The following is a 57,671-nucleotide window of genomic DNA, read 5'->3' as shown; positions in this document are numbered from 1 at the left end:
GTTTCATAGCCTGCTGTAAAGGTCTTGCTTATAGTAGTTTTAATAAAACTTCTATACGAGCACATTCCTTTATCACAGTCCTTTTTACTTACTACCTGAGTCTAATGGACGCGGGCTTGTCACTCGTTGACGCTTTTGAATTTGTACAATACATTTTTGTATTCGTCGTCAAATATCTTTCCAAGTACCAGAACACTGTTATTATCAAGAACAACAACAGACCTTATTTCCTCGGTCGCAGGTATCATGTCGATATAGTTTATGACATTTTCGTAGTTTCTGTCCTTGTCAAATGCAAAGAGACCGATGCCCGAGCACAGGTACAGCAGGTCATTTCCGTGACCGAAGGTGCCCTTTTCTATAGAGCCCGATCTTGTTTCACAGCCGAAATTTTCAATTTTGACACTGGTGTTATCGAACAAAGAGTAGCCATTATCATTTCTGGAATAGAAATACAATGCGTCCTGCGGTTCTTCAGATGTATAATCGCCGCCGACAAAACACAACTTATCGTCTGAGGTCACTTTTCTGACAGAAGGGCCGTAATAAGGGATATAGTTTTCAATCTGTCCCTTGATTTTTCCCTGTTTATCCACGATATAACTGGAAGATGTGCTTTCGTAATCTTTTACTGTGACCGCTGTGATAACGAGCTCATTATCCCAGCAGTCATCACATAACAGCCATGTTACAGGAGCTTCCTTGTCATATTCGATATCTACAGTGTTTTCAGATATTATCTCGCCTTTTGTATTCAGTTCAAAAAGTTTGTATTCCACATTTTTCGCCTTACTGAACAGATAATCAAGGTGATCCTGCTCAGAGTTTTCTTCAGAAGCGTGACCGGGGTCTTTTCCCAAAGTATATTTTGGTTCGATCGCTGTTATGAATATTTCTCCCGTTGTTGTTCCGAGTGCGGAATAATAGGCTGTTTTGTCCAAGCCAAGTTCGGGAGTTATCTCGGTAACTGTGCTTTTCTCATCGTCGGCGATATACAGCTTCTGAGAAGCCGCATCGCCATATCCTGATGTATCCGAGCTTATAAGGAAACGGTTATTGTTCAAGGGCGTAATATTTGAGATATTTTCAATACCTTTTAAATAGTCTGCCTCATAGACCTCATACTCGCCTCTCGGAAGCTCCTTTAGACTCACAGGATCAACTGCCGCTGAAATGGTTTCATCGCTGCTCAGCGGTACTTTTTTCTTAGATACGGCACATGAAGTAACTGTGCCTGTCAGAACTGCCATTGATACAATAATTGCAATTAGATTTTTATAGTTTTTCATTTTTTATCTCCTTTTGTAATAGGTGCAGAAATACTTATATTATAGATTATATAACATAGATACGTTTTTGTCAATTGAACTCTATTGTTTTCTCAAACAGTTAGTCACCTCAGCAGTATCTTTTTCGATATCTTTAAAGAACCTGAACTCTACCGTAAACTTTATGATGTTTAATATGCGGAAATATTGATTACTTTATCTTGTCGCGGCCAGTTACACAGATCAACAAACAAAAAAGAAAACGTCTTCATTTAGAAAGACGTTTAATACTAAATATTTATTAAGCTTTCTCTTTTTAAGCTAAGTATAATCATACAAAGCATGTGATATTTGACTCGTCTTGGTGATGAAGATTCTATTTACTCTGATTTGGCTTCCAGACAAATAACCCTTCAGATTTTGCCAAAGACCGAATCATTTCGGTCAAATTATCACTTGGATCATATAAGGTGATGTGCGTATCGTCCATTGAGATCATAACCATAGAGTTTTCTATGAGAATTTGCAGATCACACTTATTTGATATGATCCATTCATCAAGCAGCTCAGGTTTGGGATTTGTGAGTGTCTCACCCGTTGAGATATTAAAAACCTCTATCCCATAGTAGCAGTAAAGTTTCAGTATGATATCTGAGAACTTTCTTCGCAGTTCTGATGCACGAGTTCCTTGCAGAAATATTTTTTCAACAGCGAAAAACTGTCCGCTGCTTTCAGCAGGAACTTGCTGTGGCAGAAAATCCACTACTATATATTCTTTTTCCAGTAACTGTTCTATCTTACTTTTCTTCATGTTATATCACTCCGACAAATCTCGGATAAATCTTTGTATGTATTATTCGATTAGATCAGGATCAATGCTCATTTGATCTCATTCTATTCCCAGTCCTAACAGCACTTTCTGTATAGCCTGCGCGTCACCGACAGTAAGACCGTCACCGTTCATATCGCCGTTTGCTTTGCCCTGTTCGGTAATATGACTCTCTGCTGTACCTCCTAATCCATACTTATTAGGATTTGCAAGAGCCTGCATGATAAGAACAACGTCCGACATATCTACCTGACCGTCACAGTTGGCATCGCCCCTGAGTCCTTCACTTGGTTCGGTATGGCTCTCGTCAAATATGTATTTTGCTCTTTGCAGGAAAGCATCGTTTTCAGGCTTTTCTACACTTTTCCATGCAGCTTCGCTTCCATAGAATGTTATTGTTGCAGCAGCTGTGTTATCAGTAAAGGTATATCCGTCAATTTTTTTCAATTTGCCTGATATTTTTAGATCTGTAAGCTTGTTACAAGCTCCGAAAACACCAAAACCAAGTGTCTCGGCACCTTTAAGCTCGGCTGAGGTAAGGCTTGAACAGTACCAGAAGAGATTATCAGGTATCGTGCTTACACTTGCAGGTATTACTGCGGAAGTAATTTCTGCATTCTTAGCAAATGCACCTGATGCAATATACTTGACACTTGAAGGTACGACCACATCACCCTTGCAGGTCCTGCCGTCTATCAGAGCTCCGTTAACTATTACAAGCGGATCTTTCTTACGCTGGGCATTGAGCCATGGAGTGTTATCAAATGTATAATCACCTGTTTCTACCAAATGATCTGGGAAATTAATTGTTTCAAGAGCAGGACACTCTTCAAATGCGTGCATTCCTATTTTTACAACACTGTCCGGAATTGTTAACGTTGTAAGGTTTTTACACATACCAAACGCATATGAGTTGATCACGGTAAGTGTATCAGGAAGCTTCAGACTTTTCGCTGAATTCAACTGAAAAGCATACATTCCTATTTCAGTAACAGGTAGATTTTCGATTTTATCAGGTATCTCAACTGATGACATATCAGTTGATTTACAGCTTGATATAACGATATGATCCGAATACTTCTGATAATTGAACATATCTGTTGAGCCATAAGTGTAATCGGAATCAGCTGCTGCTATTATAGGAGCGGCAGGAGAGATAAAGCTATTTGGAATAACCACACCTGAAATAGAGAATGCGGTTATAAAAGCAGCAATACTTAATGATATTTTTTTGTTTTTCATGATAAAAGCCTCCTTGTAGATTTTTGTTGGTTAAAGTCATTGAAATAAGATGTTATTCATTTAAACAAGCATATTATATCATTCGATCTATGAATATTCAAGCAGTATATTATGAACAAATCAGCACATAGAGCCGAAATATATAACCGCATTCTGAAATCAGCCGATCAGGTAATAAAGATTTAAAAAATGTTTTGTTTTTAATATTGCTATTATAGTATATATGTGTTATAATATACATATATAAATCTGATATACAAAACATTTTGGAATATATATCCAAATTTTACGTTTTGTTTAGACATAAAGGGGAATGAATATGCAGGCTGTTATTGATTGGCTGAAGGAATATCAATTGGATATAATGTTCACATTAAGTGCTATATGCGGTTTGCTTGCACTTTTTGTCATTATTACAAAAACACTGGTCCCATCACGGAAATATATACTGTTATCACTGGAACTATGTGCAATGTTCCTGCTTATATTTGATATTCTGTCATATTATTACCGCGGAAATACGACTACAACAGGCTTCTATATGGTCAGGATAAGCAATTTCCTTGTTTTCGCCCTGACTATCGGAATAATCTTTATTTTCACCCTATACCTGATAAATCTTTATATACATGAAGGAAAGTTTGAAAAGCCGCCTATCAGACTGAAACTTTCATGTCTGATCTGTGTGATCGGTTGGATCATGCTTATCATATCTCAATTTACCGACTTCTATTACAAGTTTGATAAATTCAACAGGTATGAAAGAACGAACGGATTTACAGTATGTTATCTGATACCGCTGATAATTCTGATACTTGATATGTCAGTGATCATAGAAAACTACAAGCGCATAGGAAAGCTTATGCGTATTTCGATGCTGCTTTTCGCAGTAGTTCCGCTCATTTCTTCTATCGTACAGATATATACCTATGGTGTATCGCTTATTAATATCACTCTCGTCGGATTAGTTGTGCTTATTTATATATTTTCATTGCTCGATACCAACAAAATGATCGAGCGCGCTAACAAGCAGGAATTGGAAATTGTCCGACAAGAGCAGAAAAATATGCATAAACTGTTTGAACAGACTGCAACTGCTCTTGCGAATGCTATAGACGCAAAGGATAAGTATACTCATGGTCACTCACGCCGAGTTGCGATGTATTCAGTAAAAATCGCAAAAAGTGCGGGTAAGAAAGAAAAGGAATGCGAAGAGATATATTTTGCAGCACTGCTGCACGATGTTGGAAAAATAGGCATAAAAGACAGTATCATCAACAAGGAGGGCAAACTTACAGATGAGGAATACGGTGCAATAAAGACTCATCCTGTAATCGGAATGCAGATACTTTCAAGTATCAGTCAATCTCCTTATCTGAGCATAGGTGCTCACTATCATCACGAGCGTTATGACGGTCACGGCTATCCTGCTGGACTCAAAGGCGAGGATATCCCAGATATTGCCCGTATTATTGCTGTTGCAGATGCTTATGATGCTATGACTTCAAAGCGAAGTTATCGTGATCCTATCCCTCAGCAGCTCGTTCGTGAGGAATTCGTTAAAGGCTTGGGAACGCAGTTTGATCCAAATTATGGAAGAATAATGCTTCATCTAATTGATCTTGATTCCGAATATATGATGAAAGAAAGTGAAGGTGCCTCTGACGGCGATGCAATAGATACGCTGCTGTGCGGACCATACCGTACTACACGCTCGGACGGTATACTGCTCAACAATGGCATTGTCCATATCCACCTGACAAGCCAGATGACTGATGAGAGAAATGAAGAAAACATACCGAGCTTTGTTCTGTTCGATTCACTTGACGGAAGAATACATGACAGTGAACGCAAACGCAGAGATCTCTTATATCACGAATACGCTACTATACACGCTGACGGCGTTGTTGAGCAGGCAGGAGTCAGAAATATACGTACAAAGACCAACGAGACCGCAGGTGCGACAGCAGAAAAAAAGACAATGCTGCGCGGCGAAAAGGTCAACTTTGATATAGAAGCTATGCGTTATAAGGATCATGCGCTGATCAGGATATCGAATCGCTTCCGCTTTCATGAAGTAATTATAGCTCTGCCTGACAGTACAAGATTCTGTTATCTGTCAATTACGGGTAAAAACTGCACTATTGATGATGTTGAGGTATCAAAGACAGGAGAAACGATCGATGTCGGCTATATTCCGCGTATTGCAGAAGAGATAACGTACATTGATGTACCGCAGGGAGATATTCCGAATGTACAGGTAGACGGCTGGCGTTCAGACTCGTCGGAAGGTGTCGAGCTTACCGACGGAATGCGTATTTCTTTCCATACGATGAGCCTGCCGACAGCAAGACTGGTATGGCATTGTCCTTTTGCTGTGATCTATACATCGTCCGATGGACAGGTAAACGGCAAAGATTATCGTGAGCTTACGGTAGTTCGCCTTGACGGAGAGGGCTGGGAAGAAGATGATAATGCTGATAACCATGTTCTGGTAAACAAGCTGGACAGCTTCACTAACTGGAATGACTTCAAGGAACAGAACAAGGCCGGTCAGGACTGCGAGCTGTTATTCCATGCAAAAAAAGGACAGATAGGTATTTTCACGGAATTCTGCGGACTTTCAATACACTCTATTACTAACGTTACCGATGAAGTACCGAAGCTGTTTGTTGCTCTTAGCGGCGATCAGTGCGCAATTACTAATATTCGTATCAAAAGATAAGAATGACTCTTCTTCGGTTCTTGAATATCATGTTTGTATACCGACCAATCAAAACGGCGGATATAATGGAGCGCAGATGTAAATGAGAACGGCTCGATAGATTTGTTTTATGTATTTACATTGTATCGGTGATATGATATAATAGGTTACAAGAAACGAAAAATGAACTGTGCGGACTTGCAAACTTCATTCTTCAGTACGGAAATGAGTTACTTGTAGAACACTCCGATTTCTACTACTAACGACTTCCGCAATTTGCTGAAATGTGCCGCACAAGATACGGCAAAGCAGAGCAAATCAGAGAGGAAAAAACGTATGATAAAAGTTATGTTTGTTTGCCACGGCAGCCCAATCAGCGACAGTACATTTTCGCTGATATATCGCCGTTTCCGACGATGCATAAAGTGATTTTTCCACAGTTTTTCCACGTTTGAATTGACCCGAACTTGCTTATATTTTTCAACAGCCCTCCTTTTTTCAGGGGGATAACGTCATTATTTTACCATATAATTCAACAAAATAAAAAATCATTTCTAAAAACATAGTCAGAGGGTTCGAATCCCTCTCTGTCCGCCAGAATTAAAAAGCCTGTATTTCGAGTAAAACACCGAAATACAGGCTTTTCTGTTACATACAGAAAGCAGTTTTAAATGAAAATTTGCAGTCCCGTGTGCACAAAAAACAGGTGTAATGCACACGAAATGCACACGACTGAAAGGCAGTATAACGATAAGAAAAGAAGCCAGCTCCCTTTACGGGAGCTGATTCTATTTAAAAATATTTATTAACAAAAACTTTTAATGAATGTTACCGTTGCTATACTCCTCCAAGAATTCAGCTGCACTGCCTGTGAATATCGTCTTATACAGCTTTCCATTATCAAAATTCGTAACTGCACACATCGCTCCGGCACCGCCTTGCGAATATCCCATGATACCGATATTGTTTTTGTCGATCTTGCCGTACAATTCGCTGTCAGCACCGATATTCAGGATAAGATCAAGTGTCTGCGATGCAGTTTCCCCCGTGCTGGACTGCGGATCATCGTTGCCGACCACAATAAATCCCCATGAAGCGATCCTGTCAAGCACAGCCATATAATTTCTTGCCCGTGTACCGCTTGCATTGACCGAAACGATCATCGGATAGGATCTGTTGCTGTCTGCAAGCTCCGCAGGATAAAACACCCTGATTGTGTCGATCTTGCTGTTATCGCTCTTGAATTCAGTGCAGGCAGTCTCAAAGCTGCCTCTGCCGGAATATTTCTTTTCAAGCATAGCATCTGTCTTGAGATCATCGAAATAGTCATCATCGTACCACAGACGGCGTTCGTGTATCTTACCCTTGATGAAGATATCACTCCAACAGAGAAAAGTATCAGCAGTATGATACCGATGATCTTAAATGTCTTATGACCTCTTTTCTTATTTGCCTCTATTTCTGACCTTTCCTTTCTGATATTCCTTATCCATCAGAAGAACACAGCAGAGCATGATACACGGAAACACAATACCGCATAAGATCCCCCTGTGCAGATCGCTCCCAAACAAGGCAGATGCCTTTCCAGCAATCGTAGGACCTGCACCGCACCCAAGATCGCCTGCAAGTGCCAGCAATGCAAACATCAGCGTTCCGCCGTTTCTAAGCCTTGCGGATGAGATACTGAAAGTCCCCGGCCAGAAGATCCCAACTGAAAAACCGCACAGCATACAGCCGATCAGTCCGGCTGCCGGAGCTTTTGTCAGACCGATCAGCAGATAGCTTGCCACGCATAAGACTGACGATGCGAGCATTGCTTTTTTCAGCGGTATCATATCACCGTACTTGCCGAACAGCGCTCTTGCACTGCCCATACAAATTGCAAATCCCATTGTACCGATCAGGTCTCCTGCGGATTTTGAGATGTGCAGTCCTGATTCGGCGAAGGCAGATGCCCACTGACTGACCGTCAGCTCACAAGCCCCTGCACAAAGCATCATCAAGCAGAAAAATAGGAATTGAGGTGTTTTTATAAGTTCGACAAATCCCGATGCTTGTCCTCTTGTTTCGGATAGCGTGGCAATGGGTACTTTCAGGAAAAGAATAAAATTCAACATCGGTACGATTGCCCATAAAGCAGCAAGTATACGCCAATGCTCTATTCCTGCAAGGGCAAAAAACACAGTTGATAACAGCACGGTAGCCGCTTGTCCCCAACAGTAGAAGGAGTGGAGCAAGGACATTGTCGTCTCCTTGTTGTCTGTCGGACAAGCCTCAACGATGGGGCTTACAAGCACTTCGAGCAGTCCTCCGCCTATTGCATACAGTGTTACGCATATCACAAGTCCTGCGAAGGGTGACGGGAGCCTGTCGGGTAAAACTGTCATCAGCAGAAATCCCGATGCTGACAGGATATGCGAAAGCTGCATAGATGCCCGATAGCCGATCTTATCCACAAAGGCAGGAGCAACTGCGTCCACTGTAAGCTGTACAATAAAGTTGATCGTTATGAGCCATGTGATCTGTGCCAAAGCGATACCAAATTCAGCCTGAAACCGCAGAAACAGCAGAGGCACAAAGTTGTTGACTATCGCCTGTATCACATATCCGATAAAGCAGGCTATCAGTGTTGTTTTATAGGATATATTCTTAATGATCCTCATCTCAGAATGTTTTATCGAGCACTTCCAGCCCGTAGGTTTTTACATCGCCGTTCACTGCATCATATATCCACTCACCGACACTTCGATCGTTTCCGAGCTTGTCAAATACATTCGCAGAGATGATCGTATGCTGTGTATTATGGGTATTTGCATCTTCTCCGCAGCTCCAGACATAGATACCCACATCGGGGATATTCGTCTGCAAGCCGTTTACCATTTCTTTCAGATCATGCTGAAAGTTGTCGCCAAGTTCTTTTGTCTTATCCATTTTTCCGCTGTCGATATAGGACTGATATTGCATCAGCGTATCATCACGATAAGAGCAGTCAAATAGTATTTTCACGCTGTTACCACGCTTTTCATGGAGTGCGGTCAGACTGTCAAGGACAAGGTTGTTTGTGGTCAGTCTTTCTGATATTTCAGTCGGAGCTTTCCACAAATTTACAGCCGTTTCGTGCCAGCCTTCATAAAGCAAGAGCGAGCTGTCAACACAGACCGTCACATTTTCAGCACTTGGAAAACGGTCGATCACATCGTCAGCCAGCAAGGAAGTCGCAAAGCCACCTGCCGAAAAGCCTGTTACAAGCAGCGTGTCTGGCTCTCCGATATACTGCTTGACCTGTTCCACATAAGCGGAGTAATTGCTGTATCCTGTGTGATACACAGTCTTTTTGCCCTCGTAAATTCCCGTGCCTGCGTGAAAATCGCCGGTCGCATAGGGGATCACGATAAAGCTCCAGTCCTTGAACGGATTCTCCTCCGCCGTGCTGCCGATACCGCCCTGTGCGACAAAATCCTGAGCTGTCATATTGGTCGCATAGAATTCCTTGCCGCCCTCAGAAGTCTCAGGGGTGATGCTTACACCGCCGCCGAAGAAATACACGACCACCTTGTTTTCCGTACCCTTGCGGAATATGCCGTGCCATTCACTGCCGTCCGAGGACTTTGCGCCGTCAACATCAATTTCATACCACTTGCCGATCTCAGGTTCACCCTTGAGCTTCGGGAACGTTTTGAGAAATGTCAGCTTCAGAAGAATAAAAATGCCTATTGCGATCACTAAAATGATGATGCCGATGATGATAAGCACCTTTTTCAGTTTGCTTTTCGGTTTTGTGTTCTCCATAATAACGCCTCCTCTTATGTATTCGCTTCAAGAAACGCAAGCATTTTGTCGAATGCGTCCTTTGCCGTTTCATCGGTTCTTTCATTTGCTACAAAGCAATGTGGCTTTTCCTCGCCCTTTTCAGCATAAGGATCTACAAGCTCATTCCGAACACCAAGCGCATCGAGCTTTTCGTGCATTTCGTTCATATCGTAACGGTATTCACTGCCGAGCATGATCGAGGGCGGATAATCGCTTGTCATGTGGGGGATACAGTCATAACGGTTCAGTTCGTCTTTGTTCAGAAAAATCGAGCCTTTCACATAGTTGCCCACAAGAAATTTGCAGGCAAGCGTAAAGCTCTCATAATCAAGCGGAGCATCATCAGCCACGATCGCACATACCTGTTCGGGATTAAGCGCAGGAGATATACCGAGCAATTCTGCGTATTCGGGTGCTGTGATAACAGTTCCCATCTGGCATGATATGATCGCCCCTGCCGAAGAACCCATAAGAATGACCTGATCCATGTTCAGATGATATTCCTCGCTATGCTGCATAATATTTGAAAACGCCTGATTTGCCTGTATCAGCGGAACGGGAAAATGCTCGTCGGGTACAAGAGCGTAGTCCACATTGACGATATTATATCCGGCTGCACAAAGGTCATCTATCAGAGCAGTCGCTTCATTTGCGGCAAGCGGATCGCCCATATTCTTGCTGCCTGCAAAGAAACCGCCGCCGTGGAAATAGAACAGAGTAGGTCTGTCGGCTTCTCTGTTTTCATCGGGATATATAATGTCAAGAAAGCTGTTCGGGTAGTCCTTGGCATATTCAATCTCGCTGATAAGATACTGTCCGTTTTCTTTCAAACCGTTCTGCGGTTCGTTCAAAGGTTCATAGGAGTTCATCGGTTTGCCGTTATCAGCTATTTTCTGAAGGAAACCCACAACGATCTGAGTGTGCGTAGCTGCGATGAAGAATCCGCCGATGCAAAGTACGACCATAACAGCCAGAACGATCAATATGACTTTGAGTGCTTTATGCTTCTTTACTGTACTTTTTACCATAGCGACCATCCTTTCTTGTCAAGTGCTTGACAAAACTGCTTTTCTATGATACTATAATATCATAAAACGGCTGCAAAGTCAATAAAATCGGGGAAATGATACTATTTTGCGAAATAGTATCATCGGCAAAAAGGAAGAGTGGAAAATGTCTGAATATGTGACCTCGGCATATGGCGAAGCGCTGTTCAAGCTGATGAAAAAGAAGAACATCGAAAAGATCACCGTGGACGAGCTGTGCGAGGAAGGCGGCATCGGCAGGGCGACCTATTTTCGCAACTTCAAATCAAAGGACGAGATCATCACCGCCTATATCATCATGAAGTGGCGTGAATATGAGCGTGAACACAGGCTCAAGGAACATCAGATCAATGACAGCTACCGTGTCAGGCGGTATTTTGATTTCTGCTACTCGCTGCGGAAAAAGAATGATCTTATCATCGGGCAGGGGCATCACGGAGCGATCTTGTCGGCTTATGAAGTTATCATGACCGACAGCGACACCAATCAGACCTCGGATACCTATGAAAGCTTCTACCTTGCCTATGGGCTTTTCGGCATCTTCATGAAGTGGGCAAGGAACGGTTATGCCGAGTCGGTGCAGGAGATGACGCAGATCGTGGTGGAAAGGATATTTGCAGGAAATATCAATATTTCAATAATCGAAAAAGAACAGCTATACCAGAAATAGTTTTCATTCAGAATAATTCTATTCCACTCATTTATTCCACACGAAAAGTATAAAAGGCTATAAATAGGCGAAAATAGCCATTTAAAAATATTCGAATCCCTCTCTGTCTGCCAGAATTAAAAAGCCTGTATTTCGATGGAAACGCCGAAATACAGGCTTTTCTGTTACCTACTGAAAGCAGTTTGAACTGCAATTTTGCAGTTGCGTGTGAAGAAAAAACAGGCGTTTTTCACACGTTTTCACACGAAATTCACACGACGATAGGTGGTATAAACGTTATCGAAAGAAGCCAGCTCCCGCGATGAGAGCTGGTTTACTTTATATCTGATTCTATTATATAGGTATATTCAAAAAACAGTTCACACAAACGCAGAACAAATAATATCATAAATTTTTAGCTTTCACTTCTACTATATCCCTTTTGAACTGCTCTAAAAACGTACTGGCAGCTTTCGTAAAAACCGGATACCTTTTCCATATAAAATAGCATATTGCTTCCATTGGTGGTTCAAAACGTCGGAAGCAGAGCTTGCTGTCGCCGCTGACGTTGATAAGCCTGTCGAGAGTAATTGCACTGCCTATACCTTCATTAACCATGACTGATGCGTTGTAGATAAGATTGTACTCTGCTACTATATTAGCATCAGGAGCCTGCTCCGCTATCATTTCGGACAGCATAGTGCTGTGATTCGGCTGGCGTGGAATAATCAGATCAAGTCCGGCTGTATCGGCAAACGTGATTGACTCCTTCTGTGCAAGCGGTTCATCACGGCGCATCAGTATGCCCCATGTGTCATGCAGCGGTATCTCAATAGCTTCATACTTAGTTCTGTCGATATTGCCGAAAATTAAACCAAAATCCATTAGTCCTCTTTCAAGCTTTTCCATGACATCAGTGCCGTTGCCGCTGAAAAAGCTGTAATGGATATCAGGATAATCGGCTTTCAGATGATGCGCCGTATCTGCAATAAGCTTGATTGCATAGGTTTCGCCTGCTCCGATATATACAGTACCGGAAACGCCGTCATTACTTTGTCTGACTTCTTGCTCCGTCTTTTCCATAAGCTCCACAATTTCCTCGGCACGCTTGCGAAGTATCATGCCCTCTTCGGTAAGGGTAACGCCTTTGTTTGAGCGGACAAGCAGAGTCTTTCCGAGTTCATCTTCAAGTTCCTTTAATTGGCGTGAGAGTGTAGGCTGCGACAGAAACAGTCTTTCTGCTGCCGTGGAAAAGCTCTGTTCTCTTGCAACTGCGAGGAAATACCTCAGTACGCGAATATCCATACATTCAGCCTCCTTTTTCTATATCATATCACATCAGTTTATAACTGTCAAGCATAGCTGTATATTCAATATAGGTATTTGCTATTTCGAGAGAGTCGTGTTATAATGAAAACAACAAGAGATATGGAGGTGCCTATATGAACGAAAATATCAGGCAAAACCTTATCGACGCAGGCTGCGATGATAAGTTCATTGAAGAGTTTGCCTCCTGCATATGCGACGAAAAACAATGTGAGAAAATGCTTGCTGCTCATCGGCGTGAACTTCTCTATGAAGTCCATGCGAAGGAACGATGCATAAGCTGTCTTGACTACCTTGTATTTATGATGAAGAAGGAGGGCTTGAAATGAAAAGACTGATAAGCTCGATTATAACTGCCGTAACAGTTATGCTTACTGCAACAGGCTGTGGAAGTTACACTGATTCAAACAATACACAGGCCGAAAGCCCTGCCCATAATTTAACAAATCTGTCTGCTGATGTAAAAGCGTCTGTAGCTTCAGATTATAAATACACGATACAGGATGTTATCAACTTGCAGGACTTTCTGCTTTCAAGGCCAACTGAGGAAGACCTGACCGGAAAGCCCTATGATCTGACCGGTGATAATCGCTGGGACGTGTTTGATCTGTGCCTAATGAGACGTGAGATAGTCGATCATATGAACGCTCAAAGCGACACGCTGGTTATATACTTCTCCCGTACTGGAAATACTGAGAAAATCGCAGAGTATCTGATAGAACTGACTGATGCGGACAGCTATGTGATCGAAGCGGCTGTGCCTTATACAGATGCAGACATCAAATATCAGGACGATAACTGCCGAGCCAACATGGAGCAGAACGATAAGACTGTTCGCCCTGAGATCGCAAACCCGATAGAATCTATCGACAGCTATGAGACGATTTTTCTCGGCTATCCGATTTGGTGGGGACAAGAACCTCGTATCATCGACACTTTCCTTGAAAGCTATGACTTTTCGGAAAAGACTGTCATTCCGTTCTGTACATCGGGCAGCAGCGGTATTGTGACAAGCGAGAAGAATATCGCAGACCTTGTGCCAATCGGTAATCAGCTTGCATGCAGACGTTTCCCTGCGAGTGCGACAAAGGACGATGTAAAGGGGTGGGTGGATACGCTGCCGCTGAACAATGAAAAATCTGAAACAAAACTGCTTCTCTCCGTGAACGGTCAGGAGCTTACCGCTTCATTCGCTGACAGCACTGCCGCAAAAGAGCTTGCAGAAAAGCTGAAAGCAGAGCCTGTCACCGTTACGCTGAACGAATACGGCGGATTTGAAAAGGTCGGCAAGCTGCCGTGGTCGCTTACCAGAACAGACGCAAGCACCGAAACAGAGCCTTGTGACATCATGCTCTATCAGGGTAATCAGATGACGATATTCTATAACTCCAATTCGTGGAGCTACACAAAGCTCGGACATATTGAGAATACGACACAGGAAGAATTAAAGGCATTATTCGGTGAGGGCGATGTGACTGTCACGCTCTCGCTGAAATAAAGGAGGATACACCATGAAGAAGGTACTCGTTATATCATCAAGTCTGCGAAAGAACTCAAACTCTGAACAGCTTGCAGTTTCCTTTGCAGAGGGCGCAAAGTCAGCAGGACATGAAACAGAAGTCATTTCTCTGCAAGACAAGGAGATCAAGTACTGTGTAGGCTGTCTTGCCTGTCAGAAAACACAGCGGTGCTTTATGCACGATGATGCAGATGCGATCCGTGAGAAGATGCTTCACGCCGATGTGCTTGTGTTTGCAACGCCGATCTATTACTACGAAATGAGCGGTATCCTGAAAACCATGCTCGACAGGGCGAATCCGCTTTATCCCTCTGATTATCGTTTCCGTGAAGTATATGCCCTTGCAGCGGCAGCCGAAGATGAGGAACACGTTCCCGAAAAGGCTTTTTCAGGTATTGAGGGCTGGGTAGACTGCTTTGAAATGGCAAAACTGGTCGGTACACTGTTCTGCGGCGGTGTTACCGCTGTCGGAGAAATAAAAGATAACCCGAAACTGAAAGAAGCCTATGATATGGGCAGAAATATCTGAGGAGGTACTGAACATGAAAGAAGAAATGCTGACTTTAACCACCGAATGAGACAAGACTTTCCCGAAGTCCGATAAGGTTGACCACAAGAAGGTCACTTTCCATAATCGTTACGGTATCACGCTTGCCGCAGATATGTATATCCCGAAGGGTGCAGAGGACAAGCTCCCTGCAATAACTGTCAGCGGGCCCTTCGGTGCGGTCAAGGAGCAGAGCAGCGGTCTGTATGCTCAGACACTTGCGGAGCGTGGTTTCCTGACGATTGCCTTTGATCCGTCCTTTACGGGCGAAAGCGGCGGACAGCCGAGATATATGGCATCTCCCGACATCAACACGGAAGATTTCTCCGCTGCCGTTGACTTCCTCTCCGTGCAGGACAATGTCGATCCTGAGCAAATCGGTATCCTCGGCATCTGCGGTTGGGGCGGTATGGCGATCAATGCGGCGGCTATGGATACCCGTATCAAGGCAACTGTCGCTTCTACGATGTATGATATGACAAGAGTCGCTTCAAAGGGATATTTTGATTCGGAGGACAGCGAAGAAAAGAGATATGCAAGCAAGCAGGCTATGAATGCCCAGCGTACAAAGGATTATGCAAGCGGTGAGTATGCTCTTGCAGGCGGTGTTATTGATCCTCTGCCCGATGATGCACCATATTTCGTCAAGGACTATCACGCATACTATAAAACAGAGCGAGGTTATCACCCTCGTTCTCTCAACTCCAACAGCGGTTGGAACGTGATCGGCTGTATGTCGTTTATCAATATGCCGATATTGCAGTACAGCAACGAGATACGCTCTGCTGTGATGATCGTTCACGGTGAAAAGGCTCACTCCTGTTATTTTGGCAGGGATGCTTACGAGAATATGACGAAGGGCAGCAAATACACCGATAACAAGGAACTTCTCATTATCGAAGGAGCTTCTCATACCGATCTGTATGACGGCGGTGAAAAGAAGGTCATTCCGTTTGATAAGCTCGAAGCGTTTTATAATGAGTATCTGAAATAAAGCTATCACGGAGGAAACAGCGATGACAACACAAGAATTCATTGACTTCATGAACAGCGGCAAGCAGGTCACGGCGGAGTGCGGTGTGCATCAGACAATGCACAGGCTCAGTCAGGAAGCTATCCGTATCACAATGGAGATCAATAACCGCTATCATACTCCCGATGAGATCAATGCGCTGATGTCGGAGCTTATCGGTGCGCCTGTTGAGGTCGGACTGTTTCCTCCGTTTTACACGGACTGCGGAAAGAATATTCATCTCGGCAAGGGCGTGTTCATCAATGCAGGCTGTAAGTTTCAGGATCAGGGCGGTATCTGGATCGGTGACGGTGCGCAGATCGGACATAACACTGTGCTGGCTACGCTGAACCACGGACTTCTGCCCGAAGAACGTCACGACCTGATACCGAAACCTATTCACATTGGTAAGAATGTGTGGATCGGCTCAAACTCAACTATTCTTCCAGGCGTGACGATCGGAGACAATGCCGTTATCGGTGCAGGCTCGGTGGTCACAAAGGATATTCCCGAAAACATGGTAGCTGTGGGAGGTCCTGCGAGAGTTATAAATAGTATAGGATGACTATAATATGAGTCTCTATTCAGATGCTCTATGTTGTGTCAATAGACCACAGTCTATTGACATACAAAAAAAGTATGTCATATAAGTCGTTTTGGGGCTTTTGAAATATGTCAGCAAAAAACACCACCCTATTGAAAGAGTTTGAGCCGGCAATTGCCGGCTCGCTCTTGTTTATTTAATCTTTCTTTTGTATTCTTTAAGCCTTCGGTAGAAAGTATTGGTACGCAGGCCCATCTCTTTCTGAAACCATACCGCCGTTATAGCGCCAGACTTCCACTGTTCATACAGCTGACCGAACTTGACCCAGTCAATAGGTATGGGCTGCCGACCTTTATACTTCCCCTGTGACTTTGCAATAGCGATGCCCTCACGCTGACGTTGAAGAGTCTGCTCACGTTCAAGCTCTGATAACGCTGCAAATATTGACAGCACAAAGCGTCCCTGAGGAGTATTGGTGTCTATGTTTTCCTTACTGCTTACAAGAGTAACCTTCTTCCGTTGAAGCACATCAATGATATTTAACAGATCTCTTGTTGAACGTCCAAGACGACTAATGCTCTCGATGTACAGAGTATCGCCATCACGTACGTATTCGAGCATAGCCTTCAGCTCGGGACGGTCAGCATTCTTGCCAGACATCTTCTCAGCGAAGACACGCTCAACCTGATATTGCTTCATCAATGCTTCCTGACGTGCTGTCTCTTGGTGTTCAGTTGAGACGCGAATGTATCCGATCTTGCCCATTACCATATACCTCCGCAGCAGTTCTCATACAGGCTTTCCCCACACATATACTTTACGTCCCTGAGAGCTTCGTGAAGCAGATTGGTATCCATAAGCATCTCCTCGATTTCATCGCAAGTGTAGCCGTACTCAAGCAAAAGTTCGACGTCCTCGCTATCCACTCCATAGCATCCGCAGTATGCAAGTAGTATCTCCTCATGCATATCGTAATAGGGCGAGTCGTCGAGACCGTACCATGATCCGTACTTGGAGCGATATATCTTAGGCTCAAACTCCGAGCGTGTGATATTTCCGTTCCTGTCGATACACAGTATATCTCCCTCGTCTGTTTTGATACGCTCATTTGCGAACTTATGCAAACCTATCCTGCGGATAGCGTTCTTCATGATACTCTCGGTAGATGCGTATACATACAGCCCGATATCCTTGAAGTGGAGCAGGCACATCGGATTCGAGCCTTTTATTATGTATAAGCTATTGTTGTCATCAAGCACCGTAAACGTGAAGTTGCCCTCGACCGTTTCTGCCATATACTTCAAGGTGTCAAAGCTCAGCTCTTCTTGTGATTCAATGAGCTGACAAGCGGCGTAGCTGTCAGTCTCTATGTGTGTGTCGGGTATGAGCTTGTCCTTGCGTATAATGGGAGCGCAGCGGCTTGCTTTATATATAGAGATATAGAGAGAAATCTTGTATACCAGAGAGGAGGAATCTTGATCAATTAGTACAGAGATATTGGTTATAAGGTATACAGAGAGTATCTGCTATCCTGTCTATTGTGATATCCCCACAGATTCTTCATACTGTTCAGATACTTCAGATGTTGGTTCTATTGGTGGATTCTTCGTTGAGGTCGAGTCACTTGCTGCTTTCATAATCTTATTATAAAGGAGTAGTCACTATGAACGATTACAATTACAAGTACAAGCACAAGAAACGTGCACATACCCGAGATGAGTCGGAGCGTAGAGAAAAGGTAACATCGCTGCGTTCTTCGGAGACTGAACTCAAAAAGATTCAGAAAAATGCTAAGGATGCAGGTATGAGTGTAAACAACTACCTGAACATTGTAGGTGCTAACGGACGTAAAGCTCTAACGCCTGCAATTATGGTTCAAATTCAGAACACAATCAACTACGCTTGTTCTATGATTGAACTTCACGAACCAGATGCAGTAGTAACGATGCAGGAAGGAGTGAATGACTTATGGCAAAAATTAATGTGATCAGAAACACTTACGGAGGTTTGGACTACTTACAAAATGCACTTGCGTACATATCAGATGCTCGTTCACTCTACCGTGGTGGATTCGGCGTTAATCCCTACAATTACGAAGAGGCATATAGCCAGATGCTTATCGTACGCATGTGGTTCAACAAAGTTAGTGGAAACCCGCTTGTACACATCGTTATTGCCTATAACGATAAGGTGACAGATCTGGCGGTTGCTGCTAAGTATGGTAAGAAATGTGCTGAGTATTTTGCGGGTAAATATCAGGTCTTGTACTGTACGCACTTGAAGGATACTGAATGTGGCAGTATGCATACTCATATCGTGATCAACGCTGTCAGCTATCATAACGGTCAGATGATCACAACCGGCTACGAAGAGATGACCTTTTTCTGCGAGTACGTCGCTAAGATAACTGGTCAGAAGTGCTCGTTCGAGTTTGATAATAAGGCTATAAAAAAGAACTGATCCTGTTTAACACAGGACTGCGTATTTCTGAATTTTGTGGACTTACTATCTCTGACATTGATTTTGAGAAGAATCGTATCAAGGTAGACCACCAGCTTATCCGCGCCAGTAATATGAAGTATGTCATTCAAGCACCAAAAACTGAGAAGGGTATCAGGTATGTACCTATGACTATTGAAGTCGCTGACTGCTTCCGTAGAATAATCAAAAGACGCAAAAGAGTCAAAACAGAACCAGTTATAGGAGGCAGGGTTGGCTTCCTGTTTCTGGACAAAAATTCAAGACCTACCGTAGCGCAGCACTGGGAAAAGTATATGCAGCGAATCAGAGAAAAATATAATAACGACATCAATCATCTGCCGCTGCCTATTATAACTCCGCATATTTGCAGGCATACCTTCTGCACTAACATGGCCAAGAACGGAATGAATCCTAAAATGCTTCAATACATAATGGGACATGCCGACATAAGCGTTACTTTGAATACGTATACTCATGTACAGTTTGAAGACGCCGAGAAGGAAATGATGCGATTATTCGGAAACGGTTGACTTAAAATATTCATTTTACCATTTTATCGAAGTAATAATCCACAAAAAACAAGGATAAAATGCTATATATGGCCAGACTTTTTTCCACAGTTTTTCCACGCTTGCATGACAAAACATGAGAAAATATGAAGGAATATGCAAAACTATGAAAGAATATTCATTTTTATTCACGCAATGTCAAAATGTGTATTTGCGCTATTTTACGACGATTATAAAAGATTTGAGGTGATTTGAGAAGATGTATAAAATCATGTTCGTATGCCACGGCAATATATGCCGTTCGCCAATGGCTGAATTTATAATGAAAAAGCTGGTAGCTGACAGCGGTCTTTCAGATGAATTATATATTGCTTCAAGCACAACAAGTACTGAGGAACTCGGCAACTCTGTCTATCCTCCTGCAAAAGCAGAGCTTGCAAAGCACAGTATCGGATACAGCGGAAAGTTCGCTGTACAGCTCAGGAAATCCGACTACGATAAATACGACCTGTTCATCGGCATGGACACAGCAAATATCCGCAATATGAACCGAATTTTCGGCAGTGACAGTGACGGTAAGATATATAAGCTGCTCACCTTTGCAGGACGAGGCGACGATGTCTCAGACCCGTGGTACAGCCGAGACTTCGGCAAGGCTTACAGCGATATCGAAGAGGGCTGCCGCGGTCTTATTAAATATCTCAGGGAGGAAATGCTTTGAAATATACCATAATTGAAATAATCGAATGGGATTACGGCTGCGAGGGTATTCCCGACGGAGAAGAGCCCATGTGCAGCATAGTTATAAGAGGCGAAAATGACAGCGAAAAAACAATAAAGCTGTCCGACAGCTATCTCACCAAAAATCGCCTTAACGTGGGTGATACCATAGAATTATAATGCTTTACTATATGTTCAACAAACCGCAGGACTGCGTTACAGCCTGTTCCGATGCAGTTCACAAAACAGTTATGGACTACTTCCCTGCCGAGCTTGCAGAGAAGCTCCATCCCGTAGGCAGGCTTGACAAGGATACCTGCGGACTACTGATACTTACCGATGACGGTGACCTTGATTTCAAGATCATGCAGCCTGACAGACATATAAGCAAGACATATTTCTTCTATGCTGTGGGAACTGTCAATTCCGAAAAGATACAGCTTATAGAAAATGGCATTCCTATGCATGGCTTCACCTCAAAGCCTGCGGAATTCCGACTTTGCAGACAGTACAAAATACGTGAGCTTGAAAGCTTCATTCCTGCCGAACGCCGCGAAAAATACATGAAAAATCCTGACGGTGCTGCTTTTGCTGCAACACTCACAATACATGAAGGCAAAAAGCACGAAGTAAAAAGGATAATGGAAGCTGTCGGCTGCCGAATATTCTACCTGCGCCGCGACAGTATAGGCTCTCTGGAGCTTGACCCTGAGCTGAAACAGGGGGAGTTCCGACAACTGACCGAAAGTGAAGTATTATTACTCAAAGAAAACAAATGATAAAAGCCTGAAAGAAGTATCACTCCTTTCAGGCTTCATTTTATTTTTTGAGTTTTTTCCTGACTATCAGAACAATGCCTATGACCATTATCAGAGCAGCTGCGATAATACTGCATAAAACAGCTATTCTCGTTCCAAAGCCCGGCTCATCTTTCACTTTTTCAATGGTAAAATAGGAAAAACCCGTTGCACGAAAGGCTTTGTCCACATCTTCGGCAATTAGTTCATGTCCTGCTGCATTTGGGTGGATATCCATTTTCTTGATATTTGTCAGTTCCCCTGCTCTTCCCTTGAAATCAGACGCAACATCTATGACCTTATACCCGTTTGCTGATTTCTCAGAAATTATACTGTTCAGCTTTTCTATCTTCTGAGCAGCAAAATCTGTTATCACTGCAAATTTATCGTAGTATTCAACAGGATCGTAAAGAGTCTGCACAAATATCGTTCCGTTGGTTCTCTTTTTTAGCTCAGTTGATATTGTATCAATATTTACGCTGAACTGTTCAAGTGCCTTGTCAGCATCGTTTCCCATTCCAAGAAGAGCAGATGCTGCACTTGCAAGGTCGATATCCTTGATATTAAAGGAACTGAAATCATCTATACCGAGAGCCCCTGCAAGGTCGAACAATAAACCAAGAAGATCGTTTCCGCCGATAGATATTACAACAGCGTCCGCGTCCTTCAGACCACTGTCAAGTTCTCCGCTCTGTATCTGCGCTATCAGGTCTGAGGAGGTATATCCCGATACAGCCTCGTTTACCATAGTATGAGCGCACTCGCTGCCAAGCTCTGCCGTATATTTGTCTTTGAGTATATTTGAATAGGAACGGCAGTTGTAATTATCGTCCTTTGTATATCCTTCAAGACCGTAGCCTGCTGCTATGGAGTCACCGAGGAACATCATTTTCGGCGGCACTTCCGTTTTATGTTCAACCTTTACTTCATGTATTTCCGATTTTGAACATGATGAAAAGCTCATCATCATTAATGCTGCGCCTATTGCTGCAGCTGCTTTCTTTACCACAACAGGTATCCTCAAAAGTATCATCTCCTTTTAATAAGATTATATCATATAAACGAAGCGTTATGATATAATTGCCCGATATGCAGGGAGCAAATCTCTGATTTGCGTATCTGCAAGGGCTTTTTAATCAATTATAATGAATGCTTTTGCATTCATTATACCATATAGTAACTGAATAGGCAAGGATACAGTAAAAAAATAACAGATAAAAATTTTTCATTACGAAAAAATGGGGCGGATAATATCCGCCCCTACAATTCTACTCACTACTTTCTATTCTCTACTCACTTACAAAACGCCGAGAGCATGCTTTGCGGCAATCATGCCGAAGGTATAGCATCTGCCGAGAGACAGTCCAGTCTGATGGAATGGATAATCTGCTCCGCCATAGAACGGTCCGCCCAGATTTCCTGCACAGTAAAGTCCCTGTATAGGCTTGCCCTCACTGTCAAGAGCCTGAGCGTTCTCGTTGGTTATGACTCCAGATACCTCTGCTGAGACTCTGATATGCTTTCTTGCGCCCCAGAAAGGTGCTTTTTCTATCTTGTGCATATACTTCGCTGGCTTGCCGAAATCAATATCGACTCCATTTTCGCAAAGCTCGTTATATCTGTCTATTGAAAACTTCATCTTGTCATAGGGTATGCCAAGCTCGTTTGCAAGCTCCTCAAGAGTATCGCATCTGTGAAGGTCGATAAGGTTTTTGAATACTCCCTGGGGCTCTTCAACTGCTCCCGGAATGAATTTCTCCATAACAAATGGCGGTACACAGCCGTCTACGAACTCGTCCTTATCCCAGTTAACATAATCGCTGTCGTAAATAGCACAGTACCAGCCCTTTGAGCCGTCCTTATGGTCAGCATCAAGCATACTGCCCTTGAATTTAGGCTGATATTTCAGGAGGTTCCCCATATACACAAAGCCTGTATACTCGTTGGTAAATCTCTCACCGTTCATGTTAAGAAACAGGAAAGGCTCTTCAAACATGAGTGCAGAATCGAAATCATGCATCATTTTTGTATGTCCGAGATTTTCCATTTCAGCTCCTGCACTTATGGCAAGAATATGACCGTCACCTGTCTTGCCGAACTGCTTCTTGTCAAATTCAGCTATATCAGGACACCAGCGCTGTACCATAGCTGCATTGTTGGTATAGTCGCCTGTTGCCAGTATCACCGCCTTTGAAGCATTGAACTGTATGTACCTGCCGTCCTTGTTCTTGGCAATAACGCCTGTGACCCGCTTTCCGTCCATAATAAGCTTTACGGCAGGTGTTGAGAAATATGCATGAAGCTCTTCATGCTTTTCCATTATGTTATTGAGGGCATTGTGGAGAGCATTTCCTACATTAAGTGGCTTCGGACCTATCCATGGTGCCCAGAAATAACAGTGGTCGTCGCCGTAATCGTAACTGCTCATACGGTCTTTCCACATTCCTGTAAAGTCGCCGCTGGTACTTCTGAATGCACAGAGTTTGTCGCCGTCGTTGAGGAGCTTTGCACTTTCAGCATTATTGTCCACCTTGCTTCCGTCGCCGTATTCAGTCTCTTTAGTAAGTCCTGCACGGTTAAGGAACCACATCATTGCTTCCTCTGAATGTTCGGCATATGCGCGGAGCTGCTTTGTATCGGCTCTCCAGTCGCAAAGACTGTTTGTATGATGTATCCACTTTGCTATGCCGGCCTCGGTAGAGCGCGACTTTATTATTGCAGAACCGCAGTTGCCCTGAGATACTACCGATGACTCCTTCTGAAGAAGTGCAGTCCTTGCACCAAGCTCTGCTGCCCAGCCTGCCGCAGGTACGCCTGATGCTCCTGCACCAACTACTACTATATCGTAATCCTTTACTTCATCTGCTTTGATATCTCCAAGCTCGCAGCATGAACAGCTTACCTCCGACTCGGTAAGTCCGCATGGGATATTATTAGATCTGTCACTCATTTTCTCATGTCCCTTCTTATTTTTAATAGTATAAATATATTATATCACTTCCGATGCGCCATTTCAATACTGCATAAAGAAAGACGTACCGCATAAAATGCGGTACGTCTTCTGTAAAAGATATCAAATATTACGAAACGGTCTGCATATAGCTCTCAGGGAGAGATGAAATACTTCCTAAAAGGAACTTCTGGATAACGAGTGCATCGTTGCTGGTGATGCCTGAACCTGCTGCTGAAACGTCACCGTTGAGCTTGCCCTGATCTTTAAGAGCATACTTGTCAGGACTTGCAAGTGCCTGCATTATTGCAACTACGTCACCCATATCAACTACACCGTCACAGTTTGCGTCGCCCCACTTTGTTACCTTGGAGTTAAGCTCTGCCTTGATATCAACTGTTGTAGTTGTAACAGGCTTTGTTGTGGTAGTAGTTGTAGTTGTTGTTGTAGTAGTCGTTGTTGTTGTGGTAGTAGTCGTTGTAGTTGTAACTACAGCAGACTCACTTCCCTTGAATGCATATCTCATAAATGTATAGAGATGTGGCTTTACCGAATCAGCGCCGTGTCCGCCGCCCGGAATTGACTGATATACATGGTCAACACCGTTTCTTGTGAGTATATCACTGTAAGACTTAGGGAATGTACCAACAACAGAGTCATTAGTACCGCCTGTGATCATAAATACATATGGCTCAGGTCCTACATCTCTGAACTTCATTTCGCTTTCTGTCATACAGCCTGGATGTTCCATGAACATATCCTTACCCGGTGTGATACCCGGTGCAGGACAAGCACCGCCGACATAACCGAAGAGGTCAGGTCTCATAAGTCCGATGTAGATAGCTTCACGTCCGCCCATTGAGAAACCTGTGATAGCACGGTTCTCTCTGCCTGTCTTTACAGGATAGTTAGCTTCGATGAATGGGATAAGGCTGTCTGAGATGTCATAGAGGAAGTTGTCGTATGCAGCGCAGGTCTCCTGATTGATACCGAAGCCGCCGCCCTGACTGCCGTTCTTGCTTGTGAACTGGCTTGGGAGTACGAGGATCATTTCCTCAGCCTTGCCGTTGCCGATAAGTCCTGCAAGAAGCTCCTGAACGCCCATACCGCTTACCATGCTGTTCTCGTCACCGCCGATACCGTGGAGAACGTACATTACAGGATATTTCTTGCTTGGATCATAGTTAGGAGGAAGAACAACATTACAGCTCTTCTGTCCGCCTGTGAATTTACAGTTATATGTTTTCTTTTCAACCTTGCAGGCACCGCTCTTCTCGTTGCCGCTTGGTACTGTTGTAGGCATATCGTTCTTGATCTTTGCGTTAAGGCCCTTGTTAGCGTTGCCGCCGTTGCCAGCATCACCGCCGATGTTTCCGCCTGTGTTATTGAAGCCGCCGGCCATGCCGCCCCAGTCGATGTTTCCACCGTTGTTGCCGCCGTTGTTGCCGCCGAAATCGCCCCAGTTCATTCCGCCGCCGTTATCGCCGCCGAAGTTGCCCCAGTTCATTCCGCCGCCGTTGTCGCCGCCGAAGTTGCCCCAGTTCATTCCGCCGCCATTGTCGCCGCCGAAATTGCCCCAGTTCATTCCGCCGCCATTGTCGCCGCCGAAGTTGCCCCAGTTCATTCCGCCGCCATTATCGCCGCCGAAATTGCCCCAGTTCATTCCGCCGCCATTATCGCCGCCGAAATTTCCCCAGTTCATTCCGCCGCCATTGTTGCCGCCGAAGTTGCCCCAGTCCATTCCGCCGCCGTTGTTGCCGCCGTTGTCACCAACTGTCTGTCCGCCGTTTCCTGTTTCAACAGTTACGTCTGATGAACCTGTACCTGTCTTTACAGAAACGCTCTTAACGTTAGCTGAACCGTTTGATCTGTAGCCTTCGATGTTGAGAGAAACCTCATAAAGAGTACCTGACATATCAAGTCCTGCTTTTTCCCAAGCTTCAAAGTGACCGCTAACATCTATAGTACCCTTCATGTAGTTTGTCTGATTGTTAGCTGAACCGCTTGTCTTACGAACGCTCCAGTACTGAGGGAATGTAGCTGTACCATCAAGTGATGGCTGATTATAACGCATTGATTTGCGGATATCATAAGTGTTGCCGTTGAGAGTTACGGTACCCTTATTCTCACCGTCATTTCCGGGTGGTCTCCAGTCGCCCCAGCCTTCAACGATGTAATATTCCATGAGAGGGTTTCTCGTCCATCCGTATACACACATATACGAATTGCCCTTTGGTGTGTACTCTACATCGTATTCAAGTGTGATGCCGTTCAACTTTTTGTAGTTGATCTTCTGGCTGTCGTAGTTCTTGCCCATACGAGCAAGGAAGTTCTCAATGTTGCTCCATGAGCAGGTAAAGGATCCTGCACTTGGATTCATTGATGCCTGTCCCTGACCGTTCTGATTCCACATTTCGTAATCAAAACCGCCGATATTGCCTCTTGTCTGCTGGTCAGCAGCTGATGCAACTGAGGGGACGCTTGCAGCGATCATCAATGCAGATACGGTTCCGCTGATGATCTTTTTGAGTGTGTTTGATCTCACTCCAATCACTCCTTTGTGTAAACATTTTTTATTTTGTGTCGACAAATTAATGATTAAATAAACCCCATATAAGCAAATGCTCTATATATTTCCCTTACAGAATAAACTATTTGGCTAATAAACACAAGCCAATACTTGCTGTAATTAATTTAAGGTATCATTTTTTGCGATTTTAATTAAACTACAAAATTGGTTGAGCCAATCATATTTAATCATAAGGTGCACAAAATGTATATTAAGTGGACTTTATACCATGTGTGATTAATTCGTTAAGAAAATATAACTATTTGTTATATCGTTTACATTAGTAATTTCAGTATCAAATCAGGAGTAATAAAGTGCTTTTTTACAAAAATCAGAAACAATCTCCGCAAAAACAAAAATGCAGCCGCTTCAAATATACAAGTTTGGAAACGGCTGCAAAACGATTAATCTATTTTTAATTTCGTCTTATTAAATGTCTGAAAAGAGTGAATTTTTTCTATATATATTATTTCTTTTCGTATACTGAAAAGCTAAGTCCCAGATCATCTCTGCGGTCCTGCTGTACAAGTTCATACTTGCTTTTGTCAAATTCAGGAAAGAATGCATCTCCCTCGTATTTGCGGTCAAGCTCTGTAATATACAGGCGGTCTGCGATCTCAAGTCCCTCTGCATATATCCTTTTTCCTCCGCAGATAAATATCTCCTGAGCCCCTGAGGACATCTCCGCGCATTTTCTCGCAAGCTTCACAGCTTCATCAAAGCTGCGAACTGTTCTGAGATTACGTGAAAACAGACTCTGAGTTGACGAAACAACTATATTTATCCTGTCGGGCAGCGGTCTGCCTATGCTCTCATAGGTCTTTCTGCCCATTATACATATATTTCCTTTTGTCAGATTTCGGAAATAAGCTCTGTCCTCGGGGATATCCCACGGTATTTTTCCTTTGCTTCCTATAATCCTGTTCGCTGCTACTGCTGCTATAATATTGATCATTTTTCATCCAACCTTTCAAGAAGTTCCGAAACTTTAAGTCCGAGTACGGGGTGAACGTAATCAGGCATAAGCTCCGCTGCGGGTCTGAGTACGAAGTCCCTGTTCTGCATATCGGGGTGAGGTACTGTCAGATCGGATTCGGATATGATATTTCTGTCATAGAATATGAGATCAAGGTCAAGAGTCCTCGGTCCCCAGTGTATTTCGCGTGTACGCCCTGCTTCGTTTTCAATTCTGTGCATAAGATCAAGCAGTCCGCGGGGAGAAAGGAAAGTCTCGCACAGAACTGCTCCGTTGAGGAAGTCGTCCTGCTCTGTATAGCCATAGGGCTTTGTTACGATAAGTTCAGACTGTTTTACATTGCCGATATATTCGCTTTTCTCCAGTTTTTTCACAGCTTCTGCAATAATGCTCCTGCTGTCGCCCATATTTGAGCCGAGTGCAATAAGTGCAGTATGTCTGCTTCGGCTTATTTTTACCGATACAGAGCCGAATTCCATATCTATGGGAGCTTCGGGCTTCCTTATCTCGATATCCGTGCGTACTATCAACGGGGAGCTTTTCAGCACAGCCAGCGCAACAGCCTGCGCCGCAGCTTCAATAAGCTTATATGTGTGATGTGTCATGGCTTCTTTTATGACTCCGCAGACCATTCCGTAATCCACGGAATGGTTCAGTTCATCGGTGATCCCCGCCTTTTCGGTGTCAACATAAAGAACTGCGTTCACGTAGAAGTTCTGACCGTTTATGTTCTCATGCTCAAATACACCGTGATGAGCAAATATTTTCAGTTCATCAATGCATATCCTGTCCATTCTTATAACCTCTCATTACTGCCATAGTCATTTTTACGGCACGGATATTTTCCTTTATATCATGTACACGCAGGAACGCTGCGCCTTTCATTGCACCTATGACGGAAAGCGCCACTGTTCCTTCAAGCCGTTCATCTGATGGCAGATCAAGCGTTAATCCTATGACCGATTTCCTTGAAGCACCGAGAAGAACAGGAAATCCCAGTCTCTCGCGGAATTCGTCTATACGATCTATTGCTTCGAGATTATTCTCGTATGTTTTTGCAAAGCCTACTCCGGGATCGAGGATAACCTTATCACGGGCTATACCTGCTCCGTCTGCTATCCTCACAGTTTCCTCCATATCGGATATTACATCATCGAAATAAGAGTTATAATCCATATTCTCCCTGTTGTGCATCAGGCAGCAGGCTGCTCCACTCTTAGCTATAAGCGATGCCATTTCGCCGCTGTCGTATTTAAGTCCCCATATATCGTTGATAAGGTCTGCACCTGCGAGTATACCTGCTTCTGCTACCTTGTATTTATAAGTATCAAGAGATATAGGCACATCAAAACGGCTCTTTACCGCCTCGATAACAGGCGCTGTACGCTGTATCTCTTCATCGTCGGATATCTTTGTATATCCCGGACGGGTGGACTCTCCGCCGATATCAAGTATATCCATTCCCTCTTCTATCATTTTTTCAGTCTGTCTGAGAGCAGAGTCGATATTATTGAAACGTCCGCCGTCAGAAAATGAGTCGGGAGTAACGTTGAGGATTCCCATAATATAACAATTACGGCTTACGTCAAATTCCTTATTGCCTATCTTCATTTTTATACCTCTAAATTCACATTTCTTTTTTCATATGGCCAGTTGCACTCGTCCTGAGCCTTGCAGAAACTGCACATTCTCGATCTCTTGTCAGCTTCGTAAAAAACAGCTTCAAGTGTATCGGATTTGCAATCATTGCTCCTGTGAGAACGTATCATACCGATTATTCTCTCGGCTTTCCGCTTGCCGCAGCCGACCTCGTGTAATATCTGCTCTGCCGTTTCAGCTCCCTCAGTATCATGAGGGAGTCCGAGTGTATATTCCTCAACTCTGCCTATATCATGAAGAAGCGCCGCAGAATAGACGATATCGGGTTCGGCAGCTATACCTCTTTCCCCGCATATAAGCATGGTTATCCTTGCCACAGAAAGCAGATGTTCAAGTCCGTGTCCGCAGAATTTCCGCTCTTTTTCGAGCCTTTCAAGCTCTTCAAGCTTTCGTCGGAACGTATCGTTTTCAAGTATTTTATTTGCAGTTTCCAGCATCATCTATGCCTCCGATGAACAGATGGTTTCAATTAATTATATCACATAATATAAAACAAATCAATAAATGTCTAATTTATAGTTATTTATTGAATTTTCTTGTACAAACAGTCAATAATAATTGACTTATCATATAATATATGATATAATAATTACAAAAGAATATAGATAAATAATATTATAGAATTACCTTTGTTATTTATCGGAAAGGAATACACTTATGAACAGTTCAAGAAAAAAACTTGCTTTATTTGTCGGACAGGCTGACGAAGAATATCAGAGCCGTTTCATCAGTGGCTTCCTGAAAAAAGCACTTGCTGCCAATTATGACGTATGCATCTTTTCAATGTATCTTAAATATCAGGATACACCTGAACGCGAACAGGGAGAGTCCAACATCTTTTCACTTATGAATCCCGCAAAGTTTGACGGCGCTATAATCCTGAAAGACAGCATACAGACAGAGGGGGCAGCAGAAAAGCTCGAAAACAGATTAAAAGAGACTTTTGACAGACCTATTGTCGTCATCGAAAAGGAAAGTGAACTGTTCCCAAGCATATGCACAGACGGCTATTCTGCCGTTTTTGAGCTTATAACCCACCTTATCGAAGTTCACGGCTGCCGTGATATCGCCTTCGTTTCGGGCAAGAAATGGCATAAACACTCCAAAGAACGCCTTAAAGCCTACCGCGACGCAATGAAAAGCGCAGGGCTCGATGTATCCGAGGATCGTATCTTCTACGGCGATTTCTGGTATCAGAGCGGCGAGATCTACGCAGAACAGCTGCTTGCGGATACTTCTGCTCTTCCAGATGCAGTTGCCTGCGCCAATGACCAGATGGCCATAGGTCTGTGTAAGATATTCGCAAAACACGGTATAAAGGTTCCTGAGGATATCGCCGTAATCGGCTATGATTCAACTTACGAGGGCAGAACAAGCCCATGCTCTCTCACCTCTTCTCTTATACCGGCGTATGAATTCGGCGAGTATGCCTTTGGCTTCCTTATGGACAGAATTCAGGATAAAACTCCCGACTCATTCAAGCTGAAGCCACAGATGCTTCTGGGCGAGAGCTGCGGCTGTCACAATGAAACCATGCCGCAGTATCAGATAAGACGCAGCGAATGGGGAACTGATATCTCCGAAGAGGGCTTTGACTCGGTATTCAATAACATGGACGAGAGCCTTATCACTCAGTCATCTCTTCAGGAATATCTCAGCACGGTTTATTCGTTTGCATATCAGCTGAAGGGCATCAGCGAATTTCACCTCTGTATCGACAGCAGATGGAAAAATATCGGTATGGGCGTTCATATTGCGCATAACGGCTACAGGAACATGATCCATGCCATAAGATATTACAGCAGCCATAAAAATAATATGGCAGGTCTGGAGCAAAGCTTCTCGTCTGATGAGATGCTGCCCGACCTTGAAGATGAACGCTCATCTCCTGCTGCTTACTTTTTCACTCCCGTTTACTTTGAAAACGAATGCTTCGGCTATGCAGCAATAAGACACGATGAGCCGTGCAGCTCTTATGATGATATATACAGACGCTGGATAGGTACAGTATGCAGAGGCTTTGAGATACTCAAACGCAATCTCACCTTAAAATATACTCAGGAACAGCTCGACCGTATCCGCAACAACAAATTCACCGTATATTCCTACGCTTACGGAAGTCTTGACGAAAAAGAAAAGAAAGAGTACGACCTTGTTACAAAAATACTCGACGAAAATCTGCTGGATTACCACTTCCAGCCAATTATTGAAACAGCAAGCGGAAAAATATACGGCTATGAAGCTCTGATGCGCGCAAGGACTGAACCATATGTAAGTCCGCTTTCTATCATCAAGTTCGCAACTATGCAGGAACGTCTTGCCGATGTGGAACGCGCTACATTCTTTAATGTGCTGCGCATAATAAATGAAAACCGCACTAATCTCAGCAGCGCAAAGGTGTTTATAAACAGTATTCCCGGCGTGAAGATAAACAATGCCGACCTTCCCGTGCTTAAAGACTATCTTGAAAATAATTCAACTGAAATAGTCATAGAGCTTACAGAAGAAGCCGAGCTCAACGACAATGACCTTACAAGTCTTCAGGATTTCTACGATGAATATAACATCGGCTTCGCTGTTGACGACTACGGTACAGGCTATTCCAACGTAAGCAATCTTCTCAGATATATGCCAGATTATGTAAAAATAGACCGATCTCTTGTCAGCGATATAAATAATCAGTCTAAAAAACAGCATTTTTTCCGCGAAATAGTTGATTTCTGCCACGATAACAATATCATGGCTCTTGCTGAGGGTGTGGAGACGGCGGAAGAGCTCCGCACAGTAATACATCTCGGAGCTGACCTGATACAGGGATTCTATACTGCAAAGCCGTCGGCTGTTATAATACCTCAGATCGGCGAAGTGTGCAGGAACGAGATAAAACAGTATTATCAGGAACGCATCGACGGCAACAACAAGAAAGTATATTCAGCAGGAAAGAGCAACCGCATCTCGCTCACAAAGCTCGTCAAGGACGGATATACCGATATTTTAGTCGGAAAAGACGAAATGGTCTATAAGGACGTTTCCATAATCGGAACACCAGAAATGAAAACAGATATCCACCTTCGCATTGAATCGGGCTACAGCGGACGCATAACCCTCGAGGACATATGCTTCACAAATATCAAAAAGCGCCCCTGCATCGAGATAGGTGCTGACGCAAATGTTACAATAGTCCTTTGCGGAACAAATTATCTGTTCAACTCAGGTATACAGGTCCATGAGACTTCAAAGCTCGTCATTGAGGGCAAGGGCACTCTCAATATCGACCTTAACGCTCCTGAATACTACGGCATAGGAAATACTCTCGATGCCCGTCACGGTGAACTTATTTTCGAGCAGGACGGCGCTATCAATATAGACTGCCGCGGACAAAAGGGCATATGCATAGGCTCGGGACTTGGCGGAAATATATCAATAAACCGCGGAGAATACCACTTCAATTCCTGTACAGAATCATGCGTGGGCATAGGTGCTGTAACTGGCGAAACTGCTCCAAAGATAGAAATGTGTCTTATAGAAGCCGATTTTACAGGCGAAACAGGTCTGCTTATAGGCTCGCTTGAAAACAATGCATGTGTTTCGTTAAACAAAAGCACTTTGCATTTTTACGCCAAAAGCAATTATATGTGCGTCATGGGCTCATTAAACGGAGACAAGGCAGTCGTAAATACAGACAGCTTCGGAGCTATATTCAACATCATGTCCGACAAAGCCACTATCTTCGGTTCTCTGTACGGCACCTCGGATATTAATCTGAGCAATACTTCGCTAAAGCTTGAAGCTACAGGCAAGGAGTCGCTTATTTTCGGCGGGTATGACAGCAATACTTCTTTGAACATCTTTAACTCTGATATCAACGCCGTTATACGTTCCGCTGTCGGAAAAGACACATATGCTCCCGAAGAAAACATAAATATAATTAACGGAAGGATAAGAATACTTGCAAACGATAACGAAATAAAACATAATATCGTTTTCGATTATACATAAAATAAATATCAAAATTGCTCCATAACAAACTCTCACTGCATGAGATGTTTGATTTTAAGCAATTCTCTTTCGGAGGTGAATTTTTCAATGATCAATTCCCTTAAAACCATAGCATTTTTCGGATGCGCTCTTACAAGCAGATACAGAAGCGGACTCTGCAAATGCTTCAATAAGGCAGCAAAAAAGATCAATGCAAATATAGTTTATTTCAATTCTCTTGGAAAAATAGGAGAAAAAACACTGGAATTCTCAGAAGGCGAATACGACCTTATAGATTATATCGACCTTGAACAGTTTGACGGCATTATCTATGACGGTGAGGGATATAACGTTGAAGGTGCGGAAGAAAAGATCATCAAAAAGCTACGCACTGCAAAATGTCCTGTAATATCCATAAGTACTTTTGTTGACGGATTTTATAATATAGAATTTGAAGATGCGTCAGGTATGCGAAGACTTGTTGAACATTTCCTTGATGTTCACAAGCATACGAAAATAGGTTTCATGACAGGCTATCTGACACACCCCGACGCTCAGCTGAGACTTAAGGTATTCAGGGAAGTTATGAAGGAAAGAGGTCTGCCCGAGGACGGTGTAGGAATATTTGAGGGCGATTTCTGGTTCCACAAGGGCGAGGAAGCCGCAGATTTCTTCCTGTCACGCCCCGAGCGTCCCCAGTCTATAGTATGTTCAAACGACTATATGGCTATATCGGTGTCAACTGCACTTAAACGCAGGGGGATAAGGATACCCGAGGATATCTCTGTATCGGGCTATGACGGCTCAATTGAGGGTAAGCAGTTCGTTCCGCATATCACTACCGCTACACGTGAAAGAGAAGATATTGCCGAAAAGACAATGTCTATCTTGGCTCAGCTTATGGACAACGGTACATTCAGCGGTGACAATATCGTTTCTCCGAGAATACTCCTCTCTCAGTCATGCGGCTGTGAAAAAATAATATATAAGGAAGAGATTCATACTATTGATGAGATCAACAATAATATCAGATATTTCGATAACTGCGTAAACGATGCACAGGCTGCCATACTCAAGCTGAATAAAGTCGAAAAGCTGGACGATCTTGAACATTCTTTCAGGGAGTGCGCAACAAACTTCGGTGATTACAGCGCTTTCTTCCTGTTCACTCAGACCGATACAAAAGGCAGACTTTCATGCACCAGCGAATACTCAGTCCCGTCAGATAAATTCGTACCGCTGATATGGATAGACAAGGGAGACGAGTATTTAAGGACAGACAAGCCTATGAGAAGTGCAAATATGGTACCGCAGGTAAAGTCTGAAGTTCCGCATTTCTATTACATAATGTGTATATACTGCTCTGAGAGAATGTTCGGTTATACCCTTATCGAAATGGAAGATGACGATATCTTCACCGATTTCTATAATATCTTCCTGCTCAACCTTTCAGTCACTATTGAGCGACTCTGGAAAAATGACAACATCAATAAGCTTTATGAAAAGCAAAAGGGTCTCTACGAAAAACAAAAGCAGATCAGTATACACGACGCGCTCACAGGTATGTTCAACCGCCGAGGCTTCAATGACGCTTCCGAATATGCTGTCAATAATCTCGAAGGTAAAAGTATCGTATGCGTAATGGTACTTGATATGGACGGCTTGAAACGCATAAACGACGTTTACGGTCACAACGAGGGTGATTCCGCTATCAAAGCAGCAGCAGATATAATCACTCAATGCTGTACCTCAAATGAGATAGCAGGCCGTGCAGGCGGCGACGAATTCTATATCTACGCTTCCGATTATTCACAGGAAAAGCTGGATAAATTCAATTACGATCTCATACGCCTGTGCAACGAATACAACAAAAGTCAGGGTAAACCATATAAGATCGAACTCAGCTATGGGGCATACCTTATCGAAGCAGATAAAAATACGCGCATTGAGGATCTTCTCAAAATAAGTGACGCAAGAATGTACAAGCAGAAGATGTCAAAACCAGGAAGAATAAAAAGGTAATTAGTAAAATCATGTCCTCTGAACAGCTGAAATTGCTGTTCAGGGGACATTTTTTGCATTTTCATTACTTTTGCACAAACAAGGTGCACCTTGTTTATATATTTTGCCGATTTAACAGTTATTTAATAATATCAAATATCTGTAAAATTATAACTAATTGTAAAGAACCGTTCTTTTTCTACAATAATCATCATTTTTTGAGTTGACAGTAGACAAAAAACATGATAATAATAAATATATGTATTGTTTTTTTGGCATAACTGCATATCCCTTACCGCTCATTCCCTCTATGGATAATTCCATCATCAGGATAAATATGCAGAAATGTCTTAATTATTTTTTCTTAGGAGGATTGGAAATGAAAAAGAAAATCTTATCAATCATGTCAGCCGCGATGCTTACCCTCTCTTGTATCGCAGTTACCCCGACCAGTGCAGCAGAAAGTGATTATTTACTGCACAGCACCTTTGAAGACGGAAGTGAACAGTGGAGCGGAAGAGGTGCTGCATCTGTCAAGACTGTAACAGACAAATCCCGTTCGGGTGAAGGTTCGCTTTTCACAAGCGGCAGAACAGCTTCATGGAACGGTGCTACAGTAAGTCTTGGTTCAAGCTTCAAAGCAGGACAGGATTATACTTTCAGTGCTTATGTAATGACAGAAGATACTTCATCTCCCGTTACATTCTACCTGACATTGCAGTACAGCGACGGAAGCACTACAAGCTATCCTAAAATAGCTGAAGTAACTGCTGAAAAAGGTCAGTGGGCACACCTTGAAAAAAGCTGCTTCACTCTCCCTGACGGAGCTAAGGATATGCAGCTCTACGTAGAGACCGATGACAGCACCTGCAGCTTCTACCTCGACGAAGTAGTAGGCGCAAAGGTGGGTACTGAGATCAGTGAACCGCCTGCTGCTGTACAGATGAGCAAGGGCGATATCAACTATGATGGCGTTATCGACTCATTTGATATCATTGCTGCAAGAAGAGGCATAATCGACGGCATCAAGGACAAAAAGACTCTGAAGGCTGCCGATGCTGACAGCAACGGCGTTTTTGAAATAAATGACGCTGTACTCATTATGCAGTTCGTTGCAGGTAAAATAAAGGAATTCCCTGTTGTTGAGCCTGTTGTGGTTCCCGGACAGCGCAAGTACACTATGGAAGAGCTTACAGAGATAGTTCAGAATTCACTGGTAAACAATGAGCCTAATGATTCACATATGGAAAAGAGCGGAGTTAAGTACGGAACTATCAAGAAGGAAACTTACTTCTCCAAGAAGGCTAACAAGAACAAGCCTTACAATATCCTGCTCCCTGCTGATTACGACGAGAGCAAGCAGTACCCTGTTCTTTATCTCCTCCACGGATTCTTCGAGAACGAGAACCGTATGATAACAACAGGAAACGGTACAATGTATACACGCCAGATCATCGGTAATGCGATTGCTTCAGGCGAAGCTAAGGACATGATCGTTGTTGTTCCATTCGTATTCACAAGTGCTACTATGAACGATGCTACAGGCTTTGCTGATCAGGGCTCAAACGAGGGCTACGACAACTTCGTTGATGATATCGTTGACAGCCTTATGCCGCACATTGAGTCCAAGTACAGCGTTGCAACGGGCAGAGAGAATACTGCTGTTACAGGCTTCTCAATGGGAGGACGCGAATCACTCCAGATCGGTATGAAGCACGGTGACAAGTTCGGCTATGTTGGTGCTATATGTCCTGCTCCGGGCGCATCAGGCGCATGGAAGTGGAGCAGCGAGGACGAGACTCCTTACCTTGTAATGATAACAGGCGGTACACAGGACGACGTTGTTGGTCTTAATACTCCTGAGGGCTACCACAACAACTTCACAAAGAACAATGTTCCTCACGTATGGCACGTTGTTCAGAATGGTCACCACGGCGATGACTCTATCCACTCACACATCTATTCATTCGTAAGAGGTATTTTCCAGGCAACTGAGGGCGGTTCAGCTTCATCATCGACAACACCTCAGACTCCGACTCCTTCAACAACAACGCCGACTGAAACTCCTTCTACAACTCCTACCGAGACTCCTTCAACAAGCCCAACAGGTCAGCGCAAGTACACTATGAAAGAATTTACTGATATAGTTCAGAAGTCTCTTGTAAACAACGAGCCTAACGATTCACATAACAAAAAGAACGGTGTTCAGTACGGTACTATCAAGAAGGAAACTTACTTCTCCAAGAAGGCTAACAAAAACAAGCCTTACAATATCCTGCTCCCTGCAAACTATGATCCGAACAAGAAGTACCCTGTACTCTATCTTCTCCACGGATTCTTCGAGAACGAAAACCGTATGATAACTCAGGGCAACAGTACAATGTATACACAGCAGATCATCGGTAATGCGATTGCTGAGGGTGCAGCTAAGGATATGATCGTAGTAGTTCCATTCGTATTCACAAGTGCTACTATGAACGATGCTACAGGCTTTGCTGATCAGGGCTCAAACGAGGGCTACGACAACTTCGTTGATGATATCGTTGACAGCCTTATGCCGCACATTGAGTCCAAGTACAGCGTTGCAACGGGCAGAGAGAATACTGCTGTTACAGGCTTCTCAATGGGAGGACGCGAATCACTCCAGATCGGTATGAAGCACGGTGACAAGTTCGGCTATGTTGGTGCTATATGTCCTGCTCCCGGTGCATCAGGCTCATGGAAGTGGAGCAGCGAGGACGAGACTCCTTACCTCGTAATGATAACAGGCGGTACACAGGACGACGTTGTTGGTCTTAATACTCCTGAGGGCTACCACAACAACTTCACAAAAAACAATGTTCCTCATGTATGGCACGTTGTTCAGAATGGTCATCACGGTGATGACTCTATCCACTCACACATCTATTCATTCGTAAGAGCAGTCTTCCAGGCTACTGAATGATATAAAACATAAAAAGATCTCCCTGTATATCGCAGGGAGATTTTTTTCGCATATTATTCTCTTATAAATGACTTATCTATGTATAAAAATATGTGCTCCGCAGACTCTACGGAGCGTAGATTGACTAACTAAATTCTATAATATATAATAAAAGCATAAACGTTCAGCTTTTTAGAGGTGATAAATATGGATCAGGTTAAAACAGGAGAGCTTATCAGACGTTTCAGGACAGAAATGGGGCTCACTCAGAAGCAGCTCGCAGAACGCATAAATGTAAGCAATAAGGCTGTATCAAAATGGGAGCGCGGAAACGGCTGTCCCGATGTGTCATTGCTCTCTGCACTGGCTGAGGTTTTCGGGACTGATGTTCAGGTGCTTCTGTCAGGTGAGGTAGATAAAAACGAAAGTGAGAAAGGTAATATGAAAAAAATAAAGTTTTACGTGTGCAGCAAATGCGGTAATATCATTACATCGACTTCGGAAGCAGCAGTTACCTGCTGCGGGAATAAGCTTACTCCTGCCGAGCCGCGAAAGGCTGAGGAGAATGAAATGCTCAAGGTCGAGGACATAGGCGGTGAATGGTATATTTCTTCCGACCATGAGATGACTAAGGAGCACTATATAACATTCGCGGCTTATGTGTCGGACAACAGCATAATGATGTTCAAGCAGTACCCCGAATGGAATTTGCAGTTAAATCTGCCAATGTACAGAACGGGCAGGCTCATGTGGTACTGTACAAAGTGCGGACTTTTATATCAGGATATCAGACCTTAAAGAAAATAACGCCGTTATTCACGTTTCCTGAATAAATTAACGAGACCGCAGATGCCTATAATTCCGAATACTGCTGCACCAAGCATCATAAGAATTATCCACACGGTGTTGATATCGTCTGTTGGCATACAGACTATGTCGGGAGAATGTGAATCTATCATTATGGAAAAACTGTCTCCGCGTTTATATCGCGCAGGCTTTGAACCTACATCACTTGTGTATCTGTACGTCTTTCCGTTATACTCATATTCAATAACAGGTGCAGATGTGATATGCTTTTTTAGTCCGCTGCGTGATCTATAAGTTACCATATCGACGACAACGGCTTTTACCTCGGTATCGCACCTTGACTTTGTCTGTACCCTTGATATCAGCAGGTAGAAACCTAAGGTCATAAAAACTACGCCTATCAGCAAAAACAGACCCAGTCCAAAGAGATCGTTTTTTATTTCCTTTGGTATTTTTTTCATTACTCACTCCCCCGTAAAAGTTATTATAGACATTATACATCATAAACCAAAGAATTTCAAGCAAACAAAAAAGTCTCTGAAAACAGAGACTTTTTTGCTTTTTTATTGGAGGGGTTCATCTCATTTTGAGAAATGACTAACTGATTTATTATTTTTTCTGCCCGTAATATGCATTCGCACCGTGCTTGCGGAAGAAATGCTTGTCAAGCAGACGCTGTGGCATATTGGGAGTGTCATGACGAAGTGTCTTTGTTATCCACGCCATTGCGGAAAGCTCTTCAAGAACTACTGCATTGTGAACAGCTTCCATACAGTCCTTGCCCCATGCGAATGGTCCGTGATTTGCCACAAGTACAGCGGGGATCTTATCATAAGAGGGACAGCCTTCAACTATTACCTTGCCTGTTTCAAGCTCGTAATCGCCGTTTACCTCTGCATCGGTCATATCCCTTGTACAAGGTATCTCACCGTAGAAATAATCGCCGTGTGTAGTTCCGAGAGGCGGTATACCAACACAAGCCTGTGCAAAAGAAGTTGCATATCGGCTATGGGTATGTACTACTCCGCAAACTCCGTCAAAATTCCTGTATATCTCCAGATGGGTAGGAGTGTCACTTGACGGCGATAATTCCCCTTCGACCTTCTCGCCGTCAAGTGTCAGTATAACTATATCATCTGCGGTCATTGAATCATATTCAACACCGCTGGGCTTTATGGCAACAAGTCCGCTCTCGCGGTCGTATTCGCTCACATTGCCCCATGTAAATGTCACAAGTCCGTATTTTGGAAGTAACAGATTGGCTTTAAGGACACGTTCTTTAAGGTCCTTAACGTCCATATATCATATCTCCGATCATTATATCACGTTCAAGTTTTTCCTTTGTGGTATCCTTATTGATGACCACAAGTTCTATGCCCATGATACGTGCAAAATCACGTACAGTTTCATCTGTTATATCATATGACAGAACTGTATGATGTGCTCCGCCTGCGATTATCCAGCATTCAAGACCTTCAAGGAATGAAGGTGCAGGCTTCCACATAGTTCTTGCAACAGGAAGATTAGGCATTGACTGGAATGGCTTTTCGCACTCAACGTCCTGTGAGATAAGTCTGAATCTGCCGCCGATGTCGATGAGTGACAGTGCCTTTGCCGAACCTGCTCTGCCCTCGAATACTATTCTTGCAGGTGCTTCCTTACCGCCGATACCGAGCTTATGTACCTCGATACGCGGCTTGTCAGCTGCGATGGACGGGCATACCTCAAGCATATGTGAGCCGAGTATTAGCTCATGCTTATAATCATATGTATAGTCTTCCATGAAGGAGGTATTTCCCTCAGGATACATCGCCTTTACGATGGCTGTCATACCTGCTGTTTTCCAGTCGCCCTCTGCACCAAAGCCGTAGCCCTTGTGCATAAGGTGCTGTGTAGCAAGTCCGGGAAGCTGACGCATACCGTGAAGATCCTCGAATGTGTTTGAAAATGCCTTTGCACCCTCGCGTACAAGTATCTTCTCAATAGCTATCTCTTCACGAGCCTGATATCTGATAGTTTCTTCATCAGCCTTATCATAGTCGTAAAGCTCTGCGTATTCTTTCATAAGTTCGTCGATCTCTGCGTCTTTAACAGCGTTCATTATCTCAACAAGGTCGCCTACTGCAAAGGTATTTACCTGCCAGCCAAGCTTGAGCTGTGCTTCAATCTTGTCGCCCTCGGTAACTGCAACCTCACGCATATTATCACCGAAACGCACTATTTTAAGGCTCTTGCTGAACAGTGCTCCCACTGCTGCGCGCTGCCACTCTGCTATCTTTTCCTGTACCTTCTTGTCCTTCCAGTGTCCTGCAACAACTGCTCTCGGCATACGCAGACGAGCTCCGATAAAGCCGTGCTCTCTGTCGCCGTGTGCGGACTGATGAAGATTCATATAGTCCATGTCTATACCCTCGTTGGGGATAGTCTCATTGAACTGTGTGTGGAAATGCAGCCACGGCTTCTGTAAAAGTGCAAGCCCGTTTATCCACATCTTTGAGGGAGAGAATGTATGACAGAATGTGATTATTCCTGCGCACTCATCGTCATAATTCGCTTCCTTTATTATACGCTCTATCTCCGACTCTTTCTTAACTGTCATTTTGTATTCAACAGGAAACGGGAGATCAAGTCCGTCAACTATCTTCTTTGAGTCCTCTTCCACCTGTCTTAATGTTTCTTCACCGTATAAGAACTGTGAGCCGGTTACAAACCAAAATTTCATTCTATATCATATCCTTTCTATTTTTCGGAAACGGCTGCTTTGACTGACGCAAGTCCCGAAAGGTAATTTTTCATATATTTGTTTATTCCGTCAACGTCTTCCGACTTAGGAGAAACTGTATTTCCTTTCATATCGGCAAATACTCTGTTGTTCAGGTAATCCTCGAGAGTCTCGCCGCTTTCTCTGCATACCATGTAGTCTGCAAGAAGTGCTATTCCCCACGCACCGCCTTCTCCTGCGGTCTGCATAAGTGTAACATCTGCACCGAGAGCTGCCGAAAGGAAATTCTGACTTGGCACGGGAGTCTTGAAGAAACCGCCGTGAGCATATATCTTTTCAAGCTTTACGTGCTCCTGCTCTGTAAGTATGTCCATGCCTGCTTTTAAAGAAGCGATGCATGAATAAACAAGGCTGCGTACAAGATTTCTTATATTGAACGCTGAATCAGGATCACGCATCATAAGCAGTTTGCCGTCCTTTACTCCTGTTACGGGCTCGCCTGCAAAGTAGTTATACGACACTATACCGCTGCAGTCTGTTTCGCCTTCAGCTGCAAGACCGTAGAGCAGATCGTAAAGCTTGCCTTTTGGCATATCGCAGCCTGCTTCTTTAAGAAGCTCGCCGAATATACCGAACCATACATCAAGATCAGATGTACAGCTGTTACAGTGCACCATAGCCACCGGCGCTCCGCATGGAGTAGTAACAATGTCTATCTCACGGTGAACAGCTTTGAGCTTTTCTTCAAGAACTATCATTGAGAATATAGATGTTCCTGCCGAAACATTGCCTGTTTTCGGTGTGATACTGTTAGTTGCAGCCATACCTGTCTGTGCATCACCCTCCGGCGGACAGCAAGGTACTCCTGCTTTGAAAGTTCCTGTTGGGTCGAGGAGCTTTGCTCCTGCCTTAGTAAGCTTTCCTGCACATTCGCCTACAGGCACTATGCGCGGCAGGATATCTGCAAGCTTTGCTTTAAGATCTGTACCCTTTGCAAGAGCATCAAATCCGGACATCATTTCCGCATCATAATCACAGGTATCCTGTGCTATGGGGAAGATTCCCGAAGCATCGCCTGTTCCTATGACCTTTTCACCTGTAAGAAGATAGTGTACATAACCTGCAAGGGTGGTCATGAATGATATTCTTCCCACATGAGGCTCTTTATTGAGCATAGCCTGATAAAGATGTGCTATGCTCCAGCGCTGAGGTATATTGAAACTGAACGCTTCCGTCAGCTTTTCAGCAGCTTCCTCCGTAATGGTATTGCGCCATGTTCTAAAGGGTACAAGCTGCTCATCTTTTTCATCGAATACGAGATAGCCGTGCATCATTGCCGATATGCCGATTGCAGCGGCTTTCTCAAGCTTTGTTCCGTATTTTTCTTCAACGTTTTTCATCAGGTCGGCAAAGCAGTCACGAAGTCCTTTTCTGACATTTTCAAGGGAGTATGTCCATACGCCGTCAAGCAGCTCGTTCTGCCAGTCGTATACTCCCGATGCCAGCGGAGCACGGTCCTCACCTATAAGTAACGCCTTGATACGTGTCGAACCGAATTCAATGCCTATTACAGCTTTACCGTCCTTTATTGTATCTGCACTGCTCATTTTTTTACTCCTTTTGTTACAACAGACTTGGAGGCTGAAAGATTAGCCTTTTTACGCTGAGCTATAATTATGCTCTGGACTATAAGGAAGATACAAAGCATAGATGCGTTTGTTATTCCTGTCCACCAAGCATCGTCAAGTCCTACTGATGATACTATATTCTGGATAAGAGCAAGTGAAAGTACGCCGAAAAGTGTTCCCACTATATTTCCGACGCCGCCCGTAAGCATTGTTCCGCCGATGATGGAGGAAGCTATGGCATTCATCTCTGCACCTGTTGCATGAGACGGAGAGCCCGAGCCTACGTGCATAAAATATACAAAACCGCCAATTCCACCTAAAATTCCGCACATAAGATAAGCAAGGAATGTTGTTCTCTTTACGTTTATTCCAAGCATAAGTGCGCTTTGTTTATTTCCGCCTACTGCATAGAAGTTTCTTCCTGTCTTTGTCCATTTAAGGAAGAGGAAAAGTGCAGCGACGATAATGAGTGCTACTATAACGCCGATCTCTATATAAGCATCTATGTAGACACCTCTTTTATTTACCCAGCCCATTCCGGGGATTATTATTCTTGTTTCTTTAAGCTTTACAAACGACTCGTTCTGTACATTGAACTGATCAGGATTTACAATGGTAGTCATACCTCTTGCAAAGAACATACCCGCCAGCGTAACTATGAACGGCTGGATATCCAGATATGCTACAAGGAATCCCTGTATAAGTCCGAATGCAAGTCCGATGCCAAGTGATATCAGCATAGCGCCTGCAACGCTTCCGCTGTGTTTATCAAGAAATACGGCCGAGCTCATGCTCACAAGTGCGGTCATACCGCCTACCGATATGTCGATACCGCCTGTTATCATTACCAGCGTCATACCGCAGGCAAGTATGATAAGTGCAGCGTTCGCATTAAGCATATTGAAAAATGTCTGTGCTTTGAGGAAGCCTTCGCCAAGTCCGAATATCGCATAAAGATACATAAGTATGAATACGATTATCGTTATCGACATGAGCAGATTCGTGTCTGTTATTCCTCTAAGCAGATGTCGGCGTGTTTTACCGACAGTCATGTCTTTCTGCGGCATATATTATTCCTCCGTTTCTGCCCTTTTTTCAGCTCTTGCTCTCTGCCTTCACAGGTGAACGCAGGCTCTTGAAGAATGCTGATAATTTTTCACGTACTATAGGTGCGCTCAGTATTACAAGTAAAATTACTACTACTGCCTTGTAAGCAGGAAGAGCGTCTGCCTGTACGTTGAACTTGTAAAGAGTCGTAGTAAGGAACTGTATAACATATGCTCCGAGTATAGAAGCGGATATACTGAATTTTCCGCCGCTGAGTGAGTTACCGCCCAGTGCGACTGCAAGGATAGCGTCCATTTCAATATCCTTTGCAACTACTGAATAGTTGATAGTCGAAACACGGCTTACCTTGATAAATGCTGCAACTGCTACGCAGAGACCAAGTATAACATAGGTTATGAACTTGATGAATGCAGGATTGAGACCGTTCAGACGAGATGTCTTTTCATTGATACCTACAGCCTGTGCATAAAGTCCCAGAGTAGTGAATTTCAGGACAATCCATATAACGATAAAGCAAGCTATTGCAATAAATACCGGTGTGGGTATCGGTATACCCGGAATATATCCCCCGAAATAGGCAAACGTTTTATCATTAACTACCGGAAGCTTGTTATGGTTTATCCATGCTGCTATGGAACGTCCTGCTGTAAAGAGTATAAGTGTTGCAACCATTGGCTGTATCCTGAATATGGATACCAGTGCTCCGTTGAAAGCACCGAAAGCCATTGCTACAATGCAGCTTGCAAGGAATGCAACTATTATAGGAGCCTGAAGCGTGGCAGCATCTGCATTAGGTCCGCAGAGGATCCTGAGAACAACGCTTCCGCTTATTGCTATGGCAGCACCCACACTGATATCCTGTCCGCGTGAAGCTGCTGTTACCAGCGTCATGCCGATGGCAAGGATCGCAAGCTCAGAGCCATAGTCGATTATCGAAATGATATTTCCTGAAAGAACGGGATTTCCTTCAATGTTGTGTCCAAGAGTTATCTTGAAGAATGAAGGATCCATGATCAGGTTGAATATTGCAAGTAAGAGCAGGGCAGCTATAGGAATAAATATCTGCTTTCTTACGATACTTGCCAAGAAAGAGCTTTTTTCAGCAGTTTTTGGTCTTGCTGTCATTCCTGCCCACCTCCTGCGATTGTATTCATTATTGTATTCTGGGTAAGCTCATCACCTGTAAGCTCGCCTACAAGCTTACGGTCACGCATTACCATCAGTCTTGAACAGGTACGAAGCATTTCATCGGTCTCTGATGAAATGAATGTTATGCTCATACCCTCAGAAGCAAGCTTCAGTACAAGCTTCTGTATATCTACCTTTGTACCGACGTCGATACCGCGGGTCGGTTCATCAAGGATAAGATATTCGGGATGTGTCAGCAGCCAGCGTCCAAGTATTACCTTCTGCTGATTTCCGCCTGAAAGCGACTTGATAGGCGTATCCACCGACGCCGTCTTGATATCAAGAAGCTTTATATACTCTTCTGCGAATTTTATCGCCTCAGCCTTGGTGAACGGCTTGAAGAAGCCCTTCTTCACCTGCAATGCAAGTATGATATTATCACGCACGGAAAGATCGCCTACTATTCCGTCACGCTTACGATCCTCGGGAAGATAAGCAATACCGTTCTTCATCGCGTCTATCGGCTTGTTTATCTTTACTTCCTTGCCGTTTACCTTTACTCTTCCGCCTGTTACCTTGTCAGCTCCGAAAATAGCTCTTACGCACTCGCTTCGTCCCGAACCGAGAAGTCCCGTAAAGCCGTTTACCTCGCCCTTGCGGATATTGAAATTGAATGGTTTTATGCCTTCCGAACTGCATAATCCCTCAGCTTCATAAACGTAACCCTTGTCCTTTTCCTCAAACACAGGGATATCATTCTTGATATCCGCCATATCATCAAGCTCTTTGCCCAGCATCTTTGATACCAGCTGTACACGAGGAAGCTTTTCTATCTCATATTCACCTACAAGCTGTCCGTCACGCAGAACAGTTATCCTGTCACATACCTCATACACCTGATCGAGGAAGTGTGTTACGAATATGATGCCTACACCGCGCTCTTTGAGCTGTCTCATAAGCCCGAAAAGCTTTTCGACCTCTGACTCGTCAAGAGACGAAGTCGGCTCGTCAAGAATAAGCACACTGCATTCCATATCAACTGCTCTTGCTATAGCTACCATCTGCTGTACAGCTATAGAACAGCTTGCCAGCTGCTGTGTTGGTTTTACCGCTATACCAAGTGAATCAAGAAGCTTTCCGGCATGGCGGTTCATGTTTCTCCAGTTTACGATACCATGCTTTCCTCTGCCAAGGAAGATATTCTCTGCCACTGAGAGGTTCGGACAAAGTGATATCTCCTGATATACTGTACTTATACCCAGATTCTGAGCATCCTGTGGAGAATGTATCTGGACAGCGCCGCTGTGCCCCTTTAAAAAAATATCTCCGCTGTCTTTTATATGTACGCCTGTGAGCACCTTTATAAGAGTTGATTTGCCTGCACCGTTCTCGCCCATAAGCGCATGGATCTCACCCTCACGAAGTGTAAAATCCACATTTCTAAGCGCCTTGACTCCCGGAAAGGACTTATATATCCCGCGCATTTCCAGCAATGATTTTTCCTGCATTGCTTTTCCTCCTAAGTGAGTTTCAGCCTTTTTTCGTACCGTTTAAACGAAAAAAACTGTAAAATTAGTGCGGTGACGGAATATCCGACCGCGTCACCGCACTTATTTTATTATTTAATGTCCTGTAAAAAAATTATCAGATACCGTAGTTTTCTACATCTTCGGCTGTGATAGTCTTTGCATCAAAGCCCTTTTCGTCCATGATAATGGTTTTCTGAGAGAGGGTCTCACCATTTTCAAGCTTGTCGATAACTTCCAAGATGTATGTAGACTGGAAAGGATTGCACTGTCCGTCATAGTTCCAGTTGCCTTTCTGGAGCTCTTCAAGTGCCCACTTGTTGCAGTCAAAGCCTATAACAACTACGTCCTTGTCAACACCGTGTGAGATGTTTGCTCTGTCAAGTGCAGCAACTGCACCCTTTGCCATATCATCATTCTCAGCGTAAATTACGTTGAACTTCTTGCCTGAGTCGATAACTGACTGAACGATCTGCTGTGCCTTTTCAGCATTCCAGTCAGCTGTCTGCTGTGTAATGATATTCCAGCCCTTTGATGCAGCAGTATCATTGAGTGCGCCTGAACGTCCCTTCTGAGCTGCCGAACCGATAACGCCCTGGAGGTGAATGATGTCATATGATGCAAGATCCTGTGACTCAAGCCACTTAACTGCCTGCTCACCTTCCTTTGCCATATCAGAAACGATAGAAGCATCGTAGAGGCTCTCGTCAGCATCAATTGTACGGTCAAAAAGGATTACTCTTGTTCCAGCGTCCTTTGCGTCCTTGAGAACTGAATCCCAGCCTGCTGTATCAGCTGCTGAAAGAAGCAGATAATCAACTTCGTCCTGAATGAACTTCTGAGCTGCATTGATCTGCTCTTCGTTTTTAAGGCTGTAAGCAAATGAAGCATCAAAGCCGTTTTCCTTTGTAAAGGTTGCCTTCAGATCATTAACATTAGCTGTACGGTAGCCCGACTCGTTAGGATCGTTATTGATGATGCCTACCTTGATAAGATCACCTGATGAGCTTCCGCCGCCATTGTTATCTTCAGAGCCGCTGTCAGCTACAGTTGTTGCTGCATCTGTTTTCTTTTCAGTTGTTGTTTCTGAATTAGATGAGCTGCCTGAATTTGATGACTCATTTGAGCTTCCGCAGCCTGCCAGCATAGTACCGCAAAGAAGTGTACTTACTGCCATTGCCAAGACTTTTTTCATTTTCATAATTAAAATTCCTCCATCCGAATTTATTATGTCATTAACGTCCTCGCCGTTAACTTGTACTTACATTATAGCTAATTTGTACATACATGACAACCGAAAATGTTACACAAAATGTTTATTATTTTTTGAATATCATTACCAGTATATTTTACGGACAAATATTAGCGCTGTTCTGGAACTGTCTGGGTGTCTGTCCCGTGTATTTCTTGAATATCTGGCTGAAATACCGATAATCCTTGAAGCCTACGTCATACGCAACTTCGTATACCATTTTTGAGGTACAGCATAACAACTCACGTGCATGAGCTATTCTTGACAGTGCAAGATATTCAAACAAATTCTGACCGTACACCTTTTTGAACTGTGTACTGAGATATGAAGGACTGAGTCCGACAGCATCTGCTACCACGATAAGCGAAAGCTCATCGTTCATGTAGTTTTTGTCGATGTAATCCTTTGCCTTTGCAACTATACTGCTGCTGCTTCCCTTTGCCGCTTCTATGCGCCATATTATGCATTCGCGGATAAGAGTATGAAGGAATTTTACAGTATCCTCAACAGTCATCAGTTCATTTCCGATCTCATCGGCTGTACCGAAGCTTTCATAGAATTTTTCGGTGCTGACACCGAGCTTCTGCGAAAAAGCATAGGCGGTAACATAAATCTCCATACATATATACAGCCTGAGCATAAGAGATTCTATTGCTGTAAAGCCGACCTCGTCAAGCAGTATATCCAGCATGTCATCGCAGTTTTCGAGACTTCCGCTTTGCAGCAGTTCCTCGGTTTTCTTTATGTCGATTCGTTTTACGTCATTAACCTTCTCCATATTTTTTTTCATAATAATACCCCACAAATTTTTTTAAACTACCGAGCTCAAATGCTCTTTACTGATTCACGAAGCCTTAATTCAGGCGAAAAAATTATGTCACTGTTATCCGTCGGATAGGAATTTATCATATCTATAAGCTTTTCGGCAGCCGCCTCACCAAGCTTTCGCTGCGGGTGCACCACTGTAGTCAGCGGAACATCGCATATAGATGCAAATTTTGAATCGTCTATACCGATTACAGACAATTCGTCGGGAACGCTTATATTATGCTCCTTGCAGAATTGAAGAAGCTTTATAGCTATGTTGTCATTATAGCAGACAAATGCCGTAGATTCACTTATAAGCTCCAGAAGTCTGGTGCTTGCCGAGGTAAATACCGAGTTTTTATCCGAAGTTGCGAACCACATTACATTATCCTCTGCATTCCTGATACCGTGGGCAATACAACTTTTTGTGAAACCGCTGTATCTCTTGTGCCCCTGTATATCATCAAGTGCAAATATTCCTGCGATCTTTCGGTGTCCGCAGTCAAAGAGCCGGTCTGTAGCTATCTTTCCTGCCGCCTCATCATCAAGAGAAACGCACGGACAATCCGACCACGGATACTTTGCGTTAAAGAATACAACAGGGATATTATTGCTTTTCAGCTCTTCATAAAGGTCTGTATTCGGATTCGGAAGAGCACTCTTTGACGGTTCTACGATAAGTCCCTGCACTCCGCCTGAGATCATGCTCTGCAAAGCCTGACGTTCCTCTGCGCCTCTGTTATGAGTTATCGCAAGCTGCATCGCAAAGCCCGAATCGTTCAGTACACTTTCTATGCCCGTAACTATGCTCGGGAAAATATAATCATTGAAATATGTGGAGATAACGCCGATATTCCTTATCTGTCCCGCTACAGGCTCGCTCTTTGTATAGCCAGACGAAACAAAAGCTCCGCTGCCCCTTACACGACAGATAATGTTTTCTTTTTCAAGGCAGCTCAGCGCCTGTCTGACAGTCTGTCTGCTTACACCGTGTATCTCACAGAGCTCCTTTTCTGTAAGGAAGCGATCCTTAGGCTTTAGTTTTCTTGAACTTATAAAATCCTTCGTCCATTCAACTATAGTCATATATTTATAATCTTCCATATTTACCTCCAAAAGCAGATGATACACCTGATTTTTCTTCATCATAACACATTATTCATATTTTGTAAATACAACTTTTGAATATTTCTGAAATTTGTATGCACACACAAAATTTCCTTCCCCTGTTTGTACAACACGACAATAATAATTCAAGTTTCAACAATACAAATTCTTCTCATTCACTAAAGTTGTATTGTTTATAGTTCGATTCAGCACTGTTACTGCAACAAAAAACAGGCTTCTGTATCATTGACACAAAAGCCTGTTCATCATATTTGTTTTATTCTGCATTTTTAAGTGCAAGTACCTTCGGTATCCTGCGTATGCGTAAAAAGTCGATGACCGTGATTATCAGGTACGCTGCAAATACCATTACAAATTCCTTTACATAGCCCGAGAAAGGCATGATAAATTCAAACCAGCCACTCATACTCATCATCATTATCTTCCAGAAAAAGTTCATTAGCTTAAAGCCAAGATATATCGTGATAAACTCGGAAACGAACACTACTATTGCCGTAGGTATAAGGTACAGCGATGCTATCTCCTTGTTGTCATAGCCAAGTATCTTTGTCATGGAAATTGCTCGTTCATTCTTTTCTATGATTATCTTTGTCAGCAGATATAGTATTATCGCTGCAACTATAATGCATACATACTGGAAATAGACCATATATGCGCCCATTGACTGATCGAGCTGACGCGCTATCTTCAGCATATCTTCTTCTGTGATTTCGTTTGCTATATACTCTTCGTCAATATCGGTTATCTTAGAATTGCTCATATAACCGCTGAAATCTTTTTCGTCCTTTTCAAATACTCTGTTAAAGCTTTCATTCGGCATAAATACTGTGATACCTGCGGTGTAGTCATATATATCATACACCTTCCAGCTGTACTCCTTATGCTCGTATTTCTCGGAGAGAACTATGGTATCCCCCTTGCGGACATTGTATTTGTCGGCATACGCCTGCGAAATATAAACCGAATTATCATCAGCATTTTCATAATACCCGCGTGAAAGCTTTATATATCTGCTGTTCTTCTCAACACCGCAGACTGTTATCTCTTCGTTATAGTTATCATCTTTTCTTTCCAGCGCAGTCATGGAAAAACGTTCTGCTTCGGCATTATCTGTGGTTATAGTCACACCGTCATCGTCCTCTGTAGTGCTGAGTATTATCTGATCCTTTGCAAACATACTATCGCCCATATTATCCTGATAATATGACAGTGTCTCAGGCATACCTACCGCCATTGAAAGCAGCAGCATAACAAATGTTATTCCGACAAAAAGCATGAGATAGTTCGGGATATTCTGTAAAAATACACGCATACGGAAGCGGCCGAAAAATTTCCATTTTGGAAGGCGCATCGCTTTTTTGCGCTTGCTTCGTTTAAGGTCATTCCTCAGGAAACGCAGCGGAGAAAGCTTCAATGTCCTTACAATAACAACAAAATTTATTATGAGCATAAGAACTATCGGTACTATAGTTGTCTTTACAAATGCTTCGGGAGTCCATATCGTCTTATACGCAGGGAGGCTGTAGCTGCTATAGTACATATCAACTATAACGCCCTTGAATAACGTATAGCCAAGAATATTTCCTATTATTGCCGCAACTATTACTACCATAAGCGGTGCACTCATATAATAGCGCAGCAGCTCTCCTTTGGTATAGCCCGATGCTCTGAGAGTTCCGATAACAGATGACTCTTTTTCAAGTGTGGTGCTTATGGTAACAGCAAATATGAAGGCAAGCACAGCTGTGAGTATGTACAGAAGTACACCGCCCATAGCTTTATCTTTGCCCATATCATTTTCAGCAAATGTCATTGCCTGATTTGCATAGGCAGGTACGTAATCTTTGATCTCAAGCTCTTCATTATCGGAGGCTGCGACCTGAGTTATAAGTGCTTTAAGGAAATGATCTGCCATTTCCTTTTCTTCGTATTCATCGGCAGGTGCTCTGTTGTAGGTGTAGGCATAATTTGCACGTGTATTGCCGCGGATGCGTTCAAATCCTTCATCTGTTGTCATAGCGATATCAAAAGTGAGGGAATCGAACATGGTATCCGTATTGCTCTCATAGAGTGCGGAATAATCCACAAAGGCTGCAAGTCCGACTACTTCAAATTCCGCATTGCCTGCGCTTATCTTGTCGCCAAGCTTTATCTTGGCATTATCAGCGTGCATACGGTCAATAATGATCTCATCCCCGTTTTCGGGAGCTCTGCCTTTGAGCAGGTCATATAAGTCCACATCTTTGCGCTGCGGATATACCCTTATAGTCGATTCCTCAGCACCCGATGACTTCTTCTCCTCAACGTCCTTGTAGAAAAGCTCATATACCGTGACAGGTACAGCATCAAATTTTTCGTCAAGACCATATCTGTCTGCAAGCTCGGTGTATTTTTCGTCGATCTTCCTGTCTATCTCTTCATGAGCTTTTTCACGCGCTTCGTCAATAGCCTTTATATATTCCTCCGAGTCCTCAGCCTCCTTAATTGCGTCCTTGTATGCTTTATCATAATTCTCCGACATTGCAGTTTCAAGAGCATCGTCTATTGCGGACTGTCTTACCTCGTCACTTACCGGCTGTCCCATTTTCTTCGCAGCTTCAAGCTGTTCATCAACTGCTTTTTCCACCTGCTCGGTAATAGCAGAACGTACCTGACTGTCCACCTCTTCTTCCAACGCTTCGTCAACGGCTTTTTTTATCTCGTCCTCAGCTTCGGAATATGCACGTTCACGATAAATCGCCACTACGTCTGCAAGCTCGCCTGTTGCAATTGCGGAAAGAGTCTCCGCATCAGCTTTTTCGGAAAGCTGAAAATGTCCGCTTTCGCGTTTCAGCTGAGTTACATTTTCTTCAAGTGTGCCAAGCATACTGTTATTCGCCACATACATTCCCGAAACAAAGCCTATTGTGGACACAAGCATAAGAAGTATCATAAAATAGCGCTTGCGGTCACGCCAGATATCCTTCCAGACACGCTTTATCATCGGATTTCCGGGACGTTTGCCGAATGATATACCTTTCTTTTCCATACTGTCGCCCCCTTACCACTCAAGGTCGGCAGCAGCGGTCTTTTGGGTATTTACTATATCATGTCTTATTTTTCCGTCACGGAGCTTGATAACATGGTCTGCCATTTCCTTGATAGCTTCATTGTGAGTTACCATTATCACTGTGTTTCCGTATTTCTGATTTACCTCTTCTATGAGCTGCAATATTTCCTTTGATGTGGTGTAATCAAGAGCACCTGTTGGCTCATCGCAAAGGAGTATATCAGGATTTTTTACGATAGCCCTGCCAATTGATACTCTCTGCTGCTGACCGCCCGAAAGCTGATTCGGCAGCTTGTGGCGATGCTCGTAAAGTCCGAGTATCTTCAGAAGCTCGTCTATATCCAGCGGCTTGTCGGAAAGATATGCGCCTGTTTCAATATTTTCCTTAACGTTTAAATTCGGTATCAGATTGTACATCTGGAACACATATCCAAGATGCTTTCTCCTGTATCTTGTAAGACCTTTTTCGTCCATATCTTCAAGCTTGTCGCCGTCTATGTATATCTCCCCCGCGTCTGCACTGTCAATACCTCCGAGTATATTCAGCAGCGTGGATTTTCCCGAACCCGACGGCCCGAGCAGTACACAGAATTCTCCCTTTGCAACTGTAAAATCCAGCCCTTTAAGTACATCCTGCTTTGTGTCACCGTTACCAAAGCTCTTTTTCAGCCCACTGACAGACAAGAATTTTCTTTCCTTTTCACTCATGGTGTTTACCCCCTGTATCATTGATATAAGTCATATGCTCAAGCAATCGGTTCAGCCGAACATATGAACATCTATTCATATGTTAGCACATAATTACTTATATGTCAAGTTCTTTTTTATTATTTCGTCAGTTTAAATATTATCAATTGTTATAGTTTGCATCAATGAGTTAGTATATACAAATATAATATTATTAACTAAAAACTGATATGAAAAAGTCCCCGACTTGCGGGGACTTCTGAGATCATTCTTATTTCATATTGTTTTCAGTCGAAACAGTATCAGCAGCACTTTTCCTTTTACTGATGATATCGCTGATACAGCACAGTATTATCATAATTATACCAACTGCGGAAACTGCTTTTCCAACTCCGAGAAGCGGTGCCTTAAAGCGTATCTCTATTTTATGAGATGAGCTTTTTACAGGGAATCCTAAAAACGCAGTATTAACTTTCATTGGCTCGACTTCTTCTCCGTCAACAAGTACGGTAAAGCCGTCGTTCATAACCAAGCTTGTAGCTGCAATACCGTCAAAATCAGCTGAAATACTTCCCGATATTACATCACCGTGAGTTGCGGACATATCGGCTTTGAACGGGATCAGTGCAGAAACAGGCGCGTCTAATTTTTCGGCTTCGAGAGTGTACGCTTCTATATCGGAGATGCGTACATCTGATCCTGTAACTGTGATATCCAGCTCATCACTCATATCAGAAATGACATATTCAAACAGGTTGTTGCCATTTTTGTATTTCCACTCAGGGTTGCAGAGGGTATTTTTGATACCATTTACGGTTATTCTTACATCTCCGCCGATCTCCCAGTTAAAACTGTTCTTTTTCTCAGGATCGGCAACATGAAAGCGCATCAAAAGCAGCTTACCGTGAACACTTTCAGGCAGAGTATAGCTGAATTCCGCTATACCGTCATTGACACTGATGACTTTTTCACCGCTGTGTTCTTCCGAAACAATGCTGTCAAACAGATCGTCAAGATCAACAGGTTCAAGCTCTGTATTGAACTCAACATCTGGAATATCCCGAGGTACAACTGTATAATTCATTAGCGCTATTATATTATCTGGATATTTCAGTTCTTTGTACTGCCTCTCACTCATCACATTACTGCGAACATATACCATAGGAAAGGCATTTTTATTTTCATAAAGATAAAATCCGTCCTCAGCTTTTACCTGCTCAACACCGTACATTGAAACAGGCTGATTTGTTATACTGTAGCGTTCTCCCATAAACGAATTGAAGAATATATTCTTTGAACGAACCGTCAGCGCAGAATTGCGGTATTCGTTCTCGTTGAACATCTCATTGAAATAAAAGCTGTTGTAATACGGCGAATGCAGCGAGGAATAAATGGTGTCGCTGTAATTTCGCGGAGAATAGACCTTATTTACTGTATAAAGCCTTTTCGTATCCACTGCCGTGCGGTATATGTCATCATCGGGAAGCTCAGAAAACATTCTGTATACAGTCTTGGAATTTGCAGTATCATAGCCCTCTCTCGAGGTCAGCTTGTCGTAGTTATTAGCAAACAGACATACTGCCATAGGCACGGCAAATGTCAGCACTACGGCTATTCTCTTATGAGTCCTTATGAATATGTACACAGCGGCTGCAGAAGCAACTGCATCTGCAAGGTATGCGCCAAGCATAGGGGTAATACCGCCTAATAAGAATGCTGCTACAGAAAACAGCACAAATATTATCAGTGCCTTTTTGCTTCTGAATTCCGACAGCCCGTTAAGCATATCCGCCGTCAGCGTCAGAGCCAAAGGCAAAAACGGAAAAAGCACCTTCGGGTCGGTATACAGAGTTCCATTCAGCAGATAAAGGGTTATGGGCAAAATTGAAAAAGAAAGTATCAGCACCGACACAAAGCGCTGATGTCTTTTTCCTTTGAACAGGAAATAAAACACAGCCAGTACACCGAAGCCCGAAAGTCCCATTGCCGAATTATAGTAGGTCAGCTTATCAAGCCTTAGTGTGGGGAGAAGCTCCTTTATCGACACGGTATTTGCCGATGGATCTCTGTTCTGAACGAGAAGATATGCTGTTGGAAGAGTAAGCACTGTCGCTGCGATCAGTCCTGCTGCCATGTACAGTAAAAAAGGTATGAGCTTTTTGAAGTCAGGTCTGCCTTTTTTCTCAAGTATAAGCCAGACGGCATATACAAAAACAGCTGCCGCTTCCGCAGGAATAAAATAATAATTGCACATTGCCGTCAGAAACATTCCTGCTGCAAGCATTGCCTTCCTTCCGCTGCGGAAGTACCTTTCCGCACCATGAAGTGTCATAAGCAGAAAAGGCATATATGATGTGAACATTATCTGCCTGTGTGTATTAAGTATCAGCGGAACTGACAGTGCGAAAAAAGTTGTGGTAAGCAGACTTATTGAAGGTGTATAACGTCTGCGCAGAAGCAGATACAGCTCACATTCAGACGCAAGTGCTGCTATCAGAGATACAAGTATTATATACTTTCCCATAGATAAAAACGGGAAAAGATACGACGGAAGTATGATCGGAGAGAGCAGTCCGTAGTATGATAGCGAGAATATGTTCTCTCCGCCGCCGATATTTGGTGCATATGACGGTATCAGCTGACCTGTATCGTAAAAAAGCGTGCGGAAATATTCAGGTATGGCATAATGCTGAGAAGCCCAGTCTGTCTGCGAACCATAGACCATATCCGTGGACAGGAACGACGGTATTATTAGCAGAGTCATCAGCATGAATGATACCACAGCTATAATATCACAACGAAAATTCAGTTTGTCTGAGTTGGCATTCATTTGCTGTACTCCTTCCAGTTCTCAAAAGGAAACATATGTGAGAGCTTTTTCATAGTACGCTCCTGAGAGGAGTAAATATCACAAAGCTCCTGCTTTTTTTGCATTATTTCATCGGGTATGACCGAAGCTCCAGCCTTTTCTATATCCGCAGCCTTATAGTAATCTCCGAAAAAATAGAGCTTATCAGCTCCGTGAGTCTCATTGAACGCCTGAACCGTAAGGGCATTGGTCATCTTGTGGTGGATATGTCCGTACTCCCCCTTCGGATTATGAGTAACAGCGATATCCCAATGCTTAACAGACATGATAAGACTGATATCGGACTCTATTTTCTCTTTTGAGTCTGACCAGTCATCACGCTTGAAGAATATCTTGTCGGGATAGCTCAGTATAAGCGGAGTATTCCCCGACTGCTCCACAGCTTTGCGGAATTCATCAGCACGGCGCGTATTATAGCCGTTTGTTATGCATACCACAAGATAGCCGCCGTCCAGCAAATGAGCTCCGCCCCATATTGTCTCATCATCAGGGTGAGCAACTATCATAAGCTTTGAAGCCTGGCTGATATCAATATCACTGAGATGCTCCGGAGTTAAGGGTGAAGGACTTCTGTTTTCCCTTTCTATGCATATCGCTCCGCTGAGTGCAGAAAATATGCAGAAGCATACGATCAGAAATATCATGCTTTTTATTTTAAATTTGTTTTTTTCTTTCATTTTTGTCTTACCATTGCTTATTTTGAAATTATACTGCAAAGTGCTGTCGTTTTTTAAGCAGCAAAAAAGCCCCAGTAAAACTGAGGCGTAAAAAAGCCTTAGCGTACTCCGCACTTGCGCAGCTGATGTAAACGAGCCAAATATCCGAAAGTCAGCTTTCATTTATGCTGTCATTTGCGGAAAAAGCTGAAAATATCTTTAACTATTATATCAAATACGTTTCAACGTGTCAAGCATTGGGAATATGCCGTATCACAAGTTCGT

General features: G+C 43.4%; 47 protein-coding genes, 1 tRNA gene and 1 pseudogene. 18 read left to right on the top strand and 31 right to left on the bottom strand.

Going from position 1 to position 57,671, the window contains the following annotated elements; genetic code table 11:
* Positions 1 to 119: 119 nt before the first annotated feature.
* From L870_RS0114265 to L870_RS0114255, 3 genes are all read right to left on the bottom strand, one after another.
* Positions 120 to 1,289 (bottom strand): hypothetical protein, encoded by a 1,170-nt coding sequence (locus tag L870_RS0114265; RefSeq protein ID WP_028518717.1) that lies wholly within the window; start codon positions 1,287 to 1,289, stop codon positions 120 to 122.
* A 355-nt stretch (positions 1,290 to 1,644) separates the two neighbouring features.
* The gene (locus tag L870_RS18745) at positions 1,645 to 2,079 is read right to left on the bottom strand and encodes a hypothetical protein (protein ID WP_051411590.1); all 435 of its coding nucleotides are present in this window, start codon (positions 2,077 to 2,079) and stop codon (positions 1,645 to 1,647) included.
* Between the two features lie 78 nt (positions 2,080 to 2,157).
* Positions 2,158 to 3,339 (bottom strand): leucine-rich repeat protein, encoded by a 1,182-nt coding sequence (locus tag L870_RS0114255; RefSeq protein ID WP_028518716.1) that lies wholly within the window; start codon positions 3,337 to 3,339, stop codon positions 2,158 to 2,160.
* 319 nt (positions 3,340 to 3,658) lie between these two features.
* Here L870_RS0114255 and L870_RS0114250 point away from each other — a divergent pair, with 319 nt between their 5' ends.
* Together L870_RS0114250 and L870_RS19390 are read left to right on the top strand one after the other, a co-directional pair.
* Entirely contained in the window at positions 3,659 to 6,064 is a 2,406-nt protein-coding gene (locus L870_RS0114250) for an HD domain-containing phosphohydrolase (protein ID WP_037272539.1), read from the top strand.
* A 506-nt stretch (positions 6,065 to 6,570) separates the two neighbouring features.
* Positions 6,571 to 6,640: transfer RNA gene (locus L870_RS19390), tRNA-OTHER, on the top strand.
* A gap of 221 nt (positions 6,641 to 6,861) precedes the next feature.
* Here the strand turns inward: L870_RS19390 and L870_RS17895 are convergent.
* The 4 genes from L870_RS17895 to L870_RS0114230 form a co-directional block, all read right to left on the bottom strand.
* Entirely contained in the window at positions 6,862 to 7,341 is a 480-nt protein-coding gene (locus tag L870_RS17895) for a poly(ethylene terephthalate) hydrolase family protein (RefSeq protein WP_037272536.1), read from the bottom strand.
* A 147-nt stretch (positions 7,342 to 7,488) separates the two neighbouring features.
* The gene (locus L870_RS17890; RefSeq protein ID WP_037272533.1) at positions 7,489 to 8,706 is read right to left on the bottom strand and encodes an MFS transporter; all 1,218 of its coding nucleotides are present in this window, start codon (positions 8,704 to 8,706) and stop codon (positions 7,489 to 7,491) included.
* A 1-nt stretch (position 8,707) separates the two neighbouring features.
* Positions 8,708 to 9,832 (bottom strand): pectin acetylesterase-family hydrolase, encoded by a 1,125-nt coding sequence (locus L870_RS0114235; RefSeq protein ID WP_037272531.1) that lies wholly within the window; start codon positions 9,830 to 9,832, stop codon positions 8,708 to 8,710.
* A 14-nt stretch (positions 9,833 to 9,846) separates the two neighbouring features.
* Positions 9,847 to 10,881, bottom strand: a complete 1,035-nt coding sequence (locus L870_RS0114230; RefSeq protein ID WP_037272528.1) for an alpha/beta hydrolase — start codon at positions 10,879 to 10,881, stop codon at positions 9,847 to 9,849.
* Positions 10,882 to 11,026: 145 nt separating this feature from the next.
* Here L870_RS0114230 and L870_RS17885 point away from each other — a divergent pair, with 145 nt between their 5' ends.
* Positions 11,027 to 11,569: a TetR/AcrR family transcriptional regulator gene (locus L870_RS17885; RefSeq protein WP_051411589.1), complete on the top strand. Its 543-nt coding sequence runs from the start codon at positions 11,027 to 11,029 to the stop codon at positions 11,567 to 11,569.
* 384 nt (positions 11,570 to 11,953) lie between these two features.
* On the opposite strand, the gene L870_RS0114220 is transcribed toward L870_RS17885, so the two are convergent.
* A complete protein-coding gene (locus tag L870_RS0114220; RefSeq protein ID WP_028518712.1) occupies positions 11,954 to 12,853 on the bottom strand; it encodes a LysR family transcriptional regulator in 900 nt (299 codons plus the stop codon).
* Between the two features lie 137 nt (positions 12,854 to 12,990).
* Between L870_RS0114220 and L870_RS0114215 the strand changes: the two genes are divergently transcribed.
* The 5 genes and pseudogenes from L870_RS0114215 (at position 12,991) to L870_RS0114195 (ending at position 16,517) form a co-directional block, all read left to right on the top strand.
* Entirely contained in the window at positions 12,991 to 13,203 is a 213-nt protein-coding gene (locus tag L870_RS0114215) for a hypothetical protein (protein ID WP_028518711.1), read from the top strand.
* Positions 13,200 to 14,372 carry a flavodoxin gene (locus L870_RS18740; protein WP_051411588.1) on the top strand — a complete coding sequence of 391 codons (1,173 nt, stop codon included), beginning with the start codon at positions 13,200 to 13,202 and terminating at the stop codon, positions 14,370 to 14,372. Before L870_RS0114215 ends, L870_RS18740 begins: the two co-directional genes overlap by 4 nt.
* A gap of 13 nt (positions 14,373 to 14,385) precedes the next feature.
* Entirely contained in the window at positions 14,386 to 14,922 is a 537-nt protein-coding gene (locus L870_RS0114205) for a flavodoxin family protein (RefSeq protein WP_028518710.1), read from the top strand.
* A gap of 13 nt (positions 14,923 to 14,935) precedes the next feature.
* Positions 14,936 to 15,934, top strand: a pseudogene (locus L870_RS17875) (alpha/beta hydrolase).
* A 22-nt stretch (positions 15,935 to 15,956) separates the two neighbouring features.
* The gene (locus tag L870_RS0114195; RefSeq protein WP_028518709.1) at positions 15,957 to 16,517 is read left to right on the top strand and encodes a sugar O-acetyltransferase; all 561 of its coding nucleotides are present in this window, start codon (positions 15,957 to 15,959) and stop codon (positions 16,515 to 16,517) included.
* Between the two features lie 171 nt (positions 16,518 to 16,688).
* On the opposite strand, the gene L870_RS0114190 is transcribed toward L870_RS0114195, so the two are convergent.
* Together L870_RS0114190 and L870_RS17870 are read right to left on the bottom strand one after the other, a co-directional pair.
* Positions 16,689 to 17,261 (bottom strand): recombinase family protein, encoded by a 573-nt coding sequence (locus L870_RS0114190; protein WP_028518708.1) that lies wholly within the window; start codon positions 17,259 to 17,261, stop codon positions 16,689 to 16,691.
* On the bottom strand, positions 17,261 to 17,800 hold the full coding sequence (locus tag L870_RS17870) for a hypothetical protein (protein WP_242836519.1): 540 nt from the start codon (positions 17,798 to 17,800) through the stop codon (positions 17,261 to 17,263). Before L870_RS17870 ends, L870_RS0114190 begins: the two co-directional genes overlap by 1 nt.
* 359 nt (positions 17,801 to 18,159) lie before the next feature.
* Between L870_RS17870 and L870_RS0114180 the strand changes: the two genes are divergently transcribed.
* From L870_RS0114180 to L870_RS17855, 6 genes are all read left to right on the top strand, one after another.
* Entirely contained in the window at positions 18,160 to 18,483 is a 324-nt protein-coding gene (locus L870_RS0114180; RefSeq protein WP_028518707.1) for a plasmid mobilization protein, read from the top strand.
* A 20-nt stretch (positions 18,484 to 18,503) separates the two neighbouring features.
* Entirely contained in the window at positions 18,504 to 18,956 is a 453-nt protein-coding gene (locus L870_RS0114175; RefSeq protein WP_162148454.1) for a relaxase/mobilization nuclease domain-containing protein, read from the top strand.
* The gene (locus tag L870_RS17865) at positions 18,953 to 19,507 is read left to right on the top strand and encodes a site-specific integrase (RefSeq protein ID WP_341349479.1); all 555 of its coding nucleotides are present in this window, start codon (positions 18,953 to 18,955) and stop codon (positions 19,505 to 19,507) included. The genes L870_RS0114175 and L870_RS17865 overlap by 4 nt, the downstream gene beginning before the upstream one ends.
* A 238-nt stretch (positions 19,508 to 19,745) precedes the next feature.
* On the top strand, positions 19,746 to 20,207 hold the full coding sequence (locus tag L870_RS0114165; RefSeq protein WP_028518705.1) for a low molecular weight protein-tyrosine-phosphatase: 462 nt from the start codon (positions 19,746 to 19,748) through the stop codon (positions 20,205 to 20,207).
* Positions 20,204 to 20,386 carry a hypothetical protein gene (locus tag L870_RS17860; protein ID WP_037272525.1) on the top strand — a complete coding sequence of 61 codons (183 nt, stop codon included), beginning with the start codon at positions 20,204 to 20,206 and terminating at the stop codon, positions 20,384 to 20,386. The genes L870_RS0114165 and L870_RS17860 overlap by 4 nt, the downstream gene beginning before the upstream one ends.
* Positions 20,386 to 20,985 carry a pseudouridine synthase gene (locus tag L870_RS17855; RefSeq protein WP_051411587.1) on the top strand — a complete coding sequence of 200 codons (600 nt, stop codon included), beginning with the start codon at positions 20,386 to 20,388 and terminating at the stop codon, positions 20,983 to 20,985. The genes L870_RS17860 and L870_RS17855 overlap by 1 nt, the downstream gene beginning before the upstream one ends.
* 40 nt (positions 20,986 to 21,025) lie before the next feature.
* Here L870_RS17855 and L870_RS0114150 read toward each other — a convergent pair whose 3' ends face one another.
* The 7 genes from L870_RS0114150 to L870_RS0114120 all read right to left on the bottom strand — a co-directional run bounded on the left by L870_RS0114150 (position 21,026) and on the right by L870_RS0114120 (position 29,597).
* Positions 21,026 to 22,027 (bottom strand): SGNH/GDSL hydrolase family protein, encoded by a 1,002-nt coding sequence (locus tag L870_RS0114150; RefSeq protein WP_242836518.1) that lies wholly within the window; start codon positions 22,025 to 22,027, stop codon positions 21,026 to 21,028.
* 273 nt (positions 22,028 to 22,300) lie between these two features.
* Positions 22,301 to 23,953, bottom strand: coding sequence for an FAD-dependent oxidoreductase (locus tag L870_RS0114145; RefSeq protein WP_028518703.1), 1,653 nt, complete (start codon positions 23,951 to 23,953; stop codon positions 22,301 to 22,303).
* Between the two features lie 130 nt (positions 23,954 to 24,083).
* Positions 24,084 to 26,498: a glycoside hydrolase family 11 protein gene (locus tag L870_RS20085; protein WP_051411586.1), complete on the bottom strand. Its 2,415-nt coding sequence runs from the start codon at positions 26,496 to 26,498 to the stop codon at positions 24,084 to 24,086.
* 490 nt (positions 26,499 to 26,988) lie between these two features.
* Positions 26,989 to 27,477 (bottom strand): dihydrofolate reductase, encoded by a 489-nt coding sequence (locus L870_RS0114135; protein ID WP_028518702.1) that lies wholly within the window; start codon positions 27,475 to 27,477, stop codon positions 26,989 to 26,991.
* Positions 27,474 to 28,292 carry a 2-amino-4-hydroxy-6-hydroxymethyldihydropteridine diphosphokinase gene (folK, locus tag L870_RS0114130; RefSeq protein ID WP_028518701.1) on the bottom strand — a complete coding sequence of 273 codons (819 nt, stop codon included), beginning with the start codon at positions 28,290 to 28,292 and terminating at the stop codon, positions 27,474 to 27,476. The genes L870_RS0114135 and folK overlap by 4 nt, the downstream gene beginning before the upstream one ends.
* Positions 28,273 to 29,109, bottom strand: coding sequence for a dihydropteroate synthase (gene folP, locus L870_RS0114125; RefSeq protein WP_028518700.1), 837 nt, complete (start codon positions 29,107 to 29,109; stop codon positions 28,273 to 28,275). Before folP ends, folK begins: the two co-directional genes overlap by 20 nt.
* A 2-nt stretch (positions 29,110 to 29,111) precedes the next feature.
* Positions 29,112 to 29,597 (bottom strand): HD domain-containing protein, encoded by a 486-nt coding sequence (locus L870_RS0114120; RefSeq protein WP_051411585.1) that lies wholly within the window; start codon positions 29,595 to 29,597, stop codon positions 29,112 to 29,114.
* Between the two features lie 217 nt (positions 29,598 to 29,814).
* Here L870_RS0114120 and L870_RS18730 point away from each other — a divergent pair, with 217 nt between their 5' ends.
* The 4 genes from L870_RS18730 to L870_RS0114095 all read left to right on the top strand — a co-directional run bounded on the left by L870_RS18730 (position 29,815) and on the right by L870_RS0114095 (position 38,857).
* Complete coding sequence (locus tag L870_RS18730; RefSeq protein WP_051411584.1) at positions 29,815 to 33,156, top strand: EAL domain-containing protein; 3,342 nt, start codon at positions 29,815 to 29,817, stop codon at positions 33,154 to 33,156.
* 87 nt (positions 33,157 to 33,243) lie between these two features.
* Positions 33,244 to 35,157 carry a substrate-binding and GGDEF domain-containing protein gene (locus L870_RS0114110; protein WP_028518698.1) on the top strand — a complete coding sequence of 638 codons (1,914 nt, stop codon included), beginning with the start codon at positions 33,244 to 33,246 and terminating at the stop codon, positions 35,155 to 35,157.
* A gap of 358 nt (positions 35,158 to 35,515) precedes the next feature.
* Positions 35,516 to 38,080 (top strand): alpha/beta hydrolase-fold protein, encoded by a 2,565-nt coding sequence (locus L870_RS18725; RefSeq protein WP_051411583.1) that lies wholly within the window; start codon positions 35,516 to 35,518, stop codon positions 38,078 to 38,080.
* Positions 38,081 to 38,266: 186 nt separating this feature from the next.
* Entirely contained in the window at positions 38,267 to 38,857 is a 591-nt protein-coding gene (locus tag L870_RS0114095) for a helix-turn-helix domain-containing protein (protein WP_028518697.1), read from the top strand.
* Between the two features lie 14 nt (positions 38,858 to 38,871).
* Here the strand turns inward: L870_RS0114095 and L870_RS0114090 are convergent, their stop codons facing one another.
* The 14 genes from L870_RS0114090 to L870_RS0114025 all read right to left on the bottom strand — a co-directional run bounded on the left by L870_RS0114090 (position 38,872) and on the right by L870_RS0114025 (position 57,407).
* Positions 38,872 to 39,327 carry a DUF3592 domain-containing protein gene (locus tag L870_RS0114090; RefSeq protein WP_028518696.1) on the bottom strand — a complete coding sequence of 152 codons (456 nt, stop codon included), beginning with the start codon at positions 39,325 to 39,327 and terminating at the stop codon, positions 38,872 to 38,874.
* Between the two features lie 148 nt (positions 39,328 to 39,475).
* Positions 39,476 to 40,165 carry an L-ribulose-5-phosphate 4-epimerase gene (locus tag L870_RS0114085; RefSeq protein WP_028518695.1) on the bottom strand — a complete coding sequence of 230 codons (690 nt, stop codon included), beginning with the start codon at positions 40,163 to 40,165 and terminating at the stop codon, positions 39,476 to 39,478.
* Positions 40,155 to 41,588 carry an L-arabinose isomerase gene (gene araA / locus L870_RS0114080; protein WP_028518694.1) on the bottom strand — a complete coding sequence of 478 codons (1,434 nt, stop codon included), beginning with the start codon at positions 41,586 to 41,588 and terminating at the stop codon, positions 40,155 to 40,157. Before araA ends, L870_RS0114085 begins: the two co-directional genes overlap by 11 nt.
* Positions 41,589 to 41,605: 17 nt before the next feature.
* The gene (locus tag L870_RS0114075) at positions 41,606 to 43,195 is read right to left on the bottom strand and encodes a xylulokinase (RefSeq protein WP_028518693.1); all 1,590 of its coding nucleotides are present in this window, start codon (positions 43,193 to 43,195) and stop codon (positions 41,606 to 41,608) included.
* The gene (locus L870_RS17825) at positions 43,192 to 44,283 is read right to left on the bottom strand and encodes an ABC transporter permease (RefSeq protein ID WP_080676468.1); all 1,092 of its coding nucleotides are present in this window, start codon (positions 44,281 to 44,283) and stop codon (positions 43,192 to 43,194) included. The genes L870_RS0114075 and L870_RS17825 overlap by 4 nt, the downstream gene beginning before the upstream one ends.
* 28 nt (positions 44,284 to 44,311) lie before the next feature.
* Positions 44,312 to 45,409, bottom strand: coding sequence for an ABC transporter permease (locus L870_RS0114065; protein ID WP_028518692.1), 1,098 nt, complete (start codon positions 45,407 to 45,409; stop codon positions 44,312 to 44,314).
* Positions 45,406 to 46,920, bottom strand: coding sequence for a sugar ABC transporter ATP-binding protein (locus L870_RS0114060; RefSeq protein ID WP_028518691.1), 1,515 nt, complete (start codon positions 46,918 to 46,920; stop codon positions 45,406 to 45,408). Before L870_RS0114060 ends, L870_RS0114065 begins: the two co-directional genes overlap by 4 nt.
* A 136-nt stretch (positions 46,921 to 47,056) precedes the next feature.
* On the bottom strand, positions 47,057 to 48,139 hold the full coding sequence (locus L870_RS0114055) for a substrate-binding domain-containing protein (protein ID WP_028518690.1): 1,083 nt from the start codon (positions 48,137 to 48,139) through the stop codon (positions 47,057 to 47,059).
* A 148-nt stretch (positions 48,140 to 48,287) separates the two neighbouring features.
* Complete coding sequence (locus L870_RS0114050) at positions 48,288 to 48,980, bottom strand: helix-turn-helix domain-containing protein (protein ID WP_028518689.1); 693 nt, start codon at positions 48,978 to 48,980, stop codon at positions 48,288 to 48,290.
* Positions 48,981 to 49,015: 35 nt separating this feature from the next.
* Entirely contained in the window at positions 49,016 to 50,101 is a 1,086-nt protein-coding gene (locus tag L870_RS0114045; RefSeq protein WP_037272518.1) for a GntR family transcriptional regulator, read from the bottom strand.
* Between the two features lie 280 nt (positions 50,102 to 50,381).
* A complete protein-coding gene (locus L870_RS0114040) occupies positions 50,382 to 53,153 on the bottom strand; it encodes an ABC transporter permease (protein ID WP_028518687.1) in 2,772 nt (923 codons plus the stop codon).
* Positions 53,154 to 53,165: 12 nt separating this feature from the next.
* Positions 53,166 to 53,882, bottom strand: a complete 717-nt coding sequence (locus tag L870_RS0114035; protein WP_028518686.1) for an ABC transporter ATP-binding protein — start codon at positions 53,880 to 53,882, stop codon at positions 53,166 to 53,168.
* A 250-nt stretch (positions 53,883 to 54,132) separates the two neighbouring features.
* Positions 54,133 to 56,691: a YfhO family protein gene (locus L870_RS0114030; protein WP_028518685.1), complete on the bottom strand. Its 2,559-nt coding sequence runs from the start codon at positions 56,689 to 56,691 to the stop codon at positions 54,133 to 54,135.
* Positions 56,688 to 57,407, bottom strand: a complete 720-nt coding sequence (locus tag L870_RS0114025; RefSeq protein ID WP_051411582.1) for a PIG-L family deacetylase — start codon at positions 57,405 to 57,407, stop codon at positions 56,688 to 56,690. The genes L870_RS0114030 and L870_RS0114025 overlap by 4 nt, the downstream gene beginning before the upstream one ends.
* Positions 57,408 to 57,671 lie beyond the last annotated feature (264 nt).

It is taken from the genome of Ruminococcus flavefaciens ATCC 19208 (assembly GCF_000518765.1).
GTDB classification, from domain to species: Bacteria; Bacillota; Clostridia; order Oscillospirales; family Ruminococcaceae; genus Ruminococcus; species Ruminococcus flavefaciens.
Note: the sequence above shows the minus strand (reverse complement) of the source record. Positions and strands in the feature narration are given on the sequence as shown.

Bases quoted from the DNA above. Each gene is read 5' to 3' on its own strand.
- L870_RS0114265 (WP_028518717.1), bottom strand. From the start codon at position 1,289: ATGAAAAACTATAAAAATCTAATTGCAATTATTGTATCAATGGCAGTT.
- L870_RS18745 (WP_051411590.1), bottom strand. From the start codon at position 2,079: ATGAAGAAAAGTAAGATAGAACAGTTACTGGAAAAAGAATATATAGTA.
- L870_RS0114255 (WP_028518716.1), bottom strand. From the start codon at position 3,339: ATGAAAAACAAAAAAATATCATTAAGTATTGCTGCTTTTATAACCGCA.
- L870_RS0114250 (WP_037272539.1), top strand. From the start codon at position 3,659: ATGCAGGCTGTTATTGATTGGCTGAAGGAATATCAATTGGATATAATG.
- L870_RS17895 (WP_037272536.1), bottom strand. From the start codon at position 7,341: ATGCTTGAAAAGAAATATTCCGGCAGAGGCAGCTTTGAGACTGCCTGC.
- L870_RS17890 (WP_037272533.1), bottom strand. From the start codon at position 8,706: ATGAGGATCATTAAGAATATATCCTATAAAACAACACTGATAGCCTGC.
- L870_RS0114235 (WP_037272531.1), bottom strand. From the start codon at position 9,832: ATGGAGAACACAAAACCGAAAAGCAAACTGAAAAAGGTGCTTATCATC.
- L870_RS0114230 (WP_037272528.1), bottom strand. From the start codon at position 10,881: ATGGTAAAAAGTACAGTAAAGAAGCATAAAGCACTCAAAGTCATATTG.
- L870_RS17885 (WP_051411589.1), top strand. From the start codon at position 11,027: ATGTCTGAATATGTGACCTCGGCATATGGCGAAGCGCTGTTCAAGCTG.
- L870_RS0114220 (WP_028518712.1), bottom strand. From the start codon at position 12,853: ATGGATATTCGCGTACTGAGGTATTTCCTCGCAGTTGCAAGAGAACAG.
- L870_RS0114215 (WP_028518711.1), top strand. From the start codon at position 12,991: ATGAACGAAAATATCAGGCAAAACCTTATCGACGCAGGCTGCGATGAT.
- L870_RS18740 (WP_051411588.1), top strand. From the start codon at position 13,200: ATGAAAAGACTGATAAGCTCGATTATAACTGCCGTAACAGTTATGCTT.
- L870_RS0114205 (WP_028518710.1), top strand. From the start codon at position 14,386: ATGAAGAAGGTACTCGTTATATCATCAAGTCTGCGAAAGAACTCAAAC.
- L870_RS0114195 (WP_028518709.1), top strand. From the start codon at position 15,957: ATGACAACACAAGAATTCATTGACTTCATGAACAGCGGCAAGCAGGTC.
- L870_RS0114190 (WP_028518708.1), bottom strand. From the start codon at position 17,261: ATGGGCAAGATCGGATACATTCGCGTCTCAACTGAACACCAAGAGACA.
- L870_RS0114180 (WP_028518707.1), top strand. From the start codon at position 18,160: ATGAACGATTACAATTACAAGTACAAGCACAAGAAACGTGCACATACC.
- L870_RS0114165 (WP_028518705.1), top strand. From the start codon at position 19,746: ATGTATAAAATCATGTTCGTATGCCACGGCAATATATGCCGTTCGCCA.
- L870_RS17855 (WP_051411587.1), top strand. From the start codon at position 20,386: ATGCTTTACTATATGTTCAACAAACCGCAGGACTGCGTTACAGCCTGT.
- L870_RS0114145 (WP_028518703.1), bottom strand. From the start codon at position 23,953: ATGAGTGACAGATCTAATAATATCCCATGCGGACTTACCGAGTCGGAG.
- L870_RS0114135 (WP_028518702.1), bottom strand. From the start codon at position 27,477: ATGATCAATATTATAGCAGCAGTAGCAGCGAACAGGATTATAGGAAGC.
- folK (WP_028518701.1), bottom strand. From the start codon at position 28,292: ATGGACAGGATATGCATTGATGAACTGAAAATATTTGCTCATCACGGT.
- folP (WP_028518700.1), bottom strand. From the start codon at position 29,109: ATGAAGATAGGCAATAAGGAATTTGACGTAAGCCGTAATTGTTATATT.
- L870_RS0114120 (WP_051411585.1), bottom strand. From the start codon at position 29,597: ATGATGCTGGAAACTGCAAATAAAATACTTGAAAACGATACGTTCCGA.
- L870_RS18730 (WP_051411584.1), top strand. From the start codon at position 29,815: ATGAACAGTTCAAGAAAAAAACTTGCTTTATTTGTCGGACAGGCTGAC.
- L870_RS0114110 (WP_028518698.1), top strand. From the start codon at position 33,244: ATGATCAATTCCCTTAAAACCATAGCATTTTTCGGATGCGCTCTTACA.
- L870_RS18725 (WP_051411583.1), top strand. From the start codon at position 35,516: ATGAAAAAGAAAATCTTATCAATCATGTCAGCCGCGATGCTTACCCTC.
- L870_RS0114095 (WP_028518697.1), top strand. From the start codon at position 38,267: ATGGATCAGGTTAAAACAGGAGAGCTTATCAGACGTTTCAGGACAGAA.
- L870_RS0114090 (WP_028518696.1), bottom strand. From the start codon at position 39,327: ATGAAAAAAATACCAAAGGAAATAAAAAACGATCTCTTTGGACTGGGT.
- L870_RS0114085 (WP_028518695.1), bottom strand. From the start codon at position 40,165: ATGGACGTTAAGGACCTTAAAGAACGTGTCCTTAAAGCCAATCTGTTA.
- araA (WP_028518694.1), bottom strand. From the start codon at position 41,588: ATGAAATTTTGGTTTGTAACCGGCTCACAGTTCTTATACGGTGAAGAA.
- L870_RS0114075 (WP_028518693.1), bottom strand. From the start codon at position 43,195: ATGAGCAGTGCAGATACAATAAAGGACGGTAAAGCTGTAATAGGCATT.
- L870_RS17825 (WP_080676468.1), bottom strand. From the start codon at position 44,283: ATGCCGCAGAAAGACATGACTGTCGGTAAAACACGCCGACATCTGCTT.
- L870_RS0114065 (WP_028518692.1), bottom strand. From the start codon at position 45,409: ATGACAGCAAGACCAAAAACTGCTGAAAAAAGCTCTTTCTTGGCAAGT.
- L870_RS0114060 (WP_028518691.1), bottom strand. From the start codon at position 46,920: ATGCAGGAAAAATCATTGCTGGAAATGCGCGGGATATATAAGTCCTTT.
- L870_RS0114055 (WP_028518690.1), bottom strand. From the start codon at position 48,139: ATGAAAATGAAAAAAGTCTTGGCAATGGCAGTAAGTACACTTCTTTGC.
- L870_RS0114050 (WP_028518689.1), bottom strand. From the start codon at position 48,980: ATGAAAAAAAATATGGAGAAGGTTAATGACGTAAAACGAATCGACATA.
- L870_RS0114045 (WP_037272518.1), bottom strand. From the start codon at position 50,101: ATGGAAGATTATAAATATATGACTATAGTTGAATGGACGAAGGATTTT.
- L870_RS0114040 (WP_028518687.1), bottom strand. From the start codon at position 53,153: ATGGAAAAGAAAGGTATATCATTCGGCAAACGTCCCGGAAATCCGATG.
- L870_RS0114035 (WP_028518686.1), bottom strand. From the start codon at position 53,882: ATGAGTGAAAAGGAAAGAAAATTCTTGTCTGTCAGTGGGCTGAAAAAG.
- L870_RS0114030 (WP_028518685.1), bottom strand. From the start codon at position 56,691: ATGAATGCCAACTCAGACAAACTGAATTTTCGTTGTGATATTATAGCT.
- L870_RS0114025 (WP_051411582.1), bottom strand. From the start codon at position 57,407: ATGAAAGAAAAAAACAAATTTAAAATAAAAAGCATGATATTTCTGATC.